46 protein-coding genes, 1 tRNA gene and 5 pseudogenes (2 of these 52 only partly in view) are annotated in these 57,671 nt (G+C 73.1%); 20 read left to right on the forward strand and 32 right to left on the reverse strand.

Annotation, left to right across the window (positions count from 1 at the left end):
* Together IO33_RS0122880 and IO33_RS0122885 are read right to left on the reverse strand one after the other, a co-directional pair.
* On the reverse strand, window positions 1-592 hold the 5' portion of the coding sequence (locus tag IO33_RS0122880; protein ID WP_031167977.1) for a 4'-phosphopantetheinyl transferase family protein. 89 nt of this gene lie to the left of the window's left edge; only the first 592 of its 681 coding nucleotides appear in the window; it begins with the start codon at window positions 590-592; the stop codon falls past the left edge of the window.
* The gene (locus IO33_RS0122885) at window positions 540-1,445 is read right to left on the reverse strand and encodes a metallophosphoesterase family protein (protein ID WP_031167979.1); all 906 of its coding nucleotides are present in this window, start codon (window positions 1,443-1,445) and stop codon (window positions 540-542) included. Before IO33_RS0122885 ends, IO33_RS0122880 begins: the two co-directional genes overlap by 53 nt.
* 296 nt (window positions 1,446-1,741) lie before the next feature.
* Here IO33_RS0122885 and IO33_RS0122890 point away from each other — a divergent pair, with 296 nt between their 5' ends.
* A complete protein-coding gene (locus IO33_RS0122890; protein ID WP_031167981.1) occupies window positions 1,742-2,851 on the forward strand; it encodes an ATP-grasp domain-containing protein in 1,110 nt (369 codons plus the stop codon).
* A gap of 161 nt (window positions 2,852-3,012) precedes the next feature.
* Window positions 3,013-4,698 (forward strand): carbohydrate binding domain-containing protein, encoded by a 1,686-nt coding sequence (locus IO33_RS0122895; protein WP_031167983.1) that lies wholly within the window; start codon window positions 3,013-3,015, stop codon window positions 4,696-4,698.
* Window positions 4,699-4,885: 187 nt separating this feature from the next.
* Here the strand turns inward: IO33_RS0122895 and IO33_RS0122900 are convergent, their stop codons facing one another.
* The 5 genes and pseudogenes from IO33_RS0122900 to IO33_RS0122925 form a co-directional block, all read right to left on the reverse strand.
* The gene (locus tag IO33_RS0122900; RefSeq protein WP_031167985.1) at window positions 4,886-7,936 is read right to left on the reverse strand and encodes an alpha-mannosidase; all 3,051 of its coding nucleotides are present in this window, start codon (window positions 7,934-7,936) and stop codon (window positions 4,886-4,888) included.
* An 86-nt stretch (window positions 7,937-8,022) separates the two neighbouring features.
* Window positions 8,023-9,360, reverse strand: coding sequence for a 6-phospho-beta-glucosidase (locus IO33_RS0122905; protein WP_031167987.1), 1,338 nt, complete (start codon window positions 9,358-9,360; stop codon window positions 8,023-8,025).
* Between the two features lie 163 nt (window positions 9,361-9,523).
* Window positions 9,524-10,144 (reverse strand): annotated as a pseudogene (locus tag IO33_RS0122915) (DUF4981 domain-containing protein); the annotation flags it as partial.
* Window positions 10,145-10,407: 263 nt separating this feature from the next.
* Window positions 10,408-11,604, reverse strand: a complete 1,197-nt coding sequence (locus IO33_RS0122920) for a S8 family peptidase (RefSeq protein WP_031167991.1) — start codon at window positions 11,602-11,604, stop codon at window positions 10,408-10,410.
* 8 nt (window positions 11,605-11,612) lie between these two features.
* Window positions 11,613-12,617 carry a hypothetical protein gene (locus IO33_RS0122925; protein ID WP_157857888.1) on the reverse strand — a complete coding sequence of 335 codons (1,005 nt, stop codon included), beginning with the start codon at window positions 12,615-12,617 and terminating at the stop codon, window positions 11,613-11,615.
* Between the two features lie 423 nt (window positions 12,618-13,040).
* Between IO33_RS0122925 and IO33_RS0122930 the strand changes: the two genes are divergently transcribed.
* Both IO33_RS0122930 and IO33_RS50490 read left to right on the forward strand, forming a co-directional pair.
* On the forward strand, window positions 13,041-14,441 hold the full coding sequence (locus IO33_RS0122930) for a glycoside hydrolase family 16 protein (RefSeq protein WP_031167994.1): 1,401 nt from the start codon (window positions 13,041-13,043) through the stop codon (window positions 14,439-14,441).
* Between the two features lie 650 nt (window positions 14,442-15,091).
* Window positions 15,092-15,313, forward strand: a complete 222-nt coding sequence (locus IO33_RS50490) for a hypothetical protein (protein WP_157857890.1) — start codon at window positions 15,092-15,094, stop codon at window positions 15,311-15,313.
* Between the two features lie 4 nt (window positions 15,314-15,317).
* Here the strand turns inward: IO33_RS50490 and IO33_RS0122940 are convergent, their stop codons facing one another.
* Window positions 15,318-16,208, reverse strand: coding sequence for a helix-turn-helix domain-containing protein (locus IO33_RS0122940; protein ID WP_031167998.1), 891 nt, complete (start codon window positions 16,206-16,208; stop codon window positions 15,318-15,320).
* 146 nt (window positions 16,209-16,354) lie between these two features.
* Here IO33_RS0122940 and tkt point away from each other — a divergent pair, with 146 nt between their 5' ends.
* From tkt to IO33_RS0122980, 8 genes and pseudogenes are all read left to right on the forward strand, one after another.
* Window positions 16,355-18,430 carry a transketolase gene (gene tkt, locus IO33_RS0122945; protein ID WP_031167999.1) on the forward strand — a complete coding sequence of 692 codons (2,076 nt, stop codon included), beginning with the start codon at window positions 16,355-16,357 and terminating at the stop codon, window positions 18,428-18,430.
* 31 nt (window positions 18,431-18,461) lie between these two features.
* A complete protein-coding gene (tal, locus tag IO33_RS0122950) occupies window positions 18,462-19,607 on the forward strand; it encodes a transaldolase (protein WP_031168001.1) in 1,146 nt (381 codons plus the stop codon).
* Window positions 19,604-21,196: a glucose-6-phosphate dehydrogenase gene (gene zwf, locus IO33_RS0122955; protein WP_031168007.1), complete on the forward strand. Its 1,593-nt coding sequence runs from the start codon at window positions 19,604-19,606 to the stop codon at window positions 21,194-21,196. Before tal ends, zwf begins: the two co-directional genes overlap by 4 nt.
* Window positions 21,193-22,119, forward strand: a complete 927-nt coding sequence (gene opcA / locus IO33_RS0122960; RefSeq protein ID WP_031168009.1) for a glucose-6-phosphate dehydrogenase assembly protein OpcA — start codon at window positions 21,193-21,195, stop codon at window positions 22,117-22,119. Before zwf ends, opcA begins: the two co-directional genes overlap by 4 nt.
* Window position 22,120: 1 nt before the next feature.
* Window positions 22,121-23,591, forward strand: a pseudogene (locus IO33_RS44425) (glucose-6-phosphate isomerase).
* 1 nt (window position 23,592) lies between these two features.
* Entirely contained in the window at window positions 23,593-24,471 is an 879-nt protein-coding gene (gnd, locus tag IO33_RS0122970) for a phosphogluconate dehydrogenase (NAD(+)-dependent, decarboxylating) (RefSeq protein WP_031168011.1), read from the forward strand.
* 6 nt (window positions 24,472-24,477) lie between these two features.
* The gene (locus IO33_RS0122975; protein ID WP_031168013.1) at window positions 24,478-25,071 is read left to right on the forward strand and encodes a histidine phosphatase family protein; all 594 of its coding nucleotides are present in this window, start codon (window positions 24,478-24,480) and stop codon (window positions 25,069-25,071) included.
* Window positions 25,072-25,264: 193 nt separating this feature from the next.
* Window positions 25,265-25,930 (forward strand): TetR/AcrR family transcriptional regulator, encoded by a 666-nt coding sequence (locus IO33_RS0122980; RefSeq protein ID WP_031168015.1) that lies wholly within the window; start codon window positions 25,265-25,267, stop codon window positions 25,928-25,930.
* Between the two features lie 13 nt (window positions 25,931-25,943).
* Here IO33_RS0122980 and IO33_RS0122985 read toward each other — a convergent pair whose 3' ends face one another.
* Entirely contained in the window at window positions 25,944-26,285 is a 342-nt protein-coding gene (locus IO33_RS0122985) for a VOC family protein (RefSeq protein ID WP_031168017.1), read from the reverse strand.
* Window positions 26,286-26,355: 70 nt separating this feature from the next.
* The gene (locus tag IO33_RS0122990) at window positions 26,356-26,952 is read right to left on the reverse strand and encodes a TetR/AcrR family transcriptional regulator (protein ID WP_031168019.1); all 597 of its coding nucleotides are present in this window, start codon (window positions 26,950-26,952) and stop codon (window positions 26,356-26,358) included.
* Here IO33_RS0122990 and IO33_RS0122995 point away from each other — a divergent pair.
* On the forward strand, window positions 26,937-27,950 hold the full coding sequence (locus IO33_RS0122995; RefSeq protein WP_280921810.1) for an NAD(P)-dependent oxidoreductase: 1,014 nt from the start codon (window positions 26,937-26,939) through the stop codon (window positions 27,948-27,950). The genes IO33_RS0122990 and IO33_RS0122995 overlap by 16 nt on opposite strands.
* A gap of 14 nt (window positions 27,951-27,964) precedes the next feature.
* Here the strand turns inward: IO33_RS0122995 and IO33_RS0123000 are convergent, their stop codons facing one another.
* The gene (locus IO33_RS0123000) at window positions 27,965-28,402 is read right to left on the reverse strand and encodes a PPOX class F420-dependent oxidoreductase (RefSeq protein ID WP_031168023.1); all 438 of its coding nucleotides are present in this window, start codon (window positions 28,400-28,402) and stop codon (window positions 27,965-27,967) included.
* Between the two features lie 98 nt (window positions 28,403-28,500).
* Here IO33_RS0123000 and IO33_RS0123005 point away from each other — a divergent pair, with 98 nt between their 5' ends.
* From IO33_RS0123005 to IO33_RS0123015, 3 genes are all read left to right on the forward strand, one after another.
* Window positions 28,501-29,085, forward strand: a complete 585-nt coding sequence (locus IO33_RS0123005; protein ID WP_031168025.1) for a TetR/AcrR family transcriptional regulator — start codon at window positions 28,501-28,503, stop codon at window positions 29,083-29,085.
* Window positions 29,082-30,458, forward strand: coding sequence for an MFS transporter (locus IO33_RS0123010; RefSeq protein ID WP_078963849.1), 1,377 nt, complete (start codon window positions 29,082-29,084; stop codon window positions 30,456-30,458). Before IO33_RS0123005 ends, IO33_RS0123010 begins: the two co-directional genes overlap by 4 nt.
* Before the next feature lie 61 nt (window positions 30,459-30,519).
* The gene (locus tag IO33_RS0123015; RefSeq protein WP_031168028.1) at window positions 30,520-31,743 is read left to right on the forward strand and encodes a serine hydrolase domain-containing protein; all 1,224 of its coding nucleotides are present in this window, start codon (window positions 30,520-30,522) and stop codon (window positions 31,741-31,743) included.
* A 134-nt stretch (window positions 31,744-31,877) separates the two neighbouring features.
* On the opposite strand, the gene ribA is transcribed toward IO33_RS0123015, so the two are convergent.
* Window positions 31,878-32,549, reverse strand: a complete 672-nt coding sequence (gene ribA / locus IO33_RS0123020) for a GTP cyclohydrolase II (protein ID WP_031168030.1) — start codon at window positions 32,547-32,549, stop codon at window positions 31,878-31,880.
* Between the two features lie 38 nt (window positions 32,550-32,587).
* Here ribA and IO33_RS47635 point away from each other — a divergent pair, with 38 nt between their 5' ends.
* On the forward strand, window positions 32,588-33,376 hold the full coding sequence (locus IO33_RS47635) for a creatininase family protein (protein ID WP_078963850.1): 789 nt from the start codon (window positions 32,588-32,590) through the stop codon (window positions 33,374-33,376).
* Between the two features lie 215 nt (window positions 33,377-33,591).
* On the opposite strand, the pseudogene IO33_RS52595 reads toward IO33_RS47635, so the two are convergent.
* From IO33_RS52595 to IO33_RS0123055, 5 genes and pseudogenes are all read right to left on the reverse strand, one after another.
* Window positions 33,592-34,683: pseudogene (locus IO33_RS52595) on the reverse strand (lysylphosphatidylglycerol synthase transmembrane domain-containing protein); the annotation flags it as partial.
* Entirely contained in the window at window positions 34,680-35,876 is a 1,197-nt protein-coding gene (locus tag IO33_RS51280; RefSeq protein ID WP_167349464.1) for a class I SAM-dependent methyltransferase, read from the reverse strand. The pseudogene IO33_RS52595 and the gene IO33_RS51280, both read right to left, overlap by 4 nt.
* A complete protein-coding gene (locus IO33_RS0123045) occupies window positions 35,873-37,054 on the reverse strand; it encodes a glycosyltransferase family 4 protein (protein ID WP_031168038.1) in 1,182 nt (393 codons plus the stop codon). The genes IO33_RS51280 and IO33_RS0123045 overlap by 4 nt, the downstream gene beginning before the upstream one ends.
* Window positions 37,051-37,449, reverse strand: a complete 399-nt coding sequence (locus tag IO33_RS0123050) for a 6-pyruvoyl trahydropterin synthase family protein (RefSeq protein WP_031168040.1) — start codon at window positions 37,447-37,449, stop codon at window positions 37,051-37,053. Before IO33_RS0123050 ends, IO33_RS0123045 begins: the two co-directional genes overlap by 4 nt.
* 109 nt (window positions 37,450-37,558) lie before the next feature.
* Window positions 37,559-38,548 carry a zinc-dependent alcohol dehydrogenase gene (locus IO33_RS0123055; protein ID WP_031168042.1) on the reverse strand — a complete coding sequence of 330 codons (990 nt, stop codon included), beginning with the start codon at window positions 38,546-38,548 and terminating at the stop codon, window positions 37,559-37,561.
* 107 nt (window positions 38,549-38,655) lie between these two features.
* Here IO33_RS0123055 and IO33_RS0123060 point away from each other — a divergent pair, with 107 nt between their 5' ends.
* Complete coding sequence (locus IO33_RS0123060; protein ID WP_031168044.1) at window positions 38,656-39,423, forward strand: CDP-alcohol phosphatidyltransferase family protein; 768 nt, start codon at window positions 38,656-38,658, stop codon at window positions 39,421-39,423.
* Window positions 39,424-39,498: 75 nt separating this feature from the next.
* On the opposite strand, the gene IO33_RS0123065 is transcribed toward IO33_RS0123060, so the two are convergent.
* From IO33_RS0123065 to IO33_RS54115, 11 genes and pseudogenes are all read right to left on the reverse strand, one after another.
* On the reverse strand, window positions 39,499-40,209 hold the full coding sequence (locus IO33_RS0123065; protein ID WP_031168046.1) for a YcnI family protein: 711 nt from the start codon (window positions 40,207-40,209) through the stop codon (window positions 39,499-39,501).
* 41 nt (window positions 40,210-40,250) lie between these two features.
* Window positions 40,251-40,874 (reverse strand): hypothetical protein, encoded by a 624-nt coding sequence (locus tag IO33_RS0123070; RefSeq protein ID WP_031168048.1) that lies wholly within the window; start codon window positions 40,872-40,874, stop codon window positions 40,251-40,253.
* Between the two features lie 376 nt (window positions 40,875-41,250).
* Complete coding sequence (locus IO33_RS53805; RefSeq protein ID WP_031168050.1) at window positions 41,251-41,484, reverse strand: hypothetical protein; 234 nt, start codon at window positions 41,482-41,484, stop codon at window positions 41,251-41,253.
* Window positions 41,485-41,816: 332 nt separating this feature from the next.
* Entirely contained in the window at window positions 41,817-43,181 is a 1,365-nt protein-coding gene (locus tag IO33_RS0123080; RefSeq protein ID WP_031168053.1) for a GH1 family beta-glucosidase, read from the reverse strand.
* Window positions 43,182-43,209: 28 nt separating this feature from the next.
* A pseudogene (locus tag IO33_RS49455) lies at window positions 43,210-43,314 on the reverse strand (carbohydrate ABC transporter permease); the annotation flags it as partial.
* A gap of 171 nt (window positions 43,315-43,485) precedes the next feature.
* Window positions 43,486-44,889 carry an MFS transporter gene (locus tag IO33_RS0123090; protein WP_078963852.1) on the reverse strand — a complete coding sequence of 468 codons (1,404 nt, stop codon included), beginning with the start codon at window positions 44,887-44,889 and terminating at the stop codon, window positions 43,486-43,488.
* 199 nt (window positions 44,890-45,088) lie between these two features.
* Complete coding sequence (locus IO33_RS0123095; protein WP_031168057.1) at window positions 45,089-45,685, reverse strand: TetR/AcrR family transcriptional regulator; 597 nt, start codon at window positions 45,683-45,685, stop codon at window positions 45,089-45,091.
* Between the two features lie 115 nt (window positions 45,686-45,800).
* Window positions 45,801-47,858, reverse strand: coding sequence for an elongation factor G (gene fusA, locus IO33_RS0123100; RefSeq protein WP_031168059.1), 2,058 nt, complete (start codon window positions 47,856-47,858; stop codon window positions 45,801-45,803).
* A 655-nt stretch (window positions 47,859-48,513) separates the two neighbouring features.
* Window positions 48,514-48,783, reverse strand: coding sequence for a hypothetical protein (locus IO33_RS0123105; RefSeq protein WP_031168061.1), 270 nt, complete (start codon window positions 48,781-48,783; stop codon window positions 48,514-48,516).
* Window positions 48,784-49,196: 413 nt separating this feature from the next.
* Window positions 49,197-50,783 carry a Na+/H+ antiporter gene (locus tag IO33_RS0123115; RefSeq protein WP_031168065.1) on the reverse strand — a complete coding sequence of 529 codons (1,587 nt, stop codon included), beginning with the start codon at window positions 50,781-50,783 and terminating at the stop codon, window positions 49,197-49,199.
* Between the two features lie 89 nt (window positions 50,784-50,872).
* Complete coding sequence (locus IO33_RS54115) at window positions 50,873-51,346, reverse strand: SDR family NAD(P)-dependent oxidoreductase (protein ID WP_157857891.1); 474 nt, start codon at window positions 51,344-51,346, stop codon at window positions 50,873-50,875.
* Window positions 51,347-51,894: 548 nt separating this feature from the next.
* On the opposite strand from IO33_RS54115, the gene IO33_RS0123120 reads away from it, so the two are divergent.
* Entirely contained in the window at window positions 51,895-53,103 is a 1,209-nt protein-coding gene (locus IO33_RS0123120) for a L,D-transpeptidase (protein ID WP_245235867.1), read from the forward strand.
* Between the two features lie 358 nt (window positions 53,104-53,461).
* On the opposite strand, the gene IO33_RS0123125 is transcribed toward IO33_RS0123120, so the two are convergent.
* From IO33_RS0123125 to IO33_RS52600, 3 genes and pseudogenes are all read right to left on the reverse strand, one after another.
* A tRNA-Leu gene (locus tag IO33_RS0123125) sits at window positions 53,462-53,546 on the reverse strand.
* Between the two features lie 176 nt (window positions 53,547-53,722).
* Complete coding sequence (locus IO33_RS0123130) at window positions 53,723-55,324, reverse strand: aldehyde dehydrogenase family protein (RefSeq protein WP_031168069.1); 1,602 nt, start codon at window positions 55,322-55,324, stop codon at window positions 53,723-53,725.
* A 352-nt stretch (window positions 55,325-55,676) separates the two neighbouring features.
* Window positions 55,677-55,864: pseudogene (locus IO33_RS52600) on the reverse strand (succinate--CoA ligase subunit alpha); the annotation flags it as partial.
* Between the two features lie 191 nt (window positions 55,865-56,055).
* Here IO33_RS52600 and IO33_RS0123135 point away from each other — a divergent pair.
* Entirely contained in the window at window positions 56,056-57,264 is a 1,209-nt protein-coding gene (locus IO33_RS0123135) for a low temperature requirement protein A (RefSeq protein WP_031168071.1), read from the forward strand.
* Here IO33_RS0123135 and IO33_RS0123140 read toward each other — a convergent pair whose 3' ends face one another.
* Window positions 57,265-57,671 carry the 3' portion of a GntR family transcriptional regulator gene (locus tag IO33_RS0123140; RefSeq protein WP_031168073.1) on the reverse strand. 271 nt of this gene lie beyond the right edge of the window, so only the last 407 of its 678 coding nucleotides appear in the window; its start codon lies beyond the right edge, outside the window; it ends in the stop codon at window positions 57,265-57,267.

Below are 57,671 nucleotides of genomic sequence, written 5' to 3' on the forward strand. Positions count from 1 at the left end.
CCCGGGGCCCGGGGACGAGGAGTTCGGCGCGCAGGGTGCCGTGCGGCTCGTCGCCGGGGACCGGGTGCAGGGTGATGTCGGCCTCGGAGAAGTCCAGCCAGGTGCGGGTGAGCGGGAACCACGCCTTGTAGACGGACTCCTTGGCGCTGAACAGGATCCGGTCCCAGTGCACGGAAGGCCGCTGTACGGCGAGCCGGGCGAGCCGCTCGCTCTCCACGGGCAGGAAGACGGAGCGGCCGACACCCTCCGGGAGCGGACCGTGCGGTTCCGCGTCGATGCCGAGGGAGACGAGATCGTCCGCGCGAGCCAGGGCGGCGGCGCAGAAGCCGTCGCAGTGGGTCATGCTGCCGATCAGGCCGGCCGGCCAGCGCGGCGCACCCCGCTCGCTGCTGAGCACGGCCTGGGCCGGCATACCCAGCTTCTCCATGGCCTGCCGGGCGCAGCCGCGTACGGCCGCGAACTCACGGCGGCGCTTGTCGACCGCGCGTTCGACGAGCGCGGCCTCGCCGGGGTGGAGCGGGGCGTCCCACAGCGGGTCGTCACCGTGTGCCTCCACGGCCACGACCGACTCCGGGAGCAGCGCCTCGATCACCGGTTTCGACCTCCATCGGCAGGATGCGGCGCAGCCTTCCCGGCGGTTCCGGACGCTTGCGCCATTCGCGGGGATATCCTACGGACACCTCTTCGAAGCGGACTCCGTCGTGCCAGGTGGTGCGCGGGATGTGCAGATGCCCGTAGACCATCGTGGCGACCGGGAAGCGGCGGTGCCAGTCGGCCGTCAGCTCGGTGCCGCACCACATGGCGAACTCGGGATACCACAGCACCTCGGTGGGATGCCGGTGCAGCGGATAGTGGTTGACCGGTACGACCGGCAGGTCCGCGGGCAGCGCGGCGAGCCTGCGCTCGGTCTCGGCGACCCGCGCCCGGCACCAGGCGTCCCGGGTCGGATAGGGGTCGGGGTGCAGCAGGTACTCGTCGTTGCAGACGATGCCGGTACTGTGCGCGTAGGCCAGGCCCTCGGCCTTGGTGGCGCAGCCGGACGGCAGGAACGAGTAGTCGTACAGCAGGAACAGCGGGGCGACGGCGACCGGGCCGCCGGGCCCCCGCCACACCGGGTAGGGGTCCTCGGGGGTGACGACGCCCAGGTCCCGGCACAGCTCGACCAGGTGTTCGTAGCGGGCGACGCCGCGCAGCGTGACGGGATCCTTCGGGTGCGTCCACAGCTCGTGGTTGCCGGGGGCCCACAGCACCTTGCGGAAACGGCCCGCCAGCTTCTTGAGGGCCCAGCGGATGTCGGCCACCGTGTCGGCGACGTCACCGGCCACGATCAGCCAGTCCTCGTCGCTCGCGGGCCGCATGTCCTCGACCAGGGCGCGGTTCTCCGGATAGGTGATGTGCAGGTCGCTGATGGCCAGCAGCTGTCCGGCCCCGGCCGCAGACTCCACCCCGCACCCCTTTCCGATCATCCTCTGCCTGAACCACAAGAACACATTCCCGGACAGCGGACAAGTGGCACCTCGGCCGCCCGCTCGCGGGTCACGGCAGGGGCCGGCACCGGCCTGGAAAGGCCCCCCGATCCGTAACATGCGCGTTGCACGCGCGGGCTCTTGAAAGCCGTATGATCGCCCCGACACCGGAACCCCAACCTCCCTTTTCGCAGGGGTTGTTCGGTGTCCCTTCCTCCCTCCTGCCCGGGCACGGGCCGCTGAGCCCTGCCCGAAAACCCTGAAAGGCGGCCTGCATGCTCTCTCGCGTACGCGTCTGGCTCAACCGCACGTACGCGGAGAACGTGTTCTTCATGGATCAGCTGCGCAGAAATCCCAGCGATCGCGCGGTGGAGATCCACGCCACACACGGGGACCCCGACTCCCCCGTCCTGGCCGCCGCCGACACCGCCGACCTGGAGCCGGAGGGCCTGTCCCCGGCCGCGTACGTCGAGTACGCCCTCGACCAGTGCGTCCGGCGCGGTATCGACGTGTTCGTGCCCCGGCTGCACCAGGCGGCGATCGTGGCGCACCGCGCGGAGTTCGCGGCGGCCGGTACGGCGCTGCTGGCGCCGACCCCCCAGGCGGTGGCCGTGTTCGAGGACAAGGCCACCGCGTACGAGGCGGTCCGCTCCGTGGGGGTCCCGGTGCCGCCGTGGTGGCGGGTGCGCACGGCGGACGAACTCCTCGCCGCCGTCGAGGAGTTGGAGGCGGGCGGGTACCGGGCGTGCTTCAAGCCGGCCGCCGGTTCCGGCGGGGTCGGCTTCCGGGTGATCACCCGCGCGCCGTTCTCGCTGGCCCACCTCACGGGGTTCCCGAGCCCGTACGTCCAGCTGGACCTGGTCGTCGAGGCGCTGCGGCGGGCCGGGGAGCCGGTGGACTGGCTGGTGATGCCTCGCCTGGAGCAGCCCGAGGTGTCCGTGGACTGCCTGACCGGACCGGACAACCGGCTGCGGCTCGCGGTGGGCCGCACCAAGAACGGCCGGCGGCGGGGCTTCACCCTGGACGAACGGTGGCTGGAACCGGCCCGGCTGGTCGTGGAGGGCTTCGGGGTGCACCACCTGTCCAACGTCCAGTTCCGCATGCTCGGCGACCGGCCGGTGCTGCTGGACGTCAACACGAGGCCCTCCGGGGGGTTGCACCAGTTGTCCCTGTGCGGGGTGAACGCGCCCTGGGCCGCGGTGCGGCTGGCGCTGGGCGAGGACCCGGGGGTTCTCGAACCGCCGTTCCTGGGCCAGGACTACACGGTGGTGTCGGGGGCGCGGCCGCTTCTGCCCGTGGCGCTCCCCCGGCAGAGGGAGGCGGAGATCACCCTTCCGGCGTTGCCCGTGCAGCCGGCGTCGGCGGTGGAGGCCCTGCCGCTCTAGACCGCACGCCGGCCGCGGGTGCCGCGTGCTCGCTCGCGCGGTTCCGCGCGCCCCTTTCGGCGCGCGGGTGCTTGACAGTTCGATTGGTCCATACCAAATTTCTTGGCGCACCTCCGCACAGCCGTGCACTCCCGAACACCCCATCCCCACAGGGAGATCGCGTGCGCAATCCACTCGGACGTCCCAGACGTCGGCTCCTCGCCCTGCTCGGTTCCGTCGCCCTCGCGGTCGGCGGGGCCGTCGCCCTCCCCGGTACCGCTCAGGCGGCCAACCTCCTCACCAACCCCGGCTTCGAGTCCGGCGGCCTCTCCCCCTGGACCTGCACCGGCAACCTCGGCTCGGTCGTCTCCTCCCCCGTGCACGGCGGCTCCAAGGCGCTGCAGGGCGCGGTGACCGACAGCGACGACGCACAGTGCAGTCAGACGGTCGCCGTCCAGCCGAACACGACGTACACCCTCAGCGGCTGGGTACGCGGCAGTTATGTGTACCTGGGCGTGACCGGCGGCGCCTCGACCTGGACGACGTCGCCGTCGGCGTACAGCCGGTTGAGCCTCACCTTCACCACCGGTGCCGCGCAGACCAGCGCCACCCTCTACGTCCACGGCTGGTACGCCCAGGGCACCTACTGGGCCGACGACATCGGCCTGGACGGGCCGGGCGGCGGGGGCGGCGGGGACACACAGGCGCCGACCGCGCCGACGGGCCTCACCTCGACCGGCAAGACGTCGTCGAGCGTCTCGCTGTCGTGGAACGCCGCCACGGACAACGTGGGCGTGACCGGCTACGACATCTACAGCGGCGCCAACCAGGTGCTCACCGTCTCCGGTACGTCCGCCACGGTCGGCGGGCTGTCACCCAGCACCTCGTACACCTTCACGGTGAAGGCGCACGACGCGGCCCAGAACGTCTCGGCCGCCTCCAACGCCGTCTTGGTGACCACGAACGCGGGCAGCGGCGGCGGCGCCGGGTTCAAGCAGGCCGCGCCGTATCTGTACGAGGGCTGGGGCGATCCGCCGAACCCGACGACGGTGATGAGCGCGACCGGGATCAAGTGGTTCACGATGGCGTTCGTGCTGGACTCCGGCGGCTGCACCCCGGCCTGGGACGGCAGCCGGCCGCTCACCGGCGGCGCCGACCAGAGCGCGGTCGACGCCGTCCGGTCCGCCGGCGGTGACATCGTCCCGTCCTTCGGCGGCTGGCAGGGCAGCAAGCTGGGCGCCGACTGCTCCTCCGCGGCGGCGCTCGCCGGCGCCATCCAGAAGGTGATCGACGCCTACGGTCTCAAGGCCGTCGACATGGACATAGAGAACACGGACGAGTTCGAGAACGAGGCCGTACAGGCCAAGATCCTCACCGCGCTGAAGACGGTCAAGGCCGACAACCCCGGCCTGAAGACCATCGTCACCTTCGGCACCTCCACCACCGGACCGACGTACTACGGCAACCGGCTGATCGAGCAGGCGCAGTCGCTCGGCGCCGGCATCGACGTGTTCACGATCATGCCGTTCGACTTCGGCGGCGGCTCGGACATGTACGGCAACACGGTGAACGCGGCGGAGGGCCTGAAGAACAAGCTGAAGTCGGTCTTCGGCTGGGACGACGCGACCGCCTACGCGCACATCGGCATCTCGGGCATGAACGGCCTGTCGGACCAGCAGGAGACGACCACCCCGGCGATCTGGAGCCAGATCCGCGACTGGGCGAACTCCCACCACATCGCGCGGCTCGCCTTCTGGTCGGTCAACCGCGACCGGCCCTGCGCGGGCGGCGGCGTGGTGAGCAACTGCTCCGGCATCGGCCAGAACAACTGGCAGTTCACGTCGGTCACGGCCGGGTTCACCGGCTGAACGCGCCCTGGGTGTCACCCGGTTCCCTGGAACCGGGGGACATTTTTTTCCCGCGGGGGTGTATCAGGACGCCGTCCCGCGGCTCTCCATGACAGCAACACCCACGGGGGAGCAACGGGGGAACGGGGGCCCGGGGGGACGGGCCGGTCGGTCGCGGTCACGGGGAGCGACCGGCCGGCCCGCCGGGTCAGGAAAGCGACCGGCGCAGACGCAGAGTCAGGATCTGGAAGGGCCGCAGTGCGAGCGGGACCGAGCCGTCGGGGCCGTCTTCCGCGTCGGCCAGCGGCCGCTCCAGCAGGTCGGTGATCACGGCACCGGCCAGCCGGAATCCGGTGCGCAGCACCCCGGCGGCCCGGCCGCCCCGGCACTCGTACAGCCGTACCACCACGTCCCCGGAGCCGTCGTCGGCGAGTTTGACCGCCTCCACGGTCACGCCCTCGCCCTCCACGGAGACGACCGGTTCGGGCTCGCCCGCCGCATCGGCCACGCGGAGCGGGAGGTTGAGGGCGTACCCCTCGGCCACCGCGTCCTCGATGCCCGCGCCGGGCAGCAGCGCGTAGGTGAAGCGGTGCCGGCCCTGGTCGGCCTCGGGGTCGGGGACGCGCGGGGCGCGCACCAGGCTGAGCCCGACCGTGGTGGTCGTCCCGCCGTCCGCACGGACGGTACGGGAGACGTCGTGACCGTAGGTGGAGTCGGTGATGAGCGCGACGCCGTAGCCGGCTTCGCCGATGTGCACCCAGCGGTGCCCGCAGACCTCGAAACGGGCCGCCTCCCAGCTGGTGTTGGTGTGGGTGGGCCGCTGGACGTGGCCGAACTGGATCTCGGCGCAGGAGTGCGGGGCGCGCAGGTCGACGGGGAAGCCCGCCTTGAGGATCTTCTCCGTCTCGTGCCAGTCGATGTCCGTCTCGAAGTCGATGCGGGCGCTGCCCGCCCGCACGGTGATCGTCTGGGTGATGCGGGATCCCCTGCCGAAGGAGCGGACCACGCGGATCGCGCCGGCCAGCGGCGTTTCCTCGGCCACGGAGACCGAGTCGGGCTCCAGCAGGTCGGTGTAACGGTTCCGGTAGTGCTTGTCGATGTCCCAGGCGTCCCAGCAGTTGGGCAGGTCCGTGTGGAGGCGGAGCAGATTGCCCTGGCCGGCGAGGACTTCGCGGCCCGCCCGTAGATCGTGTACAGACGACAGTGTTCCGTCGACCGCCACCTGGACACGGACGATTCCGTTGTCCAGGGTGCGCCCGGAGACCGTGACCGGGTGCGGGGGGTCGGCGGGGGTGAGGGGCGCGGAACCGTTCGCGGGCACCTCGACGTACACGGGTGCGCCCTCAGGGGTGCGGACCACCTCGGCGCGCCGGTACGGGGCGGTGTTGAACACACGGGGGCCGCCGGTACCCAGCGCGGCGATCGCCTCCCCCGTGAGGGCGCGCAGTTCCTCGCTCACGCGGGCGTGTTCGGCCTCGGCCTCGCGGTGCACCCAGGCGATGGAGGAGCCGGGCAGGATGTCGTGGAACTGGTGCAGCAGGACCGTCTTCCACAGACGGTCCAGCTGGTCGTACGGGTAGGCGTAGTCCGGCGCGTGCACGGCGGCCGTGGTGGCCCACAACTCGGCCTCGCGCAGCAGGTGTTCGCAGCGCCGGTTGCCCTGTTTGGTGCGGGCCTGCGTGGTGGAGGTGGCGCGGTGCAGCTCCAGGTACAGCTCACCCGCCCAGACCGGGGCGTCCGGGTACTCCTCGCGGGCCTTGGCGAAGAAGGCGTCGGGGTGTTCGATCTCGACCTTCGCGGAGCCCTCCAGGTTCTTCAGGCGGCGGGCCCGTTCCATGATCTCGCGGGTGGGGCCGCCTCCGCCGTCGCCCCAGCCGAAGGGGGCCAGGGAGCGGGTGGCGCCGCCCTTCTCGGCATAGTTGCGGACGGCCCGGGCCAGCTCCGCGCCGCTGAAACGGGCGTTGTAGGTGTCGATGGGCGGGAAGTGGGTGAAGATGCGGGTGCCGTCGATGCCTTCCCACCAGAAGGTGTGGTGGGGGAAGGTGTTGGTCTGGTTCCAGGAGATCTTCTGGGTGAGGAACCACTCGTTGCCGGCGAGCCGGGCCAGCTGCGGGTAGGCGGCGGTGTAGCCGAAGGAGTCCGGCAGCCAGACCCCCTTGGTCTCGATGCCGAAATGGTCCATGAAGAACCGCTTGCCGTGGACGAGCTGACGGGCGAGGGCCTCTCCGCCGGGCAGGTTGCCGTCGGCCTCGACCCACATGCCGCCGACCGGCGCCCACTGTCCCTTGGCCACCGACTTCTTGATCCGCTCCCACACGTGCGGGGAGTGGTCGCGCACCCACGCGTACTGCTGGGCCTGGGAGCAGGCGAAGACGAGCTCCTCGTACTCGTCGGCGAGCGCGGTGACGTTGGAGAAGGTCCGGGCCGCCTTGCGCCGGGTCTCGCGGACCGGCCACAGCCAGGCGGTGTCGATGTGCGCGTGGCCGACGCCGGAGACGAGGTGCGCGCTGGCGTGCGCGGGCTTGGCCAGCACCGGGCGCAGGGCGTCGCGCACGGCGGGGGCCGAGCTGGGGATGTCGTCCAGGTCGAGCAGGTCCATGGCCCGGTCGAGGGCGTGTGTGATCTCGTGGCGGCGCGGGTCGTGCTCGCCGAGTTCCGCCATGAGTTCGCGCAGCACCTGGAGGTCGAGATCGAGGTGCCAGACCTGCTCGTCGAGCACGGCGAGATCGGCGCGGCGGAATGTATACAGTGGACGGTCGCCCGCCGTCCGTACATCGCCGAGCGGGGTCGGGCCGGCGAAGCCGTTCGCGAGGACGTCCGGGTTGGAGGCCGCCTCCACCAGGTACGCGACCGCCTCCCCGCCGGCCGCCGGGTGGGCGACCGGCACGTACTGGTTGAGCGGGTTGACCGCCTTCAGCGGGGTGCCGTCGGTGCGGTGGACGAGCGCCTCGGCCTGGCTGCCGGGCCAGTCGCCGACGAAACCCAGGTCGATGACCGACTCCACCCGTTGGCCGGCCCACTCGGCGGGCACCCGGCCGCGCATCCGGAACCAGGTCGTCCCCCAGGGCGGGCCCCATGGGGTGTCCGTCGCGAAGGGCGTGTACGGGGCGGCCGCGGCCTCCTCGAAGGGAACCGGTTCCCCCGGGGCCTGCCAGGCCTCCACCTCCAGCGGGACGGCGGCCGCGTAGATCGCGGGCCTGATGCGCTGGTGGTGGAGGCGTTCGACGCGCTCCTCGATCCGGCGGCGTTCGTCGTGCATGGCGGTCTCCCATGGACGCTGGGCCGAGCGGAGGGACGCCGCGGAAGCCGGCCGACGCTGGGGGCGGACGGACGCGGCGGCACCACTCACTTCAGGTACGCCAGACCAGGATGGACCTCGATGTAGCCCGCGACCAGCCTGCGCGCCACGTTGACCGAGTCGACCAGCGGGTGCAGCGCGAAGGCCTTCACGGCCGTCTGCCGGGAGCCGGATCCGGCGGCGGCCAGCACCTCCCGTTCGACGGCCTTGACCGAGCAGACCAGCCCGGTGGCGTGCCCCGGCAGCGGGGCGACGGCGACCGGGTGGGCGCCGTTGGCGTCGACCAGGCAGGGGACCTCGATGACGGCGTCGGCGTCGAGCACCGGCAGGGTGCTGCGGTTGCGCACGTTCAGGATCAGCGTCGTGCGCTCGTCCCGGGCGATCGCCCGCATCAACGCCAGCGCCACCTTCTCGTAGCCCCCGGACAGGTCCTCGGCCTCACGCTCCCCCGCGCCGGCGCTCTCCCGGTTCTCGGCCATGTAGGTCGCCTCCCGCTCGGCGCGGGTGCGGTTCCACACGTCCAGCGCCGGGCGGTCGGTGCGCAGGGCCTCCGCGTAGAAACGGGCCTGCTGGTCGCGCAGGAAGGCACCCCGGGTCTGCTCGGCCTGCTGGTAGGCGCGTACGGCGTCCCGGTTGAAGTAGTAGTAGTGCAGGTACTCGTTGGGGATCGCGCCGAGCGACTGCAGCCAGTCGGCGCCGAACAGCCTTCCCTCCTCGAAGGAGCCGAGCAGCGCGGGGTCGGCGAGCAGGCGCGGGAGTTCGTCGCGTCCGGCGACGTGCAGGCCGCGCACCCAGCCGAGGTGGTTGAGGCCGACGTAGTCGATGTGGGCCTCCTTCGGGTCGGCGCCGAGGACGCGGGCGATACGGCGGCCGAGGCCGACGGGTGAGTCGCAGATGCCGATGACGCGGTCGCCGAGGTGCCGGGACATGGCCTCGGTGACCAGGCCGGCCGGATTGGTGAAGTTGATGACCCAGGCGTCCGGCGCGAGGCGGGCCACCCGCCGGGCGATGTCGACGGCGACGGGCACGGTGCGCAGACCGTAGGCGATGCCGCCCGCGCCGACGGTCTCCTGGCCGAGCACGCCCTCGGCGAGCGCCACCCGCTCGTCGTCCGCCCGGCCCGCCAGCCCGCCGACGCGGATCGCGGAGAAGACGAAGCCGGCGCCCGTGAGCGCCTGGTCGAGGTCGGTGGTGGCGGTCACCCGGGGGGCGTCGGGGACACCGGTGGCCTGCTCCCGCAGTACACGGGTCACCGCATACAGTCGACGGTCGTCCAGGTCGTGCAGGACGACCTCGGTGACCCGCCCTTCCCCGCGGTCGGCCAGCAGGGCACCGTACACGAGCGGCACCCGGAATCCGCCGCCGCCCAGAATCGTCAGCTTCACGTCTGCTCCCTTCCCGGAACTCCCGCCACGACCACCTCGGCGCCGGCGTGCCGGCGGGCGGACCGGGTGACCGGGTCCGGCGGAGCGTCGGTCACCAGGGTGCTCGCCCGTTCGTCCGCCGGGCACCTGGGAGAACGTGGCATGCCGTCACCGTAGTGGTGTCCGCGGCCGGGGCGGGCCCGCGGAGCCGTATCCGGGGCACGCACACCTCGGTCCCGCGCGGCGCCCACGGCTGGTCCCGGGCGACGGTCACCCGCAGCGCCAGCCAGGCCTCGCCGCTGTCGCGTGGCACCGGGAAGGGCAGCGGTACGGCGGCCGTCTCGCCCGGCCGCAGATCGGGCAACCGGGCGGGTCCGGTCAGCGTACGGCCGTCGGCGAGGGTCAGTTCCCAGGTGCCGGTCAGCCAGCCCAGGCCCCGAAGGTGCTGGTGGTTGGCGACGACGACGCCCTCGTGCCGATGGCACCGGATGCGCACCGGCGGTGTGCTCGCCCGGTGCTCGGACAGCGTGCCCCGAGCCGGAGGCGGCTCGGGCCGGACCATCCCGGCCGGGACGAACGGGCCGTCGGGCACCGCCCCGCCGACGTCGCCCTCGTACGCCCCGTGCCGGCCGGGCCCGGCGACACCGTTGCCGTGGAGTCCGGCGCCCGCGCGTCCGGCCGGTCTTCCCTCGCTCACGCGCTGCAGGATCCCGCGACCCCGCAACTCCCGGATGAAGCCGCCCTGAAGGCTTGGCGTGGACTCGATGGCCGCCCCGTGGTGCATGCCGGACGGCACCGGGTTCCCGGGCACAGGGCGCGGGTGCACGTCCGCTGCCTTCGCGGTCCACCGCGTCCCGGCCGCCGTCCTTCGCCCTTCGCCCACGGCCGGAGCCGGCCCTCGCGCGCGCCTGCTGCAGCACCCCGGTCCTGGGACCGGTGGTGCCGGACCGGTGGTGCCGGAAGGTAGCCTCCCCGACGTTCGCCCGGGGTCCGTTCATGCGCCGTCCTCGGTCCTGGGGTGACCGTACGGGGTCACCCCGGGACGGTGCCCGGCGGGCTCCGCCGGGCTCAGCCCGGGAAGGGCCCCTGAGGATGCGCCATGCCCGCCGGCCCCGCCGGTTCCCTGCGGCGGGCCGACCGTGCGAGGAGGACAGCGACGACCAGGAGCCCCAGCCCCACGCCGGCGGCGACCAGGCCCGTCATCCACAGCCCCTGCTCCAGCGGGGCGTGCTTGGTCTTCGCGGTGCCGTCCGGCGTCGCCAGGTGCTCCTTGCCCTGGTAGCTCACCGGCGCCGTCCTGTCCTTGGGGGGCGAGGCGGCGGCCTGCACCGCCGCTGCGGCGTCGATCCGTCCGTAGCCGAGCAGGGCGCTGCCACCGTGCGCGGGACGGTGTGCGGTGGCGATCAGGATGTCGTTCACCTGCGCCGGGGTCAGTTCCCGGTTCTTCCCGTACAGGAGCGCCACGACACCGGCGGCCAGCGCGCACGCCGGTGAGGTGCCGTTGATCGTCCGGTAGCCGCCGGTGTTCCTCGCGCTGACGATGCCGACACCGGGCGCGGCGATGTCGTTGTAGGTGTGCACGGTGGAGAAGCCGGCGCGCGCGCCGTTCCGTTGGGTGGCGGCCACCGCGATCACGCCCGGGTAGCCGGCCGGGTAGGAGTTGTCGTTGCCCTTGTCGCCCGAGTTGCCGGCCGACGCGAGCAGGGTCACGCCCTTGCGGACGGCGTACGCGACGGCCTCGGTCTCCTCGTCGTCGTAGGTGCTGAAGCCGTCCGCGCTGCCGAAGGACATGGAGATCACGTCGGCGCCGTGGTCGGCCGCGTAGCGGATGCCCTGGGCGGCCGGGCTCCTGCCCCGCTTGCGCAGTTCTTCCAGGTCCTTCTCGTCGATGTGCTCGTCGTCCTTGTCGGAGGTGACGCGGACGGACAGGATCCTGGCCCCGGGGGCCACCTTGAGGACGTCCGAGGCCATGGAGGTGCCGTGCCGGCCCCAGTCCGGGTTCCCGGGCCGCAGCCCGTCCTGGCGGTAGTCGGGGCCGGTCGTCACCCTGCCCTTCAGGGCCGGGTGGTCGGCCGCCACACCGCTGTCGAGGACCGCGACCGTGACTCCTCGGCCCTGGCTCTGCCGCTGCGCCGCGGACAGGCCGAGTGCGCGCCCTTCCCAGCCGACCGGCGTGGCCGCGTACGCGGGGGCGGCGGCCAGGGTGGACAGCAGTCCGGTGAGGGCGACCGCGGTGCAGGTGGCGCGTATCGTCTTGAGCTTCACTGCGGGTCTCACCTTGCCAGGTTCAGGATGTGGGTGTGGAACGTCTCGCTCAGGGCCTTGGCCGCGTCCATCCAGGGCTGCCTGTCCGCGTCGTTCCCCTCGAAGTTCCTGGGCAGGGTGGAGGAGGCGCGGCCGTCGACGGCGCCTGTGGTGACGGCGACGGCGTAGGGGAAGTCGTCTCCCAGGCCGGTGCCGCCCATGCCGTTGCGCCGGCTCTCCTGCCACTTCGCCGCGAGCGTCCCCGGGACCCGCAGCGGAACCACCGCGGCGTCGGGGATGTCCTTCGACTGCTGGCCGTCGAGGTACTCGCCCATCTGCTGTGCGGCGGTTGTGCCCTTCGGCAGCACGATGACGGCGACGGTGGCGACCGTCTCCCCGCTGAGGTCGACGTACGTGGCGCGCAGGACGGCCTTGCAGCCGAGCCGCCGGGCGGTCTTGCCGGTCTCTCCGCTCAGGCCCGCGGCGCACGAGGTGTCCTCGGAGACACCCATCCGGTTCCACTGCGCGGCCTTCTTGTCGGAGGCCTGGTAGGTGGAGTCGGGCGGTTGGCCGATGGTCGCCGGGAAGAGGTGGTCGACGGTCTCGTCGCGCCACAGCACCGGCCCGTAGGCGCCCGAGTTGGGCACCGACTGGCGGCTGTTGCTGTAGGCGTGGGTCGCCAGCGCCCCGCCGCCGAGCAGGCCGAGCAGCCCGGACACGCCGAGCAGGACGCCCAGGACCTTCCGGGCGCCGCCTCCCGCGCCCGAGGGGGGCGCCGGCGGGGCGGGCACGGCGGTCGCCGGCGGGGGATAGGCGCCGTACGGAGAGGGCGCGGTGGTCGCCGGCGGGGGATAGGCGCCGTACGGAGAGGGCGCGGGGTGGGCCGGAGGGGCCGCCGGGACGGGCGGGGGTGCCGCCGGCATGGGCGGCGGCACGGGGGCCGGGCCCTGCCACTGCGGTTGCGGCTGCCAACCGCTCTGCGAGGGCGGCTGCCCGTACGGATGGCCGCTTCCCGGCGGCGGGGGGTAAGACATGGGTTCCCTCTCACAGGTCAATCTGCGAGGGAGCACGACAACCGGTCCGGCTCACATGACAGAGCACGCACCTCAAGTGTCCTGCACACCAGGATGCGGCGAGGCACAACTCCAGCAACTCGCGCACCTCTTCGGCGCCCCCGCGAATCTCCCGACAGCTTATGACCTTCGCAGGCGCAAGGCGTGATCCGCTCGTGGAGTTCAGATAACGATCTCATTGAACGTGCCTGGTCAGGCGGGTCCGTCTGCCGGCGCGGCCGGACCGGCGCCGAGAGCCTTCACGGGGTGAACTCGTCTGCGCCCAGGGGACTTTCCTTGTTTCAAGCCTTGACGGTCGTAGGGGCGGGGAGGACATTGGCGGCATCGTGAGAGCGCTCTCAGAACCCGTTCTTCCCCGACACCCCGCACCCGGAAGGCCTCCCCATGAGCGATACCTCCGGCATGGCCAGACCCCGCCCGCTGCGGCGCGCGCTCGTCGCCGTCGTCGCCGCACTCGGCCTGGCCGCGGCCGTCGCCACGGCCGCCACCGCCACCGCGAACGCCACCGCCCCCGCCCCGCCCTCGGGCTGGGACCAGGTCTTCATCGACGACTTCAACGGCGCGGCCGGCTCCGCCGTGAACACCGCCGACTGGCAGTACGACACCGGGACCTCGTACCCGGGCGGGGCCGCGAACTGGGGCACCGGCGAGGTCGAGACGATGACGTCGAGCACGAACAACGTGGCACTCGACGGCAACGGCAACCTGCTGATCACGCCGCGCCGCGACGCCTCCGGCAACTGGACCTCCGGCCGGATCGAGACCACGCGCACCGACTTCCAGCCCCCGGCCGGCGGGAAGCTGCGCGTGGAGGCACGGATCCGGATGCCCGACGTGACCGGTGACGCGGCGGCGGGCTACTGGCCCGCGTTCTGGATGCTGGGCGCGCCCTACCGGGGCAACTACCAGAACTGGCCGAGCGTCGGCGAGCTGGACGTCATGGAGAACGTCCAGGGCCTGAACAAGACGTGGGCCACCCTGCACTGCGGCACCAACCCCGGCGGCCCGTGCAACGAGACGACGGGCCTCGGCAACTCGACCGCGTGTCCGGGCACCACCTGCCAGTCGGGCTTCCACACGTACACCATGGAGTGGGACCGCTCGGTGAGCCCGGAGGCCATCCGCTTCTCCGTCGACGGCATGACCTACCAGACGGTCACGGCGAACCGGATGGACGCGACGACCTGGGCCAACGCCACGAACCACGGCTTCTTCGTCATCCTGAACGTGGCGATGGGGGGCGGCTTCCCGGGGGCGTTCGGCGGCGGCCCGACCAGTGCCACGCAGCCCGGCCACCCGATGGCCGTCGACTATGTGCAGGTCCTTCGGTCCTCGGGCAGCGGGGGCGGCACCACTCCCCCGCCGTCCGGCGGCCGCGACGCCTACGGCGCCATCCAGGCCGAGTCCTGCGACAGCCAGTCCGGCATCGCCACCGAGACCACCGCCGACACCGGTGGCGGCCAGGACATCGGCTACGTCGCGAACGGCGACTGGGCGCTGTACAAGGGCGTCGACTTCGGCTCCACACCCGCCACCCAGTTCTACGCGCGGGTCGCGAGCGGGGCCGCGTCCGGGGTGAGCGGGCTGGTGGAGGTGCGGCTGGACAGCCGGGGCAACGCGCCCATCGGCAGCTTCGCGGTGGGCAACACCGGCGGCTGGCAGACGTGGCGGACGGTGCCGGCCAACATCGGCTCGGTCACCGGCACCCACGACGTCTACCTCACCTTCACCAGCGGCCAGCCGGCCGACTTCGTGAATGTGAACTGGTTCGACTTCGGCCACTGACCGGGCACCGGTCACCGGCGCCGGGGGCGGCCTTCACGTCCGGGTCGCCCCCTGGCGTCGCCGCCATGACGACGGCACATCCCGCCCTCCTGCCGGCTGATCCGGTGGTGCACCGGCTGGGCCGGCGGGAGTGCGCGGCCGCGGAGGCGGGGGGCGTTCCGCCGGGTGGACCGGGACGCCTGTACCCGCCCGTCCCTGTACCTCGGGTTCGGACTGGTGGCCTGTGCCGGCCTCATGGAGGTGGCCGGGCTCCGGCCGGGCGAGACGGTGTTCGTCTCCGGCGCGGCCGGGGCGACGGGCCATCTCGCCGGGCAGATCGCCCGGTTGAAGGGGGCTCGGCGGGTGATCGGCGGTGCCGGGTCGGCGGCGAAGGCGGCCCGGCCGACCGGGCGGCTCGGCTTCGACGCGGCCTTCGACCCCCATGACAGGCCCGTCGCCGACCGGTTGCGCGAGGCCGTGCCCGACGGGATCGAGGCCGTGCCCGACGGGATCGACGTCTGCTTCGGCCATGTGGGCGGCGGGCAACCGGGCGCGGCGACCGGGGTGATGAACGGGCACGGCCCGATCGCCCTCCGCGGTGCCCCGCAGCGGAAGTCCGCCGGCCGGCCGGACCCGGTGCCCAGGCGCCACCCCCCGTGCCCTGCCGCAACGTGCGCGATCCGCTCGCGTCCGGGTCCACCGTGGAGAACGTCAAGTCCTTCGTGCGCTACCTGGACGGCGGTCTGCCCGAGGTGTTCGACTGCGCCGGGGCCTGCGCGGAGCACTACGGGGTGGGGGCCCGCCGGGTGGCTGAACTCCCGGAGCGGATCGAGGCGCTGACACGGATGCGGGACACGCTGGTGCGGCGTACGTCCTGGCCGGCGCCTTCCTGAGGGCTCAGCGCAGCTCCGCCCGGAAGGCCACCGGTGTCTGCCCGGTGTGCAGATGGAAGAACTTGGTGAAGTTCGCCGCGTCGGGGAAGCCCACGGCCGCCCCGACGCGGCCGATCGGCATGTCGGTGTGGGCGAGGAGGCGTTTGGCCTCCAGGACGACGCGTTTGTCGATGAACCCCTTGGGGGTCTCGCCGGTGGCGGCGCGGACGGCGCGCACGAGCGTGCGGCGGGAGTAGCCGAGGGCGTCGGCGTAGGCGCTGACGCTGTGGTTGGTGGCGAAGCCGTGCTCGACGGCGTCCCGGAAGAGGGTGAAGGTGCTGTCCGTCTGCTGCCGGGAGGCCTGCGCCGAGCTGGCCGCGAGGTGCGCGAGGCGCAGCAGGCACGCGGTGAGGCTGTGCCTGAGGACGGCGGTGTGCAGGCTGAGCGGGAGCGTGGCGGTGTCCTCGTACTCGCGGCGCAGCTGGTCGAGGGCGGCGTGGAGTGCGGTGAGCTGGGCGGGGGCGGGGTGCAGCAGGGGCGGGAGGTCGTAGCGGTACAGGCCGGCGGCCTCGACGGTGGCCCGCGGCAGAAAGCCGGGCTGCATGGTCAGGACGGTTCCGCGGTACACGGTCTCGCGGGAGAAGCGGTGGACCTGTCCGGGGCGGATCCAGAGCAGGTCGCCGGCGCCGGCCTCGTACTCGGCGAAGTCGACCATGTGCCGTACGGGGCCGCCGGTGAACAGCATGACGACGTGGAAGTCGATGCGGTGGACGCGGTGCAGGGGGGCGTCGGCGTGCCAGGTGTGGTCGGTGCCCATGGGACCGATCTGCATGCCGACGCCGCCGACGGCCAGTTCGGTCGGGAAGGGGAAGGTTGTGATGCCGTCGCCGTCGGCCTGAGGGGTTCCGCCTGTCATGTCCTTTTCGTGCCGTCCCTGTCATGCGATCGCTGTCCCAGATTCACCACAGGCTGACACACCCCGACCTTCCTTCGAAAAAGTCAGACTTTTAAGTTTGAACGCGTCAGGCCAGCCACCCCGCATCGAACGAGGACTTCTTGAAGATGACCACGCAGACTTCCGAGGGCTTCGAGTGGACCGACCTCGACCGCCGTGCCGTGGACACCGCCCGTCTGCTGGCGGCCGACGCGGTGCAGAAGGTGGGCAACGGCCACCCGGGCACCGCGATGAGCCTGGCCCCTGCCGCGTACACGATCTTTCAGAAGGTGATGCGTCACGATCCCGCCGATCCCGAGTGGACCGGCCGGGACCGTTTCGTTCTCTCCCCCGGCCACACCTCGCTGACCCTGTACACGCAGCTGTTCCTGTCGGGCTACGAGCTGGAGCTGGACGACCTGAAGGCGTTCCGGACCCATGGCTCCCGGACTCCGGGACACCCCGAGTACGGGCACACCGCCGGCGTCGAGACCACCACCGGCCCGCTCGGCCAGGGGGTCGCCAACGCGGTCGGCATGGCGATGGCGGCCCGCTACGAGCGCGGCCTGTTCGACCCGGACGCGCCGCGGGGTGAGTCTCCCTTCGACCACACCGTCTGGGCGATCGTCTCCGACGGCGACCTGGAGGAGGGTGTCTCCGCCGAGGCCTCCTCCCTGGCCGGCCACCAGAAGCTCGGCAACCTGGTCTTCCTCTACGACGACAACCACATCTCCATCGAGGGCGACACCGCGACCGCCTTCTCGGAGGACGTGCTGAAGCGGTACGAGGCCTACGGCTGGCACACCCAGCGCGTCCAGCCCACCGCCGACGGCGACATCGACGTGCCCGCCCTGTACGCGGCGCTGGAGTCCGCGCGGGCCGAGACCGAGCGGCCCTCGATCATCGCGATGCGCACGATCATCGCCTGGCCCGCCCCGAACGCGCAGAACACCGAGGCCTCCCACGGCTCCGCGCTCGGCGCGGACGAGATCGCCGCCACCAAGCGCGTCCTCGGTTTCGACCCGGAGCAGAGCTTCCAGGTCGAGGACGCGGTGCTCAAGCACACCCGCCGGGCCCTGGACCGGGGCGCCGAGGCGCACGCGGCCTGGGACAAGCGGATCACCCAGTGGCGGGCCGCCCAGCCGGAGCGGGCCGGCCTGTTCGACCGTGTCAGCAAGGGCGAGCTGCCCGAGGGCTGGCAGGGCGCGCTGCCGGTGTTCGAGGAGGGCCGGTCCGTCGCCACCCGTGCCGCCTCCGGCAAGGTGCTGCAGGCGCTCGGCCCGGTGCTGCCCGAGCTGTGGGGCGGCTCCGCCGACCTCGCCGGCTCCAACAACACCACCATCGACAAGGACAGCTCCTTCCTGCCCGAGGGCAACCCGCTGCCCGAGGCCGACCCGTACGGCCGTACCGTGCACTTCGGCATCCGCGAGTTCTCCATGGCCGCGGAGATGAACGGCATCGCCCTGCACGGCAACACCCGGATCTACGGCGGCACCTTCCTGGTCTTCTCCGACTACATGCGCAATGCCGTGCGGATGTCGGCGCTGATGCAGCTGCCGGTGACGTACGTGTGGACGCACGACTCCATCGGCCTCGGCGAGGACGGCCCCACCCACCAGCCCGTCGAGCACCTGGCCTCGCTGCGCGCGATCCCGGGCCTGAACGTCGTCCGCCCGGCCGACGCCAACGAGACCGCGGTGGCATGGGCCGAGATCCTGAAGAGGCACGCCACGAACCCCGCCCCGCACGGGCTCGCGCTCACCCGCCAGGGCGTGCCGGTGTACGCGCCGAACGAGGACGCGGCCAAGGGCGGCTATGTGCTGCGCGAGTCCTCGACGGCGGTTCCGGAGGTGGTCATCATCGCGACGGGCTCCGAGGTGCAGCTCGCCGTGGCCGCGCGCGAGCTGCTGGAGGCCGAGGGCATCGGTACCCGGGTGGTGTCGATGCCGTCCGTGGAGTGGTTCGAGGAGCAGCCGCGCGCGTACCGCGAGCGGGTGCTGCCCCCGGCCGTCAAGGCCCGGGTCGCCGTGGAGGCCGGGATCGGTCTGACCTGGTACCGCTACGTGGGCGATGCGGGCCGCATCGTCTCCCTCGAGCACTTCGGCGCCTCCGCGGACGCCGGCACCCTGTTCGCCGGGTTCGGCTTCACCCCTGAGAACGTCGCCTCGGCGGCCCGCGAGTCGCTCGCCGCCGCGCGCGCCTGACACCGACGCCCGACACCTTCCCGAAAGAAAGATGATCACTGTGACCGAAGCAATCGCGACCCCGGGAGCCCTCAAGCGCCTCGCCGACGAGGGCGTGTCGATCTGGCTGGACGACCTGTCGCGCAAGCGGATCACGTCGGGCAGCCTCGCCGAGCTGGTGGCGAGCGGCAGCGCCGTCGGTGTCACCACCAACCCGTCGATCTTCCAGGCCGCCATCGGCTCCGGCGAGGGCTACGAGGAGCAGCTCGGCGACCTCGCCGTACGGGGTGTCACGGTGGACGAGGCGGTGCGGATGATGACGACCGCCGACGTGCGCGACGCCGCCGACATCCTGCGGGACGTGTACGACACCTCCGGCGGCCGGGACGGCCGGGTCTCCATCGAGGTCGACCCGCGCCTGGCCCACCGCACCGAGGCCACCGTCGCCGAGGCCAAGCAGCTGGCCTGGCTGGTCGACCGGCCCAACGTGATGATCAAGATTCCGGCGACCGAGGCGGGCCTGCCGGCGATCACCGAGGTCGTCGGGCTCGGTATCAGCGTCAACGTCACGCTGATCTTCTCCCTGGAGCGCTACCGCGAGGTCATGGCCGCCTACCTGGCCGGTCTGGAGCAGGCCCGCGAGCGGGGCATCGACCTGTCCACCATCCATTCGGTGGCGTCCTTCTTCGTCTCCCGCGTGGACTTTGAGATCGACAAGCGGCTGACCGCCCTCGGCACCGACGGGGCCCGCGCCCTCAAGGGCCGCGCGGCGCTCGCCAACGCCCGGCTCGCCTACGCGGCCTACGAGGAGGTCTTCGCCTCCGCGCGCTGGCTGGCGCTGGCCGGGGACAAGGCGAACAAGCAGCGGCCGCTGTGGGCCTCCACGGGGGTGAAGGACCCCGCCTACAAGGACACCCTGTACGTGGACGAGCTGGTCGCCCCGGGCACCGTCAACACGATGCCGGAGGCCACCCTGAACGCCGTCGCCGACCACGGCGAGATCACCGGCGACACGGTGACCGGCGGCTACGCCCAGGCGCGCGCCGACCTGGCGGGCATCGAACGGCTCGGCATCTCCTACGACGAGGTCGTCCGGCAGCTGGAGGACGAGGGCGTCGCCAAGTTCGAGGCCGCCTGGCAGGAGCTGCTGGACGCCGTAGCGAAGTCCCTGAAGAGCAAGGGAGTTGACGCCCGATGACCGAGAACGCACCCGCCGCCGCGGCACCCGCACCCGAGCCGGTGCGGGTCCCGGTGGCCCCGGCCGCCGACTGGGAGAACCCGCTGCGGGACGCCCGTGACCGCCGCCTGCCCCGGATCGCCGGCCCGTCCGGGCTGGTCATCTTCGGTGTGACCGGTGACCTGTCCCGCAAGAAGCTGATGCCGGCCGTGTACGACCTGGCCAACCGGGGGCTGCTGCCGCCGGGCTTCTCCCTCGTCGGCTTCGCCCGCCGGGACTGGGAGGACCAGGACTTCGCGCAGGTCGTGCACGACGCCGTCCGCGAGCACTCCCGGACCCCGTTCCGCGAGGAGGTGTGGCAGCAGCTCGCCGAGGGCATGCGGTTCATCCCCGGCGACTTCGACGACGACACCGCCTTCAAGCAGCTCAAGGACGCCGTGGAGGAGCTGGACGCCTCCCGCGGCACCGGCGGCAACTTCGCCTTCTACCTCTCGGTGCCGCCGAAGTTCTTCCCCAAGGTCGTGCAGCAGCTGAAGAAGCACGGCCTGGCCTCCCCGCCCGAGGGTTCCTGGCGGCGCGCGGTCATCGAGAAGCCGTTCGGCCACGATCTCGGCAGCGCCCGCGACCTCAACGCGATCGTGCACGACGTGTTCGAGCCGGACCAGGTGTTCCGCATCGACCACTACCTCGGCAAGGAGACCGTCCAGAACATCCTGGCGCTGCGCTTCGCCAACCAGATGTACGAGCCGATCTGGAACCGGTCGTACGTCGACCACATCCAGATCACCATGGCCGAGGACATCGGCATCGGCGGCCGGGCCGGCTACTACGACGGCATCGGCGCCGCCCGTGACGTGATCCAGAACCACCTGCTGCAGCTGATGGCGCTCACCGCCATGGAGGAGCCGATCGCGTTCGACGCGGAGGCGCTGCTCACCGAGAAGCTGAAGGTGCTGAAGTCGGTGCGCCACCCGGAGGACCTCGGCCTGCACACCGTGCGCGGCCAGTACGCGGAAGGCTGGCAGGGCGGCGAGAAGGTCGTCGGCTACCTCCAGGAGGAGGGCATCGACCCGAAGTCGAAGACCGACACCTTCGCCGCGATCAAGCTCGGCATCGACAACCGCCGCTGGGCGGGCGTCCCGTTCTACCTGCGCACCGGCAAGCGGCTGGGCCGCCGGGTCACCGAGATCGCGGTGGTCTTCAAGCGGGCCCCGCACTCCCCGTTCGACTCCACCGCCACGGAGGAGCTGGGCCAGAACGCCATCGTCATCCGGGTCCAGCCGGACGAGGGCATGACCGTGCGGTTCGGCTCCAAGGTGCCGGGCACCTCGATGGAGATCCGGGACGTGTCGATGGACTTCGCGTACGGCGAGTCGTTCACCGAGTCCAGCCCGGAGGCGTACGAGCGGCTCATCCTGGACGTGCTGCTCGGCGACGCGAATCTGTTCCCCCGTCACCAGGAAGTGGAAGAGTCCTGGAAGATCCTCGACCCGATCGAGGAGTACTGGGCGGCGCACGGCCGGCCGGCGCAGTACGCGTCGGGCAGCTGGGGACCGAGTGAAGCGGACGAGATGCTCGCACGAGACGGACGGAGCTGGCGCAGGCCATGAAGATCGACCTGACCGACACCACGGCAAGCAAGATCAACAAGGCGCTGGTGCAGGGCCGCCGCGCCATCGGCACCCCGGCCGTGGGCATGGTCCTGACGATGGTCATCGTCACGGACGAGGAGAACGCCTACGACTCGATCAAGGCCGCCGAGGAGGCCTCGCACGAGCACCCCTCGCGGACCCTGGTCGTCATCAAGCGGCACGCCCGCACCCTGCGCGACCGCACCCACTCCCGGCTGGACGCCGAGGTCCGGGTCGGCTCCGAGGCGGGCACCGGTGAGACGGTCGTGCTGCGCACCTACGGCGAGGTGTCCGACCACGCCGACTCGGTCGTGCTGCCGCTGCTGCTGCCGGACGCGCCCGTGGTCGTGTGGTGGCCGGTGGACGCGCCCGACACCCCCTCCAGGGACCCGCTCGGCGCGCTGGCCCAGCGGCGGATCACCGACCTGTACGCGGTGGAGCGGCCGATGGAGGTGCTGCAGACCCGCGCCCGCAACTACGCGCCCGGCGACACCGACCTCGCCTGGACCCGGCTCACGCTGTGGCGGTCCATGCTGGCCGCCGCCCTGGACCAGGCCCGGGTGAAGGTGACCTCGGCGGCCGTCGAGGCCGAGGCGGACAACCCGAGCGCCGAACTGCTGGCGCGCTGGCTGGAAGCCCGCCTGAACGTCTCCGTCGACCGCGTGATCACCGCGGGCCCGGTCGTCACGGCCGTACGCCTCGGCACCGCGAACGGCGAGATCGTCATCGACCGCCCCGAGGGCCCCCTCGCGAGCCTGACCCTGCCGGGCCAGCCGCCGCGCACCCTGGCCCTGAAGGTCCGCCCCACCTCCGAACTCATCGCCGAGGAGCTGCGCCGCCTCGACGCCGACGAGATGTACGCCATCGCCCTCAAGGGCGAGGCCGCCAAGGAGAACGCCTGAGATGGCAGAGTCCCAGTCTTCCGGGTTTCCCAAGCTCACCAACCGGCCCGAGTGGACGGCCCTGGCCGACCACCGTGCCGAGGCCCAGCCGCACCTGCGCGAGCTGTTCGCGGCGGACCCCGGCCGCGCCGAGCGCTATGTCGTGCGGGCCGGTGACCTGTACATCGACTACAGCAAGCACCTGATCACCGACGAGACCCTGGCCCTGCTCCAGGAACTCGCCACCGCCACCGGCGTGTCCGCGCTGCGCGACGCCATGTTCCGCGGCGAGAGGATCAACGTCACCGAGCGGCGGGCCGTGCTGCACACCGCGCTGCGCGCCGCACGGGACGCGGTGGTCGAGGTCGACGGCGAGAACGTCGTCCCGAAGGTGCACGCGGTGCTGGACAGGATGGCCCGCTTCGCCGACCGGGTCCGCTCCGGCGAGTGGACCGGCCACACCGGCCGGCGCATCCGGAACGTCGTCAACATCGGCATCGGCGGATCCGACCTCGGTCCGGCGATGGCCTACGAGGTGCTGCGTCCGTACACGGCACGGGAGCTGACGTTCCGGTTCGTGTCGAACGTGGACGGCGCCGACCTGCACGAGGCCACCCGCGACCTGGACCCGGCGGAGACCCTGTTCATCGTCGCGTCCAAGACGTTCACCACGATCGAGACGATCACCAACGCCACCTCCGCGCGGACGTGGCTGCTCGACGGCCTGGGCGGCGACGAGAAGGCGGTCGCCAAGCACTTCGTGGCGCTGTCCACGAACGCCGAGAAGGTGACCGGCTTCGGCATCGACGCGGACAACATGTTCGAGTTCTGGGACTGGGTCGGCGGCCGGTACTCGTACGACTCGGCGATCGGCCTCTCCCTGATGATCGCCATCGGACCCGACCGGTTCCGGCACCGCGCCCGCCGAGGCCAACGCGCCCTTGCTCCTGGGTCTGCTGGGCATCTGGTACGGCAACTTCCACGACGCCCAGTCGCACGCCGTGCTGCCCTACAGCCACTACCTGTCGAAGTTCACCGCCTACCTGCAGCAGGGCTTCGCCCGCCCCGTCGACGAGCTCAGCGGTGAACTGAAGGCCCAGCACGACCTGTTGATGGCCAACTTCTTCGCCCAGACCCAGGCGCTCGCCTTCGGCAAGAGCGCGGAGGAGGTCCGCGCGGAGGGCGTGCCCGAGGAGCAGGTGGCGCACCGCACCTTCCAGGGCAACCACCCCACCACCACGATCCTCGCCGGCGAGCTGACCCCGTCGGTGCTCGGCCAGCTGATCGCCCTCTACGAGCACAAGGTGTTCGTGCAGGGCGCCGTGTGGAACATCGACTCCTTCGACCAGTGGGGCGTGGAGCTGGGCAAGGTCCTCGCCAAGCGTGTCGAGCCCGCGCTGACCGAGGGCGCACAGGTCCCCGGTCTCGACCCGTCCACCACGGCCCTCGTCGCCGCCTACCGCACCCTCAAGAACGCTCAGGAAGTGAACTGACATGCAGCTCGGTCTCATCGGTCTCGGCAAGATGGGCGGCAACATGCGCGAGCGGATCCGCCGCGCCGGCCACACCGTCATCGGGTACGACCGCAACCCCGAGGTCTCCGACGTCAAGTCCCTCGCCGAACTGGTCGAGCAGCTGGACGCGCCGCGCCATGTGTGGGTGATGGTCCCGGCCGGCACCGCCACCCAGACCGTCGTCGACGAGCTGGGCGACCTGCTCTCCCCCGGCGACACGGTGATCGACGGCGGCAACTCCCGCTGGACGGACGACGAGAAGCACGCCGCGGCGCTCGGCATCAAGGGCATCGGCTTCGTGGACGCCGGTGTCTCCGGCGGTGTGTGGGGCCTGCAGAACGGCTACGCGCTCATGGTCGGCGGCGACAAGGAGCACGTGGAGCCGCTGAAGCCGGTCTTCGACGCGCTCAAGCCGGAGGGCCCCTACGGCTATGTCCACGCGGGCCGGGTCGGTGCCGGGCACTTCTCGAAGATGGTCCACAACGGCATCGAGTACGCCATGATGCAGGCCTACGCCGAGGGCTGGGAGCTGCTGGAGAAGGTCCACTCGGTGGAGAACGTCCGCGAGGTGTTCCGGTCCTGGCAGGAAGGGACGGTCATCCGCTCCTGGCTCCTCGACCTCGCGGTCAACGCCCTGGACGAGGACGAGCACCTGGAGAAGCTGCGCGGGTACGCGGAGGACTCCGGCGAGGGCCGCTGGACCGTCGAGGCGGCCATCGACAACGCCGTCCCGCTCCCGGCGATCACCGCGTCCCTGTTCGCCCGGTTCGCCTCCCGGCAGGACGACTCCCCGCAGATGAAGATGATCGCGGCGCTGCGCAACCAGTTCGGCGGCCACGCGGTCGAGAAGAGGGACTGAGCCGCGGTGGGGGACCTCCTGCTGGTCCGCCACGGTGAGACGGAGTGGAGCAGGTCGGGACAGCACACGAGCTTCACCGACCTGCCCCTGACCGAGCACGGCGAGGAACAGGCCAAGTCCCTCGCCCCGCTCCTCACCGACCGGACCTACGCCCTCGCGCTGTCCAGCCCGCTGGGCCGCGCGATACGCACCGCCGAACTGGCGGGCATCTCCGGGGCCGTACCCGAGCCCGGCCTGCACGAGTGGGACTACGGCGGCTACGAGGGCGTCACCACCGTCGACATCCACCGCTCCCGCCCCGGCTGGGACCTGTGGACCGACGGTGTGCCGCCCGGCCCCGCCGGGCATCCCGGCGAGTCACCGCGGGAGGTCGGCGCTCGCGCCGACCGGGTCCTGGCCCGGGTCGAGGCGGCGCTCACCGAGGACGCCGGGGACGTGGTCCTCGTCGCCCACGCCCACTTCCTGCGCGTGCTCACCGCCCGCCGGCTGGGTCTGCCGCCCGCCGAGGGCCGGCTGTTCCAGCTGGCCACGGGCACGGTGAGCCGGCTCTCCACCGAGCACGGCCGGCCTGTGATCGCCGAGTGGAACAGACGGCCGTGACGGCCCGTCGCCCGCGGCCCGGTTCACCCCTGGTGAGCCGGGCCGCGAGCGTCACCGCCCCGGCGCCGAGCCGCTCACCGCCTCCGGTGCGGGCCGTGCGCAAGACCACAACCGCGGCGGGGAGCCCTGCTTCTACAATCACCGGCACACAGCGAGCGTGCCGCCCAGGCGTCCACCGGCCCGAAGGAAAGCGATGACCATCGTCGAAGAACCGGTACGACCCGGCGGACGGGTGCGCGACGCGGCCCGCACCAGGGCCGAGATCCTCGACGTGGCGACGCAGGAGTTCGCGCGGGCCGGCTTCGACGGCGCGCGGGTGGACGAGATAGCGGCCCGCACCCGCACCACCAAGCGGATGATCTACTACTACTTCGGGGGCAAGGAACAGCTGTTCACGGCCGTGCTGGAGCGGGCGTACGGGGTGATCCGCGAGGCCGAGCGGCAGCTGGACGTCGAGCACCTGGACCCGGTCGCCGCGATCCGGCGGCTGGCCGAGCTGACCTTCGACCACCACGAACGGCACCCGGACCTCATCCGCCTGGTCAGCATCGAGAACATCCACGGCGCCGAGCACATCGCGGCCTGCGGGAAGCTGGGGGAGATCGGCTCCCCGGCCCTGGCGGTGATCCGCCGGATCCTCGCCGCGGGGCAGGAGTCGGGGTTGTTCACGGCCGACGTGGACGCGGTCGACCTGCACGCGGTGATCAGTTCGTTCTGTTTCTTCCGGGTCGCCAGCCGGCACACCTTCGGGGCGCTGTTCGGCCGCGACCTGGTGGACCCCGCCCGGCGGGAGCACTACCGGACCATGCTCGGCGACATGGTGATCGCCTACCTGACCGCGGAGCGGGCCGACGGCTGACGCCCCCGCACGCCTACGGGCGGGGGTGGCGCGGCTCGTACAGGGCGAGTTCGCCGCCGCCCGGCAGGCGCAGGGCGGTCACCCGGCCCCAGCGGGCCTCCTCGACCGGACGCGTGAACTCCACTCCGCGCTCGGTCAGTTGACGCCGCGTCGCGTCGAGGTCGTCGCACATCAGCATCAGCTCGTGCGCGGGCTCACCGTCGGTGGGGTGACAGGCCACCTCGGCGGGCGGCGCCTGGAAGAGCAGCCAGCCGTGGCCCGCGTCGACGTGCGCCCAGCCGAGGGTGTCGCGCAGGAAGGCCCGGTCGGCCTCCGCGTCGCGGGTGTAGAGCACCACATGTGCACCGTTGATCACGCGCGGAGGCTAGTGCGGCTCACGGGCCCGGGCAAGCACCGGCGGCCGGCGACCCGCCACGCGCCCCGGTTCACGGGGCCGGGGCCGCCGCCGCGTCGAGGAGCGGGCCGAGTTCCCGCACGGCCGTGCACAGGGGGGCCGTGTCCCGTTCGGCGCGGGCCATCAGGATCGCCCCCTCCAGCGTGCTGATCATCAGGGTGGCCAGGGACGCGGCGCGGGCCGCCGGTACCCCCATACCGGCCAAGGCCTCGGCGAGCGGGTTCCGCCAGGTCGCGAACGCGGCGGCCGCAGCCTCCCGGGTCGAGCCGCCGGCGGCGGCGCACTCGACCGTGGCGGCGGCCACCGGGCAGCCCGCCGTGAAGCCGTCCGCCGCGTACTCGTCGGTCCACTGCGCGGCCATCGCCGCGAACAGACCGCTCGGCGTCGGCGTTTGGAGTCCCGCGAGGAAACGTGCGATCCGCTTGCCCGCGTAGCGTCCGGCCCAGCCGACCGCCTCGTTGACCAGCTGTTCCTTCCCGCCCGGGAAGTAGTGCTGGAGGGAGCCGCGCGGTGCGCCGGCGTGTGCGGCGACCTCGCGCATGCCGGTCGCGGCGACGCCGTCGCGCCGGATGAGCTGGGCTGCACTGAAGACCATCCGCTCCCGCGGCCCCCATCGCGCCTCGCTCATGGCCGTCCTCCGTCCTCACGGCGCCCGTTGCCGCACGGCCTCCACTCTATGACCGGCGTCATAGCGACGGCTACTATGACCGCGGTCATACCCGGTTCCCGGAGCGAAGGACGGTCGCCATGCACGTCGGTTTCATCGGCCTCGGAGTGATGGGCCGCCCCATGGCCGAGCGCCTGGCGGCCGCCGGCACTCCCCTGGTGGTCTGGAACCGGACCCCGGAACGCGCCGCACCCCTGCGCGCGGCCGGCGCGTCGGTCGCCGCGGACGCCGAGGAGGTGTTCGCGCGCTGCGACGTGGTGCTGCTGATGCTCGCCGACGAGGCCGCGGTCGACGCCGTACTCGGCCGGGGCACGCGCGCGCTCGCGGCGCGCGTCGCGGGACGCACGGTCGTCCACATGGGCACCACCTCGCCCGAGTACTCCCACGCCCTGGAGACGGACGTCCGCGCCGCCGGCGGCCGGTACGTCGAGGCGCCAGTCTCCGGGTCACGGGTACCGGCACAGGAGGGTCAGCTGGTGGCGATGCTCGCCGGGGAGGCGGACGCCGTGGCCGCCGTACGCCCGCTGCTCGCGCCGCTGTGCCGGCAGACGTTCGTGTGCGGTCCGGCGCCCGGTGCGCTGCTGATGAAGCTGTCCGTGAACCTCTTTCTGATCACCCTCGTGACCGGGCTGACCGAGGCGTTCCACTTCGCCGAGCGCCAGGGCCTGGACCGGCGGCTGTTCCTGGACGTCCTCGAAGCGGGCCCCATGGCCAGCGGCGTTTCCCGGATGAAGGCGCCGAAGCTGCGCGAGCGCGACTTCGCGGTCCAGGCGGCCGCGCTGGACGTGCTGAAGAACAACCGGCTGATCGCCGAGGCGGCCCGCGGGGCGCGGCTGGCCTCCCCGCTCCTCGACGTGTGCCACACCCTGTTCGAGGAGACGGTGGCGCAGGGGTACGGCGGCGAGGACATGGTCGCCGTCCTGCGCGCGATCGAGGCGCGGACCGCCGGCGCGCCGTAGCCGGTCGCCGCGGGTCAGCGCCTGGGGGCGCCGTAGACCCGGTCCACGTGCAGGCGCACCACGAGGCGCCGGTCGCGGACCATCGCGGCCCGGTAGTCGTCCCAGTCCGGGTGTTCGCCGATGACGTCCCGGTAGAGGCGGACCAGTTCCTCGACGGTCTCGTCGTGCGGATCCCGGGCGACCGGGGACAGTTCGGCCGTGCCCTCGGCGACCGTGTACGCCCAGCGGTCGGCGCTCGTGACGTGGTAGGAGGCGCGGGGGTCGCGGCGCAGGTTGCGGGTCTTGGCGCGGTCGTCGGTGACGGAGATCCGGATGATCCGCTCGTCGGGGTGGTAGGCGTGGCTGACGTTGGACAGCTGGGGGCGGCCGTCGCGCTTGAGGGTGACCAGCACCCCGCCGTGGCCGTCGGAGAGGAGGTCGAGCAGCGCGTCCTGCGTGGAGTCCTGGGTCATGACTGGGTCAACTCGGCACGAGGGGCGGAACATTCCCGCGCGGGCGTACCACCGGAGACCGGTAGACACTGTCTACGTCCCCCTGGTAGACAGTGTCTATGACTGAGTCGGACATCGGGTTGCGGGAACGTCTGGTCGATGCGGGGGTGGAGCTGCTGGCCGCCGAGGGGCTGCAGGCGCTCACCCTGCGGGAGATCGCCCGGCGCGCCGGCGTCTCGCACGGGGCGCCGCGCCGCTACTTCCCCTCCCATCTGGAACTGCTGTCGGCCATCGCGCGCCGGGGCTTCGGCGACCTGGCCGAGCGGGTGCGGCAGACGCTCACGGACGGGCCCGCCGGACCGCGCGCGCAGGTGGCGGCGCTGGCCCGGACGTATCTGGAGTTCGCGCTGGACCACCCCGGCATGTACGAGCTGATGTTCCGTCACGACCTGCTGCACAGCGGGCACCTGGGACTCCGGGAGACGAGCCTGCCGCTGTTCGGTGTGCTCGCCGGGCTGGTCGGCGAGGCCCGGCCCGGGGCCGACGCGCGCCGGGTGGCGGGCGCCCTGTGGGCGAACCTGCACGGGATCGCCCAGCTGTGGCGCTGGCGCAGCCTGCAACTGGCGGTCGGTGACGAGGAGTTCGGGCCGCTGCTCGACACGGTGCTGGCGGCGCACCTCGGCGGTCCGGAGGGTGGCCGGTGAACCGGCGGTGGACGCTGGCGAGCAGCGTGGCGGGCGCGGTGGTCGTCGCGCTGGACGGTACGGTCCTCACCGTCGCACAGCCCCGTCTGCAAAGGGATCTGGGCGCGTCGTTCGCCGAGGTGCAGTGGACCAGCACGGCGTATCTGGTCGCGGTGGCGAGCCTGCTGGTGTTCGCGGGGCGGCTCGGTGACCGGTACGGGCAGCGGCGGGTGTTCGCGCTCGGCCTGCTGGGGTTCGGGGCGGCGTCGGCGGGGATCGGTGTCGCGCCCGGGGTGGACTGGGTGATCGGACTGCGGGCGGTGCAGGGGGTGTTCGGGGCGCTGTTGCAGCCGGCCACGCTGGGCATGCTGCGAGCCGCGTTCCCGCCGGACCGGCTGGCCAGGCCGCTCGCCGTGCGCACGGCCGCGATCGGGCTGGCGGCGGCAGCGGGTCCGCTGGTGGGCGGCGCGCTGGTGACCGGCCTGGGCTGGCGGGCGGTGTTCTTCCTCAATGTGCTGCCCGCGCTGGTCTTCGCCCTGCCGGCCCTGCTGCGGCCGGAGCCGCCCGCCGCCGGCTCCCGCACGCCGCTGGACCTGCCGGGTGCCGCGCTGCTCGCCGTGGCCCTGGCCTGCCTGGTGCACGCGCTGACCGCACGGCCCGCTTCCGGGGCGGGGCTCGCCGTCGCCGCGGTCACCGCCGCCGTCCTGGTGCGGCACGAACGGCGCGCGGCGAGCCCGCTGCTGCCGACCGCGGTGATCGGCTCCCGTGCGGTGGGCGCGGCGCTCGGCGTGCTGGTGGTCGTGTCCGCGGCCCTGTTCGGCGCCCTGTTCGTGGCCACCTATGTGCTGCAACGCCGGCTCGGACTCGACCCGTTGCACAGCGCGCTGCGGAGCCTGCCGCTGGCGGTGCTGATGGTGGCGTCCGCCGCGCTGTGCCCGCTGCTGCTGCGCCGGTTCGGGGCACGCGGTACGACGACGGCGGCGACGGCCCTCCTGGCGCTCGGCGTCCTCGTGCTGTCCGGGGCCACGTCCGCGCCTGCGCTCGGGGCCGCGTTCGCGCTGCTGGGCGCGGGGTTCGGCACGGTGATGGTGGCGGCCACCCAGGTGGTCGTACGGCGGGCCGAGGTGGCGGTGGCCGGCGTGGCGGGCGGGCTGCAGCAGACGGCGCTGAACGTCGGCCCGGCCGTGGGCGTGGCCACGGCGACGGCGCTGATGAACACCGGCACCGGTCCGACCCTGCTCGCCCTGGCGGGCCTGGCGGCGCTCGCCGTGCCCCTGGCCTGCGCGCTGCCCAGGACCGACGGCGACGACGCACCGCCCGGGGACGGTGGCGTCGGGCCGGTCACACCCGACGGTGATCAGCGGGTGCACGGGGGTGTCGTTGCGCGACGATGAGGGGTGGGTGCTCTCGGCGGGCGGCCGGGGGCACCGCGGACTAGGCGACCGGAGGAGAGCGATGGCACAGCTGCGGCAGGAAGTCGACCCGGACGAGGCGGGGCTGGACGCCAGGGCACTGGACCGCCTGGACCGGCGGGTCGCGGATTACGTCGACCAGGGGCGGCTGCCCGGCTTCCTGGTGGCCCTGTCCCGCGGGGGCCGGGTCGCCCGTCTCAGCACCTACGGCCACCGTGACGTCGCGGCCGGACTGCCGGTCGAGGCGGACACCCTGTGGCGGATCTACTCGATGACCAAGCCGGTCACCGCGGTGGCCGTCCTGATGCTCGTGGAGGAGGGCCGGCTGTCCCTGGACGACCCGCTGGAGCGCCATCTGCCCGCGTTCGCCGACCCGGTGGTGTACGAGGGCGGTTCGGGCGCCGAGCTGCGCACCCGCCCGGCCGCCGGCCCGATCCTGATCCGGCATCTGCTCACCCACACCGCGGGCCTGACCTTCGGCTTCTACCACCGGCACCCGGTCGACGCCCTCTACCGCGAGGCCGGGCTGGAGTACTCGGTGCCGCCGGGCAAGGACCTCGCCGAGGCGGTCGAGGTGTACGCGCGGATGCCGCTGCAGTTCGATCCGGGCACCCGGTGGAACTACTCGGTCGCCTCGAACGTACTGGGCCGGGTCGTCGAGGTGGTGTCCGGCCGGCCGCTGGACGCGTTCTTCGCCGAGCGGATCCTGCGTCCGCTCGGCATGACCGACACCGGGTTCCACATCCGGCCCGAACAGGCGGACAGGCTGGCCGAGTTGTACGGCGGGACGGACGAGGGCGGTATCCGGCCGGTGCCGGGGCTGCCGGTGCACTCCCGGCCGCGGTTCCTGTCCGGCAGCGGCGGCCTGGTCTCCTGCGCGTACGACTTCCACCGGTTCATGGAGATGCTGCGCCGGGGCGGCGAACTGGACGGCGTCCGGCTGCTGTCGGCGGACAGCGTCGCGCGGATGACCAGCAACCAGCTGCCGGGAGACGCGACGGTGCGGTCCTTCGGCTCCCCCGTCCATCAGGAACCGGCCAACGACGGGCTCGGCTTCGGCTTCAACGTGTCGGTGGTGACCGACCCGTCCCGCACCCTGGCCCCGACCGCCCTCGGCACGTACGGCTGGACCGGTGCGGCCACGACCGCCTTCTGGGTCGACCCGGCCCATGAGCTGACGGTGCAGTTCATGACGCAGGTACGCCAGGAGACGCTGAAGATCTTCCCGGAGCTGCGGCGGCTCGTGCACGAGGCGCTGGTGGACTGAGAGCAGGGGGCACCACCCGCACCGCCCCGGCGCCGCCACCCGCCCGCCGGCGCCGCCACCCGCCCGCCGGTGCCGCCCGCCGGTGCCGCCGCCCGTCTCCCGCGGGGAGGGGCGGCGGGCGCCACGGTCTCGCTTCAGGAGCCGTGCGCGACGGCGTCCAGGTGGGGCAGGATGTGGTCCATCCGCTCCCGCTTGGTGCGCAGATAGGTGATGTTGCTCTCGCACGGCTCGATCAGCAGGGGCACCTGCTCGGCGACCTGGACACCGTGCCGGACCAGCGCCTCCCGCTTGCGCGGGTTGTTGGACATCAGGCGTACCGAGCGCACCCCGAGGTCGCGCAGGATCTCGGCCGCGACGCCGTAGTCACGGGCGTCCACGGGCAGGCCGAGCGCGAGGTTCGCCTCCACCGTGTCCAGTCCCTCCGCCTGCAGGGCCATCGCGCGCAGCTTGGCGAGCAGGCCGATCCCGCGGCCCTCGTGGCCCCTCAGGTAGACGACGATCCCGCTGCCCTCGGCGGCGACGGCGCGCAGCGCGGACGCCAGCTGGTCGCCGCACTCGCAGTGCCGGGAGCCGAACGCGTCCCCCGTCAGGCATTCGGAGTGCAGCCGGGTCAGCACGTTCTCGGTGCCGATGTCGCCGTACACCAGAGCCACTTGCTCGTCACCGCGGTCATGGTCCAGGTAGCCGATCGCCTGGAACTTCCCGTAGACGGTGGGCAACGGTGCATTCACGACGCGTTCCGCGCCCGAACGCCGCGAGGACTTCTTGCCGAGTACGCCGAGGTTGACGCCGGTGTTTTCTGTCATGATCTGATTCCTAAGCAGAGACGAAAGGCCGTGAAACGATGAGTGGTTCGGGCGCGCGTGCGGCGGCATGTGAGAGGACGACCGACGTGGCGAACGGCGTGCTGCCGACGGACACCACGGAAGACGTACGCAGCCTGGGGGCGGGCGTTTCAGCACAGGTCGCCGTCCTTCCCGTAGGGAGCTTCGAACAGCACGGGCCGTTCCTTCCGCTGGCGACCGACACGCTCGTCGCCTGTGCCGTGGCACGGGAGATCGCCGCCGCGTACCCGGTGCACCTCCTTCCTCCGGTGACGGTCTCCTGCTCGCACGAGCACGCGGACTGGCCGGGGACCGTCAGCATCTCCTCCGTGACCCTTCATGCGGTGGTCCGGGACATCGCGGCGTCGCTGCGCCGCTCGGGCGTCGACGCGCTGGTCGTGGTCAACGGGCACGGCGGCAACTACGTGCTGGGCAACGTCGTCCAGGAGGCCTCCGCGCGCGGTGAGCGGATGGCGCTGTTCCCGGCCGCCGAGGACTGGGAGACGGCGCGGGAACGGGCGGGGGTGCGCACCTCGCTGCTCACCGACATGCACGCGGGAGAAATCGAGACCTCGATTCTGCTGCACGCTCACCCCGAATTCGTCCGCCCTGGTTACGAGTCCGCCGATTTCACCGCTGACGACCGTCGTCATCTGCTGACCGTGGGAATGTCCGCCTATACCGAATCGGGTGTCATCGGGCGTCCTTCCCTGGGGTCGGCGGAAAAGGGGAAGGAACTGCTGGCGAGCCTGGCGGAGTCCTTCGCGCCGTATCTCGCGCTGCTCACCCCGGCGGAGGGGCGCGGGTAGTCCCGAGCGGGCGCGGGGCCCTGCCCGGGGGTGGAGCCCCGCGCGGGCCGCGGGCCGTCCGGCACGGGAGCCTGTACGCAAGCCGGTGCGCGGTCCGTTGTGTCTGTCGTTGTGCGCAGGCCGGCGTACCAGCGCACGGCGAGGACGACGGCGCCGGGCAGGCTCGCCAGGAAGCTCAGCACGCCGTACACGACGGCGACGGCGACACCGGTGCTCGCGCCGAGTCCCGCGGCGCCGAACGCCCAGGCGGTCACGCCCTCGCGGGGGCCGAAGCCGCCGACGTTCAGCGGCAGGCCCATGGCGACCAGCGCGAGGACGGCGAGCGGGACCAGCACCGCGACCGGTGCGGCACAGCCGGCGACCCGGGCCGCCACGACGAACATCGCCAGGTGCCCGGCGAGGACGAGGGCGGAGGAGACGGCGATGCCCGGTCCGCCCCGGCGGGAGAGCAGGCCCCGGCGCGCCTCGCCGAGGGCGGTGCGCAGGGCCCCGGCCCGGCGTGCGGGCGCGCGGTTCATGCGCACGGCGAGGGCGACGGCGAGCGCGCCGGCCGCGGCGAGGGCCACCAGCGGGGCGAAGTCGCGGGCATCGGCCCGCACCGGGGACGGCAGGGTCGGCAGCACCGCGGCGGCGAACACGGCGAGCGCGATCTGCCCGGCGACGCGTTCCAGCACCACGGCCTGCACGCCGCGGCGCAGATCACCAGCGCTCTGTCCGTGCCGCACCGCCCGGTGCACATCGCCCAGGATCCCGCCGGGCAGCGCCGCGTTCAGGAACAGCGCCCGGTAGTAGTCGGCGACGGCGGGGCCCAGCGGCAGCCGGATGCGCAGGCCGCGGGCCACCAACTGCCAGCGCCAGGCGCTGAGCACGGTGGTGACCGCGCCGATGCCCGCCGAGGCCAGCACCGTCGCCGTGTCGATCCGCCGCAGCCCGTCGAGGAGCACCCCCGTGCCCAGCCGCCACAGCAGGAAGCCGAGGATGACGACTCCGGCGACGGTCCCGAAGTGCGTGCGCAGCGCGCGGAGTCCGGGGCGGCGGGGGCTGAGGCGCCGCGCGGCCTCGGCGGACGGCGGCTCCGTGGGCGAGGGCGGTTCGGGGAGCCGGGCGCCGGCGCCGTTCTCCGCCCGCACCGTGCCCAGAGCCTGGCGCGCGGGTGCGGGGCGGGTGCCCGCGCTCTGCACGCGCGCGTGCGGCGCGCCGGCGTCGTGGACGCACCCGTGAACCTGGCCGGGGGGCGTCACGCGCGCGTGGGCGTCGGCCCCGGTGACCCGGTGCCCGGCCTGAGCCGCGGCCGACCGCGTGGTCATGACGTCTCGTCCGTCGACGGGGGCAGGGCCAGCAGGTCGCTGTGCTGGACCACGACCCGCAACTCCCCGGCGGCGCAGGCGGCGAGCCGGTCCCGCAGGTAGCGCTCGGCTCGGCCGCGCAGCTCGGGCCGCTGTTCGACGGCCGCGCCCACCCAGCCGCGCAGCCACTGCTCGGTCAGCGCCGACTCCTCGGGGCCGAGCCGCCACGGGCTCGGACGTACCCGTACGGCCGCCCCGCGCGCGGCGAACGCCTCGCTGGCGGCCGTGACCGCGTCCGGGCCCAGCAGCCCACCGCGCCGCTGGTGGGCGTTGAACGCCTCGGCGATCTCCGCGTCCAGCGGGTCGGCGGGGGTGAGTTCGACGTGTCCGGCGACGGACAGCGTGAGCAGTGCGGGGCAGCCGGCCCCCACGCAGGCGTCGGCGAGGGCGACGACCTCTTCGCGGGTGAGGACGTCGAGCAGCGCGGAGGCGGTGACCAGCGAGGCGCCGCTCAGCGCGTCCGGGGTGAGCCGGGCCACGTCGCCGCGCCGGGTCTCCACGGTGACGCCGCTGCCGTCGGCGGCGGAGCGCGGGGAGCCGACGGCGGCGAAGTGCAGCAGGTAGGGGTCGCGGTCGTGCAGGACCCAGTGCTGGGCTCCGGCCAGGCGGGGCGCGAGCCAGCGGCCCATCGAGCCGGTGCCGCAGCCCAGGTCGTGCACGGTCAGCGCGCCGGTGCGGCCGGGCTGGTCCGCCGACCGGATCCGCAGCGCGTCCAGCAGTTCCTCCGCGCGGGCGGCCGCGTCGGCCTCTTCCCTCAGCCGCAGCCATTCGGGCGCGTACCGGGCGGGTTCCTCGGGCTCGCCCGCCCGCAGCCGCACGGTGGTCCGCTCACCGGAAGGCCGCACGGGCCCGGCCCCGGCGACGACCCCGCCGACCGAGTCGCCGGCACTTCCCGCCGAGTCGACTCCACCACCGAGGTCCCCGGCACCCGCCGCGCCGACGGCACCGCCCAAGTCCCCGGATCCTGCTGCCAGGTCCACGGCACCGCCCAAGTCCCCCGTCGCGCCCTCAGCCCCGCGCACCGGCGCCTCCCCGTCCTCAGCCCCGCGTGCCGGCTCCGGCTCGCCGTGCGCCCCGGGTGCCGGCCGGGCCTGCCTCGGCCCGGTCCGGGCCGGGATCGACGTCATCCCGTTCGTGGTCTGTGGAGCGGTCATGCCATCCTCCTCGGGGCTTCGGGGAGCCGGGAGAGGACTCCGGCCAGGCTGCGGGCGGTGGTGGCCCAGCCGTCGAGCGCGGCGCGGCGGCCGCGGGCCGCGGCCTTGAGCCGGCGGCGCACGTCGGGTTCGCCGAACCAGCCGCGCAGTTCGGCGGCGAGCGCGGCGGGGTCCTCCGGCGGGACGAGGATGCCGGGCACCCCGCCGTCGGGGGCGCGGCCGACCGCCTCCGGAAGGCCGCCCACGTCGGTGGCGAGGACCGGGATGCCGCGGGCCAGGGCCTCGGTGACCGCCATGCCGTAGGTCTCGGCGTAGGAGGTGAGGACCATCAGGTCGGCGGCGGCGTACGTGGCGTCGAGGTCCGCGCCGGAGCGCGGGCCGGTCAGGTGCAGCCGGTCGGCGAGGCCGTACCGGGCGATCAGCTCCCGCAAGTGGGCCACGTACGCGGGGTCGTGGCCGAGTCCGCCGACCAGCTCGCAGGTCCACGGCAGGTCCCGTACCGCCGCGAGCGCCTCCACCAGCCGGTGCTGGCCCTTGCGCGGGGTGACCGCGGCCACGCACAGCAGCCGCGAGACGCCGTCGGTGCCGGGCGCGAGCGGCGCGATGTCGGCGCCGGGCGCGGCGACGTGCACGTGTTCGGGGGCAAGGCCGTGATGGGAGACCAGCCGGCGCACGGCCCAGTCGCTGGTCGCGATCGAGGCGGGCACGGCGCGCAGCACGGCGCGTTCGCGGGCGTCGAGGTCGGCGGCGACGGACGGGTCGAGGCCGGTCTCGTCGCCGAGCGGGAGGTGGACGAGCACCGCCAGGCGGAGCCGGCCGGTCTGCGCGGTGACGATCTCCGGGACGGCGCAGGCGACGAGCCCGTCCAGCAGGACGACCGAGTCGTCCGGCAGGTCCCGCAGGGTGCGGGCGAGGCCGTCACGGGCGGCCCGGTCGGGGTGCGGCCAGCTGCCGGGCGCGGTGTGCGGGGTGACCTGCCAGCCGAAGCCCGGCAGGTCCAGGCAGACCCGGCGGTCGTAGGCGTTGCCACCGCTGGGCGCGGCCGGGTCGTCGACGCCGCCCGGCAGGACGAAGTGCACGGTACGCAGGGACATGGGGGTGATTCCGGCCTTTTCGACGGCGGTCGGCTGCACCGGCACGTAGGTCAGGCGGACCCGCTCGGTGGTCGTCTCGGTCACAGGTCACGCTCGTAACTCGCCCAGGCGACATGGGACTCGTGCAGGGTGACGGTGATGCCCGCGAGGCCCTTGGCGCCCTCGCCGAGCGCGCCCTTGTGGACGCGTTCGGCGAGCCGGTCGGCGACGACCTTGGCGAGGAACTCGGTGGAGGTGTTGATGCCGGCGAACTCGGGTTCGTCGTCGAGGTTGCGGTAGTTCAGCTCGGCCGTGATGGCACCCAGTTCCTGCGTGGCCAGGCCGATGTCGACCACGATGTTGTCCTCGTCCAGCTGCTCGCGGCGGAAGGTGGCGTCCACCAGGAAGGTGGCACCGTGCAGGCGCTGCGCGGGCCCGAACACGTCGCCGCGGAAGCTGTGGGCGATCATGATGTGATCGCGGACGGTGATGCTGAACAACGGACGACCCTCCAGGTACGGCGCGTCTGGTCCCCCTGGCCCTACCCGGGGGGATGCCGTGTAGTACGGCTCTTCGCTTTCCCGCGTTCAGCCCTCTTTCACTCTTTTCTCAGGTCAGGCCGGTCTCCGCGTACCGGACCCGGTGGCACAGGGCGGGGATCTCGCCAGAGGCGAGCTTCGGCATGACGTCGGGGAGTTCCTCGAAAGCGCTCTCCCCGGTGATGAGCGCGTCCAGTGCGGGGTCGGCGAGCAGGTCGAGGGCGAGGGCCATCCGGTCGGCGTAGCCGCGGCCGGGACGGGCGGCCGGGGAGACGGTGCCGACCTGGCTGCTGCGTACGGTGAGCCGGCGGGAGTGGAAGGCCTCGCCGAGCGGCAGGGCGACGCGCCGGTCGCCGTACCAGCTCAGTTCCACCACGGTGCCCTCGGGGGCGAGGAGTTGCAGGGCGCGGGTGAGGCCGGCCTCGGTGGCGCTGGCGTGCACGACGAGGTCGCAGTCGCCGAGGGCGTCGGCGGGCGTGGCGAAGTCGACGCCGAGCGCCTCGGCGGTCTCGGCGCGGGCCGGGTCGGCGTCGACGAGCTGCAGCCGCACGCCCGGGAACCGGGCCAGCAGCGCGGCCACCGAGCAGCCGACCATGCCGCCGCCGACCACCGCGATCCGGTCGCCGATCAGCGGCGCCGCGTCCCACAGGGCGTTCACGGCGGTCTCCACGGTGCCGGCGAGGACGGCCCGCGCGGCGGGCACCCGCTCGGGCACGACGGTCACGGCGCTCACCGGAACGACGTAACGGCTCTGGTGCGGGTACAGGCAGAAGACCGTACGCCCGATCAGGGCGGCCGGGCCCTCCTCCACCTCGCCGACGCTGAGGTAGCCGTACTTCACCGGGCCGGGGAAGTCGCCCTCCTGGAACGGCGCCCGCATCACGGCGCGTTGGCTCTCCGGCACCCCGCCGCGGAAGACGAGCGTCTCCGTGCCGCGGCTCACCCCGGAGTACAGGGCGCGCACCAGCACCTCGTCGGCGGCGGGCGGCGCGAGGGTCGCGTCGCGCAGCTCGCCGTGGCCGGAAGAGCGCACCCAGAACGCGCGGGCCGAGTGGTTCATCGGCATCCTCCTGAACGATGGGGAACTTGTTCACGTAACGAGAAGTGCACAGGCCGCGCACAGTACGCGGCGTTGATCGACTCTGTCACTCGGCCGGAGGGTGTGCGGTGGCCCTGAACAACACGTATGGCGCGAGGCTCCAGCAGGAGACCGCTGTGGGAGCGGGCGTACAACTGCTGCTGCTCGCGCTGCTCGGCACGGCGATAGGCATGGGGCCGGCCGGCTGGCTGACGGGGCTGGCGTTCGCGTTCGCCACCTGGGCGGTACTGGCCCGGGCGCTGCACCGTTCCCGGCTGCGCTCCTTCGGCCCCGCGAACCGGGTCACGCTCGGCCGGGCGACCCTGGTGGGCGGGGTGACCGCGCTGGTCGCCGACTCCTTCGAGAGCGCGCCGCCGGTGACCCTGCTGGTCGGTCTGACGGCGGTCGCCCTGATCCTGGACGGCGTCGACGGCAAGGTGGCCCGGCGCACCGGGACGTCGACCGCGCTCGGTGCGCGCTTCGACATGGAGGTCGACGCGTTCCTGATCCTGGTGCTGAGCGTGTACGTGTCCATGCAGCTGGGCCCGTGGGTGCTGCTGATCGGCGGGATGCGGTACGCCTTCGTCGCGGCCGCCCGTTACGCCCCGTGGCTCAACGCCCCGCTGCCGCCGTCCTTCGCCCGCAAGACCGTCGCCGCGATCCAGGGGATATGCCTGCTCGTGGCCGGCGCCGAGCTGCTCCCGCGGCCGGCGAACCTCACGATCGTGCTGCTGGCGCTGGGCTCGCTGGTGTGGTCCTTCGGCCGGGACGTGCGGTGGCTGTGGCGCGCCTCCCGGATGCCCGTGGAGCCGGCGGCCGAGGCCGAGGTGAAGGTGCTGGAGCTGGCGGCGCGCTGAGCGGGTGCGCACAGCACGGGTGAAGGGCCCGGACCGGGTTGCCGGTCCGGGCCCTTCACCGTGGCGCCTGGGCGGTTACGACCGGGCGGCGCGGCTGCGTACGATCGCGAACGCGGCGGCCGCGAGGCCGAGGACGCCGACGACGAGCCCGGCGATGCCGAGCCCGCGGGCGGTGGAGTCGCTGCCGTCGGCCGTCTTGACGGTGGCGGTGGCCGTCCGGGCGGGCGCCTGCGCGGCGCTCGCGTCACCGGCCGTCAGCTTCAGCGCCGGTGCCGGGTTGTCCGGCTCCTCTGCGCCGGTCGGCTCCTCGATCCAGCGCGCGACCTTGCCGTCGGAGTAGGTCTGCAGGGTCTTGAACACCAACTGACCGGTGTCGTCCGGCAGTTGACCGAAGGCGACGTCGAAGTCCTCGTACTGCCCGGCGCCGATCTTCCCTCCGGTGAAGGTGATCGCGGAGGCGGCCTCGGTGATGGTGCCGTCGTCGGTCTTGACCGGCGTCTTGAGCTTGGTGGTGGTGACCTTCGCGGTCCAGCCGTCCTGCGGGTGCACGAGCACGCCGAGGACGGGGTGGTCGGTGGGCAGGAAGACCTGCACCTTGGTGGTGGAGGCGCTGTCCTCCTCGTTGGGAACGCGGAAGGTGAGCACGCCGTCGGTGGCTCCCTTCGCGTAGCTCTCGGGGTGGACGGTGACGTGCGCGGCGGCGGCGCCGGCGGCGAGCAGGACGGTGGCGGCGCTGACGGCGGCGACGGTCGCGGCGCGGCGCGCGGTGCGGCGTGAGGCGGACATGGGTGAGTCGATCTCCGTACGGGTGAGGTGTCCTTCAGGGGTCAGAGCGGGTACGGGATCGGGGCCGGTGGTCCGCGCCGGCTGACCGCGTGCCGCAGCCGGGCCGGCCGGGGTGCTGCGGGGGCGGCCGGGACACGGGGGGCGCCGCCGGAGGGCGCGGGCAGCGGGGTGGCGCACCACCAGGCGAAGAGGCCGGGTACGAGCGTGGCGGTCCGGCGCAGCAGCGACCACAGGGCGGCCTCGCCCCGCCGCAGCCACCAGGAGGCGGCCAGGGCGGCGAGGACATGGGCGGCGGTGGCGTGGCCGGTGAGGTGCGGGTGCACGGTGAGAGGGGTCGCGGCGTGCGTGGCCATCGCGGCCATGGCGTGGCCCGGCATGACCGCCATGTGCGCGGCGCCGGGACCGGGACGGCCGGGGCGGGCGGCGTCGAAGCCGAGGTGCAGTCCGGCCTGGGTGAGCAGCATGGCCGCGCCGATGCCGGGCAGCGAGCGTTCCCGGCCGCCGAGCACCCAGCCGAGCGCGAACACGGCGAGGAAACCGGCCGTGTCGGCCCACGACGGCGGCAGGGCACCCATGGCGAGTCCGTGCCCGGCGGCGGCGAGCAGCACGCACACCGCGGCGAAGACCGCGGCGCGCAGGCCTCTCACCGCCGGGGACGCGCTCATGGTGGTCATGGTGAGGGATCCTCCCACGGCTGGGTGGTACGTGCGGCGCGGTTGTCCTGTTCAGCGGGGACGTGGCGGCTTCCCGTCGCCGAGATCCGGTCCGTGGCGGGCCGGCCGGGTGGCCGGGGACGCCATGGGCGGGCGCAGCGGCACCCCGCCCGCACCGGTGAGCGCCACGCCCTGTTCCAGCAGCCCCCGGCCCGCCGCGTGACGAGCGGCACCGACACCGCGCTCACCGGGCGGCCGGTCCCCTCCTCTCCGGCTTCTTCGGCTCCTTCGGCTTCTTCGACGGCCGTCCGGGGCGCCCCACCGCTCCCGTCGCGGTCACGGCGAGCGCGCCCAGGACGGGCGGGCACGGCCGCCGGGCGAGGAGCGTTCAGGGGGCGCGCTCGGCATAGGGCTGGTTCTCGGCGAGCAGGTGGTCCCGTGCGGGGGGCGGCGGCCGGGCGCCGAGGCCGAGGAAGCCGGGCGAGGCGAGGGCGGTGCCGGGCAGCCGCAGCAGGGCGTGCCGGGCGACGGCGGGCAGGAGTTCGTGGCACAGCGGGTACCAGCGGCCGGCGCCGAGGGCGCGCGGGTGGCGGTGAGGTGGAGCGCGGCGCGTTCCTGCCACGGCAGGGCGGAGGTGCGGGCGGCGAACGGTGCCCAGGCGACGACGAGCGCGGGGGTGGCCGGGCCGCCGCCAGAACGCCTCCGCGCCCGGCACGGCCGGATCGGTGTGCAGGTACCGGCCCGGTACCCATCGTCGGCGACGGCGAACTCCGCGAACTGCTCCACGCGTTGCCGTGTGATCCCGCGCCGCCGGTGCCCGGGCCGCCGTACCCGCGGCGCAGCCGGGCGGTCCTCCCCGGCCGGTACCGCTCGGCCGGCCACCGGGGGTTCGGCGGGCGCTGCGGCCCCCGCGGGTGCTCGCTTCCCGCGCCCCACCGGCCGGCCGGGCCCCGCTCAGGCGGCCCGGCGCGCTCGGCCGCGGTGGACGCGGACGATGTCCGCGTACCGGCGTCCGCTGCCCTTGATCGTGCGCACCTGGGTGCGGTAGTCGACGTGGACGAGGCCGAAGCGCTGGTCGTAGCCGTACGCCCACTCGAAGTTGTCCAGCAGGGACCAGGCGAAGTAGCCGGCCAGCGGGGCTCCCCTGCGGGCGGCCGAGGCGCAGGCGGCGAGATGGCGCTCCAGGTAGTCCTGGCGTTCGGGGTCGTCGACGCCGCCGTCGGCGCGGACCACGTCGGGGAAGGCGGAACCGTTCTCGGTGACGTGGATCTTCCGGGCGCCGTACTCCTCGGTCAGCCGCAGCAGCAGGGTCTCCATGCCGCCCGCGTCGATCTCCCAGTCCATGCCGGTGCGCGGGACGCCCTCGCGGCGCACCGAACGGGCGTACGGCGCCGGGCCGTCGGGGGCGTCGGCGACGTACGCGGGGAAGTAGTAGTTCAGGCCGAGCCAGTCCAGCGGCGTCGCGATCGTCGCCAGGTCCCCCTGCCGCAGGGGCAGTTCGGCGCCGTACGTCTCGATCATGTCGGCGGGGAAGCCGCGGCCGTGCACCGGGTCGAGCCACCAGCGGTTGACATGGCCGTCGTGACGGCGGGCGGCCGCGATGTCCTCGGGACGGTCGGTGGCCGCGTGCACGGTGGAGAGGTTGTTGACGATGCCCACCTCGGCGCCGGGTGCGGCGGCGCGGATCGCCTGGGCGGCGAGGCCGTGGCCGAGGAGCAGGTGCACGGAGGCGCGTACGGCGGCGGTGAGGTCGGTCCAGCCGGGGGCCATCCTGCCCTCCAGGTGGCCGATCCAGGCGGAGCAGCTCGGCTCGTTGAGGGTCGCCCAGAGCTTCACTCGGTCCCCGAGGCGGGCGGCGACGGCCGCGGCGTACTCGGCGAGGGCGAACGCCGTGTCCCGCTCGGGCCAGCCGCCGCGGTCCTGGAGCGCCTGCGGCAGGTCCCAGTGGTAGAGGGTGACGCACGGGGTGATGCCGGCCTCCAGCAGGGCGTCCGTCAGCTCGTCGTAGAAGGCCAGGCCCTTCGGGTTGACCGGGCCGGTCCCGCCGGGCAGCACACGGGGCCAGGCGAGGGACAGCCGGTAGGCGTTGACGCCGAGCCGCCGCATCAGGGCGATGTCCTCCCGCCAGCGGTGGTAGTGGTCGCAGGCGACGTCGCCGGTGTCGCCGTTCGCGACCTTCCCCGGGGTGTGCGAGAAGGTGTCCCAGATCGAGGGCGTACGGCCGTCCTCGGCGACCGCCCCCTCGATCTGGTAGGCCGCGGTGGCCGTCCCCCACAGGAAGTCGTGCGGGAGTGCGGCGAGGTCGATGCGTTCGGACACGGAAGTCCCTTCGGGACAGGGGGGTTGGTCACTTGACAGCACCCGCCGTCAGTCCGGCGACGAGAGAGCGCTGCAGCAGCAGGAAGCCGGCCACCACGGGCACGCTGACGACCAGCGAGGCGGCCATGAGCCGCCTCCGCAGGCCGTGGCCGCGAGGACGAGAGACAGGGTGACGGCGCCTGTGGCCGCGGCTCGGATGCTGCGCATGGCTCCTGGTGTCCCTTTCCGGGAGTCGAGAACCCCGAGGCCGCCCAGAGGGCCGGACCCGCTCTGATCCGTTCGGCCCCCGTAAGCCCCTCACGGCTTAATTTAGGACGTGAGTTAAACCTCTGGGGAAACGGGCGTCAAGGGATACGGCAGCGAGGAGCAGCCCAGCAGTCCGGAAAGCCACGGCGGAACGCCGGAAACCGGGGAGTCCGGGGCGGCGCCGGGCGGCCGCGCGGCGCGTGACCCGCGAGCGAGTGCTCCAGCTTCGTTCACTTGCTGTCCGCCGCTTCCCGCGCGTCCCGCGCCGTGTCTTCCCCGTCTTTGCGGTGCGCCCACGGGCCACCGTCCGCCCCCGCTCCCCCGCCGTACGGCGATGGCGGCGGGCGTCCGGCAGGAGGGTGAGCAGACCGAGGGCGGCGAGGGCGGCACCGAGCCAGAGGGGGCCGCGCAGACTCCAGGCGTCGATGGCGAGGGCACCGAGGGACGAGCCGAGGACGACGCCGAGCGTGATGAATGAGGAGTGCACGGTGTTGACGAGCGGCCCCCCGTTGCCGGTGCGCTGGACGCGGGTGACCATCGCCGGGTTCATGGTGACCCCCGCCAGGCCGACGCCGAGCAGACAGACCACGGCCGCGGCGGGCACGTCGGCGAGGAGCGCGAAGCCGGTGAGGAAGAGCAGGTTGAGCAGCAGGCCCGCGGCGAGTACCGGCACGGTGTACCGGTCGGCGAGGCGGCCGACGACCGTGTTGCCGACGACGGTGGCGGCCCCGTAGGAGATGAGCAGCGGCGGCACGGCGGAGGCGGAGAATCCGGTGAGGCCGGTCAGGATGGGGCTGAAGTAGCTGAACGCCGCGAAGGTGGCCCCGATGATCAGGGTGCTGGTGGCCAGCACCAGCCACAGCCGCCGCCGGGCGAAGACACCGGCCTCGGCCCGCAGACCGCCGCTCGGGGCGGCCTGGAGTCGCGGCACCCCGGCCAGAGTGGCCCCGGCGGCGACCAGGGTGAGCACCGAGACGGACCAGAACACCCCCCGCCAGCCGAACCGTTCGCCGATCAGCGTGGACAGCGGCAGGCCGAGCAGGGTGCCGAGCATCAGACCGTTCATGGCCACGGCGACGGCGCGCCCCCGCGCCTGCGGCCGGGTGAGCCGGGCGCACAGGGAGAGGGCGACGCCGAAGAACGCCTGGGAGGCGACGCCGGTGACGATCCGGGCGGCCAGCATCGTGCCGTAGCCGGTCGCGGTGGCGGCCAGGACATTGCCCGTGAGGAAGACCGCGAAGAGCACCGACAGGGCGGTGCGCGGCGCGAGGCGCATCACCGCCACGGTCAGCACCGGACCGCCGAGGGCCATCGCGGCGGCGAACGCGGTGATGAGGTAGCCGATCTGCGGCACGGTGGCGTGCAGGCCGCCGGCCATCTGCGGCATCAGGCCGGCGACCGCGAACTCGCTGGTCACCATGGCGAAGATGCCGAGCGCCAGGACGTATACGGCACGGGGCACGGTGGTTTCTCCCTTGCTGTTCGCTGCTGTTCGCTGTGCGAGGCGTGTCGGTGAGGGATTGCGGATCGGGCGGTTGTCGCTCGACGGTTATGGATCGGTCAGTTCAAAACAAAGGCAGCGGAATGCGCCGCCCGGTGGCGACCCGTGCCGACCGGTGCAGACCGGGCCCATGCCGGGAGCCCGGCAGCCGCGGGCGGGGTCAGGCGGTCAGCGCGTCCAGGGCGATCGCCGCGACGGCCTCCAGGGCGGCCCGGTCGGCACCGCCCTGCGCGGAGACGCGCAGTCCGGCCACGGTGGCGTTGACGAACCGGGCCAGGTCGCCCGCGTCCCGGGCGGACGTGACACTGCCGTCGCGCCGGCCCGCCTCGACCGCCGCGCGCAGGGCGGCGAGCCGGCGGGCCGTGTCGCGCTCCAGCATCCCGGCCGCGGCGGCATCGCGCGCGGCCCGTTCGACCGTCGTGTTGACGGTGAGACAACCCAGGCTGCGACCCTGCGGCCGGTTGTCCGCGTCACCGTCGAGCACCAGCGCGAACAGGGCGCGGATCCGGTCGGCGCCGCTGCGGGCGGGGTCCTCAAGAACGGCCAGCTGGGTGGCGTTCATGGTGGTCATATAGCGGTGCAGTGCCCGCTGGAACAGGTCGTGCTTGCTCTTGAAGGTGTTGTAGATGCTGCTGCGGCCCAGCCCGGTGGCGTCGCACAGATCCCGGGTGGAGGTGGCCTCGTAGCCCTTCTCCCAGAAGGTGCGCATCGCCGCGTCCAGGGCCCGCTCCTCGTCGAAAGTCCTCGGTCGGGCCATACCGGGACCCTAACCGTTTTGGACTGTCCATTGCAATACAGGGGGCCGGGACGGTCGAGCGGGCGCGGGACCGCACCACGCGCCGTGTCGGCGCGGGGTGCGGTCCCCGTCCTCGCTACCGGGCCGGCACCGGTCGCGGTGCCGGCGCGTAGCCGGCCGGCCGGGTCGTGAAGGTGCCCCGGCCCTGGGTGCGGCTGCGCAACCGGGTGGCGTAGCCGAACAGTTCGGCCAGCGGCACCGTCGCGGTCACCGCGGCCGCTCCGCCGCGGGTCTGCGAGCCGCCGACCCGGCCGCGCCGGGCGGCGAGGTCGCCGAGGACCGAGCCGACGGCGTCCTCCGGCACGGTGACCGTGACCTCGGCGACCGGTTCCAGCAGGGCGACCGCGCAAGCGCGCAGCGCCGCGCGGAGCCCGAGCCGGCCGGCGGTGCGGAAGGCCGTGTCGGACGAGTCCTTCACATGCGTGGAGCCGTCGGTGAGCGTGACCCGCAGCCCGGTCACCGGGTGTCCGTCGAGCGGGCCCTCGGCGAGCGCGTCCCGGCAGCCGGCCTCCACCGCGCGCACGTACTCCTGCGGCACCCGCCCGCCGACCACGGCGGAGCGGAACTCGAAGCCGGTGCCGCCCGGTTCAGGCCCGAGCGGTTGGACGTCGAGCACGACATGGGCGAACTGCCCGGCCCCGCCGTCCTGTTTGACGTGCCGGAACACGAACCCGGTCACCCCCTCGACGACCGTCTCGCGGTAGGCGACCCGTGGCCGGCCCACGCCGACCTCCGGCCCGCCGTCCCGGCGGATCTTCTCCACCGCGACCTCCAGATGGAGTTCGCCCATCCCGGACAGCACGGTCTGCCCGGTCTCGGCGTCGGTGCGCACCACCAGCGAGGGGTCCTCCTCGGCCAGCCGTGCCAGCGCCGCCGCCAGCCGGCCGGTGTCCGTGGCGCGCCGGGCCTCGACCGCCACGGACACCACGGGGTCAGCGGCCACGGGCGGCTCGAACAGCAGCGGCGCGCCGGGGTCGCACAGCGTGGAGCCGGCCCTTGCCGACTTCACACCCGCGAGCGCCACGATGTCACCGGCGACCGCCCGGTCGAGCTGGACGTGCCGGTCCGCCATGACCCGCAGGATGCGCGCGACGCGTTCGGTGCGCCCGGTGCCCGGATCCCGCACGGTGTCTCCCTTCTCGACGGTGCCCGCGTACACGCGCACATAGGCCAGCCGCCCGGTGGCGCTCGCGTTCACCTTGAACACCAGCCCCGCGAACGGCGCTTCGGGGTCGGCGGCCCGCCGCTGCTCGGTGCCCTCGTGGACACCGCGTACGGCGGGGACGTCCAGCGGCGAGGGCAGCCAGGCCACGACCGCGTCCAGCAGCGGTTCGACGCCGCGGTTGCGGTAGGCGGACCCGCACAGCACGACCACGCCGTCCCCGGTGCGGGTGAGGTCCCGCAGGGCGGCGGCGAGGGTGCCGGCGTCGAGCGTGCCCCGGTCGCAGAACTCCTCCAGGGCGGCCGGGTGCAGCTCCGCCACCGTCTCCTCCAGCGCCCGGCGCCGCCGTAGCGCCTCCTGCCGCAGCGGCTCGGGTACGGGTCCCTCCACGGCCGTACCGGCGGCGTCGGGCCACACCAGCGACCGCATCCGCACCAGGTCGACCACTCCGGTGAACGCGTCCTCCGCGCCGATGGGCAACTGGACGACCAGCGGCGCGGGATGCAGCCGCTGCCGGATGGACTCGACGGCCCGGTCGAGGTCGGCGCCCGCCCGGTCCATCTTGTTGACGAACGCGATTCTCGGCACGCCGTACCGGTCCGCCTGCCGCCACACCGACTCGCTCTGCGGCTCGACCCCGGCGACGGCGTCGAACACGGCGACCGCCCCGTCGAGGACGCGCAGGGAGCGCTCGACCTCGTCGGCGAAGTCGACGTGCCCGGGGGTGTCGATGAGGTTGACGCGGTGGCCGTCCCAGGCACAGCTGACGGCGGCGGCGAAGATGGCGATGCCGCGGTCGCGTTCCTGCGGGTCGAAGTCGGTGACGGTGGTGCCGTCGTGCACCTCGCCCCGCTTGTGGGTGGTGCCCGTCGCATACAGGATCCGCTCGGTGACGGTGGTCTTGCCGGCGTCGACGTGGGCGAGGATGCCGAGGTTGCGGACGGCGGCGAGGTGGGTGAGGTTGGTGCGCACGGCCCAGGGCCTTTCTGACGATCAGGAAACGATCAGGAAAAGGGCAGCGCGATGACCCGTGCGTCCGCTTGGAGCGGCCGACGCCCGACCGCCGGCGTGAGCCGGTCCGGCAGGGGTCAGCGGGGCGTCACGGGCGTCCGGTGCCGGCCGCGCAGCGGGCACCGGCCGGACCAGGACACGAGGATCACGTCGTACCGGGAACGGGGAGCGACGACAGCGGTGCGTGCGCGCACGGCCGGGCTCCCCTCTGTGTCGGACGACAGGCGCCGCCGTACGGTCGGCCGGCGCTCGGTACGGCATGACGGTACGAGAGGGACGCGCCCGGGGCACCCGATTTTCGCGTGGGGAGCCACGGCACCGCGCACGGCTGGTCGGAGGCTGCGGTTGCGTCAGGCGCGTCGTGGCTCACGCCGAGGGGGCCGCGGTCGTAGGCCGGGCCTGAGCGTTGCCGTGCGCCTCGTGGAGCCGTGGGGGCATCAGCACCCGGACGGGCCCCCATGGGTGAGGTCTCGTCACGCCACCCGGCCCGCTCCCGCTCCCGCTCCCGCTCATGGTGAAGCCGTGGCTTTCCGGGTCTCGGCCCGGAAAGCCGGTGTCAGCGCCCGGAACGGTCACAGGGCCGGTCCGGAGGGCGCCCCGGGAGGTCAGCGGCGGGTCAGGCGACGTCGTCCTGGAGCGCGGCGTCTTCCTCGGTCAGGTCATCGTCGAACGCGTCGTCCGGTTCCCCGTCGTCCTCGTCGAGGTCGGTGTCCAGGTCGTACGAGTCCTCCGTGTCGATCCCGTGCCGCTGGATGCTTCGCTGCTGCCAGACGGGCAGCTTGAACGGGACGTCCTGCGGGATGTTCCGCCAGGCCTCGCAGTCGGCTCGGTCGGCGCCCAGCGAATCGATGGCGCGGGTACCGTCGTCCGCCCTGACCGCCTCCACGCCCTTGACCGCCTGGATCGACGTGGCCAGGTCGTGCAGGGAGTTCCCCAGGACTTCCGCCGCGTTCCGCGGCGCCGGCGTGGGCGCAGGGCCTTCGCCGGCCGGGGGGAAGGTGCGGCGGAGGTCCGCGTCGGTGACGAGGATGTGGCGGCCGTCGTCGTTCTGGATGACCTGCCCCCTCTCGTCGACCTTCCGGGCCCTTCGGCCGGCGGCGGAGTCGAGGAGCGTCTGCTTCAGCTGGTGCTAGCAACGGAGACGACACCTGCTCGGCGATTTCCCTGTTCCCGGCTTGCACGAGCCCGAAGTGTGCTAGATACGTGCGCCCGCTTCGAAGCTCCTTCCGCGCCGCAAACGCGACGAGGACCGCGACCGTAAGGGCTTGTACCGCCTGTCGCACCCACGGGGGCCGGCAGTCAGTCGCGGGGGCGGAGGCTGGCCTCTTCGAGGTCGAGTTCGTGCTGGATCCGGCGCCGGGTGGCATTGCTGATCTTGTTCGCTTCGTAGAGGTGCTGGAGTTCGGCCGCCTCGATGGCGATGAGGGTCCGGCGGATCTCGCGGTAGGCGTCGGCTGGACGGGCGTCCGGGTCGCTGTAGTGGGCGTCTTCCACCTGGTGGATGCGCGCTTCCAGATGACGGCGGGCCTGCTTCAAGGCGGCCTGCGCGGCGGCACCCAGATCGGCCAGCTCATCCAGATCGCCCAGTTGCTTGAGCTCTTCGAGGGCGGTGTGGGCGATGTGCCGGCGGGTCCGCGCCTCCTCGCGAGCGGTGTGCTCCGGTTCCAGGGCGATGCCGGAGCGGCGGACGACAGGGGCCAGGGTGAAGCCCTGGAAGACGAGGGTGAGCGCGACGGTCCCGGTGGTGAGCGTGAGAATGAGTGCCCGGTGCGGCAGCGGCGCCCCGGTGTGGGTGACCAGGGGGATGGCCAGCGCGGCCGCCAGCGGCATGACGCCTCGGGTGCCCGCCCAGGACAGGACAGCCGGAACGCGCCAGGAGAGGCGACTCTCGCCCTCCCCGTGCCGGCGATGGATCAGGGCGGACAGCGGGAAGATCCACAGCAGGCGGATGGCCAGCAGGGTGAAGGCGATCGCCGGTACCCACAGCGGCCAGCCGTGCTCGTCGCGCGCGAGATGGCGGACGACCGAGGGCAGCTCCAGGCCGATCAGGGCGAAGACGACGCTCTCCAGCAGGAAGGTCACGGTGTCGTAGACGGCGTGGACCTGGACGCGGACGGAGGCGTTGCTGAGCTTGTGGCCGGTGCTGCCGAGGACGACCCCGGACACGATGACGGCGGTCACCCCGGAGGTGTGCGATTGCTCCGCGATGACATAGGAGGCGTAGGGGGTGACCAATGCGATGACGGTCTCCAGCATGGGGTCGTCGGTCCGTCTGCGGATCAGGGCCACCACCGCGGCGACCGCCGCGCCCATGAGGGCTCCTCCGCCTGCGAGAATCAGGAACTGCAGGGCGGTCCCGGGCACGCTGATGGCGCTGCCGGTCACCGCGGTCACCACGGCGACCTTGTACAGGACCAGCGACGTGGCGTCGTTGAACAGGCTTTCCGCCTGCACCAGGGCCTGCACGCGCGGTGGGAGGGACAGACGTCGGCCGAGCGCGGTGACGGCCACGGGGTCGGTGCTGGCCAGGACGGAGCCGAGGATGAGCGCGGTGGCGGCGGTGAGCGGAGTGATCACGGCGGCCACGTAGCCGACGACGATGGCCGAGGCGAGGACCAGGCCGAAGACCAGGCCGGTCACAGACCGCCACACGGTGCGCAGGTCGCGGACGGAGATTTCCCCGGCCGAGGCGTAGAGCAACGGCGGCAGCACCAGCACGCTGATCACGTGAGGCTGCAGACGCACCTCGGGAACCCAGGGCATCAGCCCCACGACCAGACCGGCAACCACGAGGAGTGACGGAGCGGGCAGGCTCCAGCGCCGGGCACCGGTCGACACCGCCGTGGCCAACACCACCAGCAGCAGGACAACGGTCAGGCCGGTCATGGAGCGTCCCGAGTGGGTCGGCGGTCAGTGTTCGTGGGCCGTGGGGCGGACCGTGATCGCGTTGACTGCGACATGCGGGGGCTGAGTGATCATGAAGGTGATGGCCCGGGCGGCGTCCTCGGCATCCGGCCAAGCGCTCCGCGGCACGCCACGGGCGGCCGTCCCGTACCTGTCGCAGGCAGCGTCGCCCCAGCTGCTCCGAGCGGCGGCGAACGGCCCGCTGGGGTCGCTGATCGCGTGAAGCGATCCACGGCGTCCTCGATGGCACGGCGCGCCTGTGCCGCGTCTCCAAGGGCAGCGGTGAGAACCCTGCACGAGCCGGCCCGATCATGGATCACCGCGGCCGGGTCCTCCAGCCGCCCCGTACGGCGGGCGGTCACCGCCGCAGCGGCGCTCTGCCTCGGGAGCGACGAGGCGGTTGCCGCGCCGGCGCCGTCGGACGCACCCGTCACCAGCGCCGCACATCCCGCCGATGGCGCATCGCGGTCGGCGACGCCGGCGCCTGCCGCCGTGACGCCCTGATCCGCTCCCGTCTGCCCCGCGTTCGGATCCCTCACACTCATGATCACCCTTCACAGGTCATCCCGCCCCGGGCAGACCGGGGTGCCGCACCCTCGCACCGCAGCCGCCGGCGAAGTGCCGCCTGCTCTTCGAAGCTTGCACCACGTGGTCCGAGACCGCCTCCGGGCCTTCGCCCGACGGGCCTCACCGGCCGCCTCGAACAGGGCAACCGCGATCCCACGGCCACCCTCCAGCCCGGGGGGCAGCCCTTGCGCTCACACCCAGGCTGCGGCGTCGGCGATCCCCTCCCGGACGACGCGCGCGACGTCACCGGCCTCGCCGGGCGAGAACACCGCCGAGGTGCACGACGACGGTGACGGGAACGGCGGGGTGCACCCCGTTGATGTGCACCCCGTTGATCAAGCCCCGGGCCTCGGTAACGCATTCGCGATGCGTGGAATCCGCCACAAATCACTCCCTTTCGGAAGGGTGAATGCATCACAGTGGTTCTTTGAAGCTGGTTGCCCCCGCGGTGACCAGTTCAGGGATTCACGATCCAGCGGCATGGGAGAAACGTTTGATTACGGCACGTAAGCGGCACACCGGGCTGATGGCCACGGCCGGGGTACTCGGCGGCGTACTCGCACTCACGGCTCTCGGCGGTACGAGCCACGCCGCCACCACCGGCAACGGCACCACGAGTCCCCCGAAACCACAGGCGCAGGCTGATCAGGCGGGTGCCCAGGACGCTTCCGACGCCCGAATAGTGATCACGCCCCGCCAAGGTGCCCACAACGTCGGGATCAACGGCCCCGTCCATGTCACCGTCAGCCACGGCAAGCTCACCAAGGTGACCATGACCGCCGTCGCGACCGGTGCCGAGATTCCGGGCACTGTGTCCGCGGACGGCACGTCCTGGAAGCCGAACAGCCCGCTGGAGCCGGCCACCAGGTATCAGGTCTCCGCAGAGGCCGAGGACGCCCAGGGCCGCTCCGCCACCGGGAATGCCACGATCACCACGGTCTCCCCGGCCAACGACTTCATCGGGCACCTCCTCCCCGAGAACGGCTCGACCGTCGGCGTGGGCATGCCGGTGACGGTCGACTTCGACAAGGCGGTCGGCGACAAGGCTGCCGTGGAGTCGGAGATCCAGGTGAGCTCCAGCAGCGGCCAGCGGGTCGTCGGTCACTGGTTCAACAACGACCGACTGGACTTCCGACCCGAGAACTACTGGGAGCCCGGCTCCACCGTCACCGTCAAGCTCACCCGCCACGGCATCCAGAAGACGGTCACGTTCAAGATCGGCCGGAGCCAGATCAGCACCGTCGACGCCAGGACCAAGCAGATGACCGTCGTACGGGACGGCAAGACGATCAAGACGATCCCGATCTCGTCCGGCAGCCCCGAGCACCCGACCTACAACGGCCGGATGGTCATCTCCGAGAAGTTCCGGCAGATCCATATGAACGGTGCGACCGTCGGCCTCACGAAGAAGGACGGCAAGCCCGCCTACGACATCAACGCCGTACCGCACGCCATGCGCCTGACCGACTCGGGCACGTTCATCCACGGCAACTACTGGGGTGCGGACTCGGTCTTCGGCAAGGCCAACACCAGCCATGGCTGCGTGGGCCTGAAGGACGTCATGGGCGGCGGCGACGGCAGGCAGCCCGCCGCATGGTTCTTCGGCAACTCGATGATCGGTGACGTCGTGGTCGTCAAGAACTCCGAGGACAAGACCATGCTGGCCCCGGACAACGGCCTCAGCGACTGGAACATGCCGTGGAGCGAGTGGGTCGCGGGCAGCGCGACCAGCTGACACCACGCCACTCCCCGCACAGGAACATGAATCCTCCGCCGGGCGGCGGCCGACACCATGTCGGCCGCCGCCCGCGGCGTCAGGCCGATCGGGCTGCCCGGCTCCTCCGTCGCGGCCGGGCCGACGGGTCAGGCACCCCTCCCCCGCAACCGGCGAAGGCCACAGGGCAGCAGCGTGACCCAGTGGATCAGCGAGGCGCGGCGAGCCAAGGACGCGGCACAGAAGAGGTTCGCCGCGCGCACGCCGTCACTTCCGCTACGCGGCCCAGGGCATCACGATCAGTCACGAACACGCAACGAGGACCCCGACCGTAAGGTCGAGGTCCTCGTTTCTGTTTCGCCACAGCGAGTACAGCGAGTGTCCGAGGGGGGACTTGAACCCCCACGCCCGATAAAGGGCACTAGCACCTCAAGCTAGCGCGTCTGCCATTCCGCCACCCGGACCAGGTGTCTGCCGCCTTGCGGTGGGTGTTCCCCGCGGCGACAGGGACAACAATACCAAGGTTTCGGAGTGCGTTTCACCTGCGTATCCGCCCCGCGGGCGGCGGCCCGGGAGGGCCCGGGCCACCGGATCGGCGACGGTATACAGGATGCAAGATTCTGCGTACACGGCGTGAGGATCAGGGCATGAGCTGGTACTCCGGGAAGCTCCCGGGCAGCCGCTCCCCGGCCGGTCCCTGGGTCACGGCGCGCACCAGGAGCTCGCCGCCGACGAACGCGCCCCGCCAGGACGCGCCGAACCCGCCGAACAGCTCGTCGCGGTCGCCGCGGGAGCGGGGGACGCCGTGCCCGGTCTTGAAGGCGCGGATCTGCGGGGCGAGACGGTCGAAGGTGGCGCGGTCGTCCGTGGCGAGCGTCGCGACCAGCGCCCCGTTGGACGCGTTCATGGCGGCCAGCAGCTCGGCCTCGGTGTCGACCAGGACGATCGTGTCGACGGGTCCGAAGGGTTCCGCGTGGTGCAGCGGGGAGTACGGCGGCGGGTTGAGCAGGGTGACCGGGTGGACGTAGGCGGAGGTGTCCTGGCCCGGCAGGAAACGGGTGCCGTCGGGCCGGCCGCGGTACAGCGGTACGGCACCCCGGTCGACGGCCTCGGCGACCTGGTCGGTGAGCTCCTTGGCCTTGGCCGCGTTGATCAGCGGGCCGTAGTCCAGCTCGGGCAGCGGGTCGGCGGGGTCGGCGACCGCGAGGGGGTGGCCGACGCGGACGGAGCGGACCGCGGGCAGGTAGGCCGCCAGGAACGCGTCGAAGAGCGAGCGCTGGACGACGAAGCGCGGGTACGCGGTACAGCGCTGTTTCCCGTAGTCGAAGAGTCGGGGGATCACGGCGGTGAGCCGCTCCCAGCCGGAGAAGTCCCAGACGCCCCAGGTGTTGAGCCCCTCCTGTTCCAGGATGTGCCGCGTGCCGAGGCCGGCGACGGCGGTGGCGACGTCGGCGCCGGTGTCCCGGCCGCCGACGAAGGACACACAGCCGATCTCCGGGGCCCGCACCAGCGCCTGGTTCAGCTCACGGCCGCTGCCCCCGACCAGCGTGACGGGCACCCCCTCGCGCGCGGCCAGCGCCATGGCGAGGGTCAGGCATGCCGCGCCGCCGTCGGTCGGTGTCTTGGCGATGACGGCGTTGCCCGCCAGTGCCTGCACGAGGGCGGCGTGCACGAGCACGCTCATCGGATAGTTCCAGCTGGCGATGTTGGACACGGGTCCGTCGAGCGCGCTGCGGCCGGCGAGCATGGGCTCGATGCCGTCGACGTACCAGCGCACGCCGTCGATCGCCCGGTCCACGTCCGCGAGGGCGAGCCGCCAGGGTTTGCCGATCTCCCAGACGAGCAGCAGGGCGAGCAGCTCGCGGTGGGCGGTGAGCGCGTCCAGGGTGGCGGCGATCCGCGCCCGCCGTTCGGGCAGCGGGGTGTGCCGCCAGGCGCGGTGCTGGTCGAGCGCGGCGCGCACGGCCTCCTGGGCGACGGTGCCGTCGAGACGAGGGGCGCCGGCGATCGGGCTGCCGTCGACCGGGGTGGTCGCCGGGAGCGTGCGCCCGTCGGGCCGCCAGTCGCCACCCCGGAGGGTGAGGACGCGGTCGTCCCGGAAGGCCTCGGGCGCGGCGGCGAGACAGCGCCGCCAGGCGTCGGCGTAGGCGGTACCGGGTTTCAGGAGCGCGGGGGCGGAGGGCGGGGGGCTCGCGGGCAGCGGGTTCGGGAGCAGGGGGTCGGGGGTGCCGGTGGGTGCCATACGTCAGCTCCGCTCTCGGTGCACGGTCGGGGCGGGTCGGGTCGGGGCGGTGGGACGGACGGGGCGAGGTGGTGGGGGCGAGGTGCAGGGGCGTGGGACGGATCCGGGAACCACGACGGGGTGCCGGGAACGGTCCGGCCGGCACCACGTGTCGCGCTCGCGCTCGCCTCGCACGGACCCGGATCGGCCGCACCGGCCGTTCCGCGCCCTCGGCCGGCGGCACTCCGCCGCGGCACGGCCGCGCCCTCCCCGCACGGCCGCGGAGCGGCGGCCCGGACCCTCGTCGGGCGCCGCATCACCTGGGCGCGGTCGCCCCGCACGCAGGCGGACCGGCCGCGCGGGTCGGCCCGCGTCAGCCGCCGCCGCGGGTGTCCATGCCCAGCCGGGCCGTCTCGGCCGGGGTGCGGCCGACCCGGACCCGGCGGCCTCCAGGGCCCCCTGCTCGGCGCGGGCGGTGCCGGCGGAACCGGGGACGATCGCGCCGGCGTGGCCCATGGTGCGGCCGTCGACAGCGGTGAACCCGGCGATGTGGCCGACGACGCCGGCCGGCGGCGTGTCGAGGCCGGCGGCGTGTCGAGGGCGGCGGCGGTCATCGCGCTGCCGCTGCGCCGGCCCGGACAGGACCGGACCCGCCGTCGCGGCACCGCGGATCCGGCCGGCGGCCTGAGCACGGCTGCGCGGACGCCGCCCCTCTACGATCTGCTCAGCGATCGCCGGAGGGGGAACACCGTATGCACATCACGCCGTTGGAGACGCCGTCGCCGGAGGGAACGGCCGGGGAGCCGGGGCGCCGGGTCACCACGCTGGAACTCTTCTTCGACCTGGTCTTCGTCTTCACGCTCACCCAGCTCACCGTGCTGCTCGCCCACGACCTGTCCCCCGCCACCGCCGGCCGGGTGGCCCTGATCCTCGTCGTGCTGTTCTGGATGTACGGCGCCTACGCCTACCTCACCAACCAGGTGCCGCCCGACCGTCCCTCCCGGCGACTGCTGCTGATGCTCGGCATGGCCGGGTTCCTGGTGTGCGCGCTGGCCATCCCCCGGGTGTTCGAGGACACGGGTGTGGTCTTCGGTCTCGGTTTCCTGCTGGTGGTGGTCGTCCACACGGCCCTGTACACCCGCGGCCACGGCTGGGACTCCGTCTGGTACGGCGTCCCCAACGCGCTCGCGGCCCTGTCGGTGACCGCCGCGGGACTCGTCGGCGGTCTCGCGGCGGACGGCCTGTGGCTGCTCGCGATCGTCCTGCAGTTCGTGACGCCGCTGGTGGCCGAGCACGGGCCGGGCCGCAGGGACGGGCGCGGTGCGGCGGTGCTCAGGGTGCAGCTGGGCGACCTGGACCCGGCGCACTTCGTGGAGCGGCACGGGCTGCTGCTGATCATCGCCTTCGGCGAGTCGGTGGTCTCCATCGGGGTCGGCATCGGTGATCTGCCGCTCACGCCGGGGCTGTTCTGCGGCGCGTTCCTGGCGCTGGCCCTGTCGGTCGCGCTGTGGTGGACGTACTTCGTGCGGGACGAGGAGGCGGCCGAGGCGGCGTTCCGGGCGACACCGCCGCCGGCCCGCTGGCGGCTGGCGATGAACGCGTACTACTACGCCTTCCTGCCGATGCTGCTCGGCATCGCCTGTCTCGCCGCCGGCCTCAAGAGGACCCTCGGGCATCTCACCCAACACCCCCAGACCGGGCCCGCGTTGGCGCTCGCGGGCGGGGTGGCGCTGTTCCTGGTGGGCGACGCGGCCTTCCGTACGGCCCTGCGGCTGCGGCCGGTTCGCCACCGGTGGGCCGGTGCCGTGCTCGCCCTGGCCACCGCCGCGGCCGGCGTCCGCCTGCCGGTCTACGGCGAACTCCTGCTGCTGGTGGCCGTGTTGGTGGGGATGCTGGCGGTGGAGGCCCGGTCCTGCGCGGTGTCCCCGCCGGTGGAAGAGGCGGTGGACGAGCCGGTGTGATCAGGAGCCGTCGTGCTCGTGGTAGGAGCGGCGGGTGTGTTCGATGTGGTCGCGCATCAGATGGGCTGCCCTCGGCGGGTCGTTGTGGAGGATCGCGAGGATCAGTTCCCGGTGCTCGACCCACGACTGGCGGCCGCGCTGCCGGGCCACCGGGGCGTAGTACCAGCGGACCCGCCGCTCCACCTGGGCGGCGAGTCCGGCGAGGACGGCGTTGCCCGACAGTTCCACGACCTTGGCGTGGAAGGCCGCGTTGAGGGCGACGGTGCGGTCCACGTCGTCGGCGGCGACGGCCTTCTCCCCCTCGGCGCACAGCTCGTCCAGCGCGGCGATCCCCGGGGCGTCCGCGTGGACGGCTGCCAGCCGGGCCGCCTCCGCCTCCAGCAGGGTGCGGACCGTGAGCAGCTGGT

Origin of the sequence: Streptomyces durhamensis, assembly GCF_000725475.1 — a bacterium.
Lineage (GTDB): Bacteria > Actinomycetota > Actinomycetes > Streptomycetales > Streptomycetaceae > Streptomyces > Streptomyces filipinensis.

Bases quoted from the DNA above. Each gene is read 5' to 3' on its own strand.
- IO33_RS0122890 (WP_031167981.1), top strand. From the start codon at position 1,742: ATGCTCTCTCGCGTACGCGTCTGGCTCAACCGCACGTACGCGGAGAAC.
- IO33_RS0122900 (WP_031167985.1), bottom strand. From the start codon at position 7,936: ATGCACGACGAACGCCGCCGGATCGAGGAGCGCGTCGAACGCCTCCAC.
- IO33_RS0122925 (WP_157857888.1), bottom strand. From the start codon at position 12,617: ATGTCTTACCCCCCGCCGCCGGGAAGCGGCCATCCGTACGGGCAGCCG.
- IO33_RS0122930 (WP_031167994.1), top strand. From the start codon at position 13,041: ATGAGCGATACCTCCGGCATGGCCAGACCCCGCCCGCTGCGGCGCGCG.
- IO33_RS0122940 (WP_031167998.1), bottom strand. From the start codon at position 16,208: ATGACAGGCGGAACCCCTCAGGCCGACGGCGACGGCATCACAACCTTC.
- tkt (WP_031167999.1), top strand. From the start codon at position 16,355: ATGACCACGCAGACTTCCGAGGGCTTCGAGTGGACCGACCTCGACCGC.
- tal (WP_031168001.1), top strand. From the start codon at position 18,462: ATGATCACTGTGACCGAAGCAATCGCGACCCCGGGAGCCCTCAAGCGC.
- zwf (WP_031168007.1), top strand. From the start codon at position 19,604: ATGACCGAGAACGCACCCGCCGCCGCGGCACCCGCACCCGAGCCGGTG.
- opcA (WP_031168009.1), top strand. From the start codon at position 21,193: ATGAAGATCGACCTGACCGACACCACGGCAAGCAAGATCAACAAGGCG.
- gnd (WP_031168011.1), top strand. From the start codon at position 23,593: ATGCAGCTCGGTCTCATCGGTCTCGGCAAGATGGGCGGCAACATGCGC.
- IO33_RS0122980 (WP_031168015.1), top strand. From the start codon at position 25,265: ATGACCATCGTCGAAGAACCGGTACGACCCGGCGGACGGGTGCGCGAC.
- IO33_RS0122990 (WP_031168019.1), bottom strand. From the start codon at position 26,952: ATGAGCGAGGCGCGATGGGGGCCGCGGGAGCGGATGGTCTTCAGTGCA.
- IO33_RS0123000 (WP_031168023.1), bottom strand. From the start codon at position 28,402: ATGACCCAGGACTCCACGCAGGACGCGCTGCTCGACCTCCTCTCCGAC.
- IO33_RS0123005 (WP_031168025.1), top strand. From the start codon at position 28,501: ATGACTGAGTCGGACATCGGGTTGCGGGAACGTCTGGTCGATGCGGGG.
- IO33_RS0123015 (WP_031168028.1), top strand. From the start codon at position 30,520: ATGGCACAGCTGCGGCAGGAAGTCGACCCGGACGAGGCGGGGCTGGAC.
- ribA (WP_031168030.1), bottom strand. From the start codon at position 32,549: ATGACAGAAAACACCGGCGTCAACCTCGGCGTACTCGGCAAGAAGTCC.
- IO33_RS47635 (WP_078963850.1), top strand. From the start codon at position 32,588: ATGAGTGGTTCGGGCGCGCGTGCGGCGGCATGTGAGAGGACGACCGAC.
- IO33_RS51280 (WP_167349464.1), bottom strand. From the start codon at position 35,876: ATGACCGCTCCACAGACCACGAACGGGATGACGTCGATCCCGGCCCGG.
- IO33_RS0123055 (WP_031168042.1), bottom strand. From the start codon at position 38,548: ATGAACCACTCGGCCCGCGCGTTCTGGGTGCGCTCTTCCGGCCACGGC.
- IO33_RS0123065 (WP_031168046.1), bottom strand. From the start codon at position 40,209: ATGTCCGCCTCACGCCGCACCGCGCGCCGCGCCGCGACCGTCGCCGCC.
- IO33_RS0123070 (WP_031168048.1), bottom strand. From the start codon at position 40,874: ATGAGCGCGTCCCCGGCGGTGAGAGGCCTGCGCGCCGCGGTCTTCGCC.
- IO33_RS0123095 (WP_031168057.1), bottom strand. From the start codon at position 45,685: ATGGCCCGACCGAGGACTTTCGACGAGGAGCGGGCCCTGGACGCGGCG.
- IO33_RS0123115 (WP_031168065.1), bottom strand. From the start codon at position 50,783: ATGACCGGCCTGACCGTTGTCCTGCTGCTGGTGGTGTTGGCCACGGCG.
- IO33_RS54115 (WP_157857891.1), bottom strand. From the start codon at position 51,346: ATGAGTGTGAGGGATCCGAACGCGGGGCAGACGGGAGCGGATCAGGGC.
- IO33_RS0123120 (WP_245235867.1), top strand. From the start codon at position 51,895: ATGGCCACGGCCGGGGTACTCGGCGGCGTACTCGCACTCACGGCTCTC.
- IO33_RS0123130 (WP_031168069.1), bottom strand. From the start codon at position 55,324: ATGGCACCCACCGGCACCCCCGACCCCCTGCTCCCGAACCCGCTGCCC.
- IO33_RS0123135 (WP_031168071.1), top strand. From the start codon at position 56,056: ATGCACATCACGCCGTTGGAGACGCCGTCGCCGGAGGGAACGGCCGGG.